Genomic DNA, 42685 nt, shown 5'->3' with positions numbered 1-42685 from the left:
TGATGCTGATGGTAATGGTATCAGTGATAAAATTTTATCAACACCGCTAGATTTTATTCCAGCGACAGGCGAGTTAGCTGTTTCTGAAAAAGATTCTGTGTCTAATGCGGCATGTATTAAGTGTCATAGTTCATTAGACGGTTATGCTGATACAGATATGCGTATCGCTAACATTGGTGCTCACCATAACTATCAAAAAGTTGAAAACTGTGTAGCTTGTCATAACCCAGCTTATGCTGGCGGACAAGATGATCCTGATAAAGGTTATAATGCTAACTTCAATGCCATGATCCACACTATCCATGCTGGACACCATATTGCAGATTCGCTAACAGGTGAAGCTGCAGAAATGTTTGGTGAAATTGGTTTCCCATCTGAGCTAAATGAGTGTACGGCATGTCATGATAATGGCACTCAGTGGAACGACAACGTCTACGAAGAAGCGTGTGTGTCTTGTCACGTTGATGTTGATTTAGCAACGGGTGAAAACCATAACGGTATTGTACCATCAAGTGACGCTGTTTGTTCTGGTTGTCACGGTGCTGGTAGCTTAAGCCCAGTTGAAGCTCACAGTGTTAATCGTCGTGCTGCTTTTGAAGATGGTTTAGTGTTAGACGTCGTTTCTGCTGACGTAGCTTCTGATGTATTAACTGTTGTTATGGGGGTTACCTTAAATGGTGCCGTTGCAGCAGATGGTACAGATTTAACAGAGTACTTGAACAAGAAAGCGTCTGGTGACGATATCTTAATCGGTACACTTGATAGCAATGGCGATTATATTCGTGGATTAAGTGTTAACACTGCATCTAATCCAGAAATGTTTGTTGTTGCCGGTGGCCAGTTAACCTTAACCAAGTCTCTTGCTGCGAATCAACTTGATGGTAAAACAATTTCAGTATCTTCTGAATTGAACATGTGTGGTAACAGCACAACTGACATGATTGTTGAGAACACTATGTTAGCTGATGGTGCAGGTACCGATACTGGTGCTTGTGATGTTGCCGTTCCTGCTAATATCGTCACTAAGTTCTTTAAGTTCGACGCTGTAGCCGCTGTTGGTGCTGAAACTACTACCAACTTACGTTTTGTTAGCCCTGCTCTGACTGCTTATACCGCGCCTACACAGGTGGGTAATGACCGTACAACTGCAGATGAAGCGAAATGTAATGCTTGTCATGAAAACTTATCGCATGTTAAATCACCTAACCATGGTGTGACTAACTTTACCCAATGTGCTGATTGTCATAACAACAACTACCCTGGTTCTTATCATGCAGATGTGTATAAACAGTCTGGTGTAGATGATGACGGCGAGCCTACGTTTGCAGTTGTTGAAGGCCTAGAATATTACAACCGTGATTTAGCTACTGTTGCTCACCGTTTCCATAGTGGTGTCTTTGCTGGTGATACTGGTGCAGGCATCTACTTAGATACAGATGGGGAATTAGTTAACTACCCAGCAACTAAAACCAATTGCCAAGCGTGTCATAAAGATGCCAATTCAGATGGCAATGCTATGGCTTTCTTTGATGGTACTGGTAAGTTGACTTCAGGTAGAACTGCTATTGAAGTAGATGATAATCAATTTGATGGTGTTCCTGGTGAGTTTATTTCTCCAGTTACTGAAGCCTGTCGTAGTTGTCACGCTCACTCTGGTGAAGCAGCGTTAGCTCACTTCAAGAGTAATGGTGCAACAGTATTCGGTGACGGCATTGCAAATGCTGCCGATGTACCAGTTGAATCATGTGCAACATGTCATGCCAATGGTAAAACTTACGGTGTTGATGTTGTTCATGGAAGTTCAGCACACTAAAGTTCAGTACACTAAGTAAATAAAAAATAATTTCTTAATCATCACTTAAGAAAATAACTAAGAGGGAGGCAGCAATGCCTCCCTCTTTTTTTTGTTTGATTTTCAGTGTAGCTAAGGCCGCTTCGCTGCTAGGTTCGCTATGCTGCTAGGACGGACTTCGTCCTGCTAGAAAACAATCTAAGCCAATGTTGCGTTCAGGGGGAGGGACGATTTCGCTGTTAAGATTTTATAGATTCTAGCCGTGTAGCGTCCTAGCAGCGAAGCGATCTAGGCTCTTGCTATGAGATGACAACGTTATTTGGGCTTGCTAACAATAATGGTTGGACTCACTGTTAAGATTTTATAGATTCTAGCCGCGCAGCGTCCTAGCAGCGTAGTGCTCTAGATTCGAGGTTCAAGGAATAAAGCCTGTCATTTTATCGTAGATAGCAAAAGGGAGGCATTGCTGCCTCCCTTGTTGGTATTGATGATAAAGAATTATCTGGTACTACAGGCGATTACGCTGCCGCTTGTTGGCGCTGCATGGTCAATAACCATTTACCGTAAATAAAGATACCCACAGCTGAAATAATCCCGATAGCAGCAATGATATACCATGCCATACCGATGTTATTGGCTTCATACAGCATATGCGTTAACGGTTGTGCTTCCATGCCGGTAAAGTCGACTAAACGCATAAAGGCTTCACCTTGTGGAATCGCATCAACGTCGGTTTGGCTCATGCCGCGGCTGACCAATTCATTCCGTGAGATAATCTCTTTAGAGGCATAAATTTGGTATAGCTTAGGAGCAAAGTAGCCTTCTAATGTCCAACCAATCCCTTGCGGTAACATGACAAAACCTAGGTACATGGCTTTTTTACCTTCAGGGGCGATGTTACCCATAAACTCGTTTTTCTTCGGGCTAATCATCATTTCACCTAAAGAAAACATCACAATGGCCAATACAATCATCCATGCAGCATTAAAGACGCCGACCAACATAATGGCGGTAATACTTAAAATACAACCCACTAACATAGCGGTGGTAATACGGTATTTAGCGGTAAACGCGGCCACTAAAAAACAGGTAGTCATGATCATACCCGCATTGAGGTTTAACATACCCTCAGGCATGACCTTAGTACCGTCATTACTAAGACCTAGCCAGAACTGTAATATGCCGTTGCTGGTGCCTTCTGGGCCAAATAATGAGGTAACGATGATGCTGGTGTCGACCCATTCGGCTATATGAATAGGCAGGACGTCAAATAGCGAGTTATACAAAAACCAAAAGCCAGCAAACACTAACATGTAGTAAAGCACGATAGGTTTTTTAAGCTCATGCAGTGCATCTTTCCATAACGCTTCTTGTTGGATTTCACCTGACTTTACTTTAGCCGCTCTGGCTAAACGCTCGTCTTTACCTGGTTCTTTATAGGCCAATAAAAATAAGAAGTTAAATGAGATGATTGCCGCGCAAGCATAAAACACATTGTCCCACGATAACTGACGCATATGCACAGCTACTAGCGGACCTAAGAAGCCACCGATATTCACGACTTGATAAAATATACCCCACGCCATTGACGTGTTTTCGCGTTTTGTTGACAACACGAGCGTGCCTTGAATACCGGGTTTAAATACCCCTGTACCTGCCGCAAGCAACATGGCTCCGGCTAAAAATCCCCAAAAATCGGGGAAAAACGCCATGGTGAGATAACCCATGATTTTAATGATGGTCGAAACGAAAATAGTTTCTTTATAGCCGACACGGTCAGAAATACCGCCGGTAAACACCGGGATAAAGGTTTGCAGCATAGCCCACACCGCAATGATGATGCCGTAATCGTGTAAGTCGATGCCTAAGCCACCTTCCGACACGGGGGATTTTGCATATAAACCCGCAGACGCTTTTACGCCGTAATAAGCAATTCGTTCAACCAGCTCCATGCCGCCGACGAGCCAAAAAATATACCCTAGACTGGTGATTGATGCCCACATTCCCAGTTGTTTTACTTCACGCAGGTCGTTGCCTGAATGCGAATTAGTGCTCATAAGTCACCCTTTATTATTGTGTGTTGAGTTAACGCAAGACACTCTACCTAAGTTGAGGGAAAATATCCAAAAAACAAAAAGCGGATCGTGAGATCCGCTTTGTTTATTGTATCTTGCTTTTTATCAAGCGTGGGCCGTTTAAGCACCACAGCACTTTTTGTATTTTTTGCCACTGCCGCAAGTGCAAGCGTCATTACGATTAGGCTTGGCTTCAAAACTCACTGACTTAGGTTTATTTAATAACCCTGTTAGTTCAATAATGTTTTCTGCTTTTTCTGCATCGACAGTAATGTTGGCAAATAACTGGTTGTCGGCAACCAATGCCGCGACTTCGTCTTTACGTGCTTCGCTTTGCACCGATAACAGTAATGGTGATAGTTCAGTGCCAGGTTTAGTCGCACGTTTGGTGTTATAACCGCTTTCGCCATATGCAGGCTTTGGGGTTTTGCGACCTTTAAAAAAGAATTTATCAGACATGGTTTTGACCCATTAAATAGAATGATGATATTGGCGCAAGCTTATACAGCAAAAACGCAAAATGAGATATTAAAGTTTGATATAAGTGTAAAATAAAAAACCAGCGATATATCACTGGTTTTTCGTATCAATTAAACTGGTTGATTAGGCTTCTATTTTGGCCAACTCAATTTTTTGCTCGTTTAATTTTTCAATATCACGAGTTAAGCCGGTCATTTTTGCACGTTCTTTTTCAATGACTGCAGCAGGGGCTTTAGCCACAAAACCTTGGTTAGACAGTTTGCCTTCTATTCGGGCAATTTCTTGCGCCAGTTTTTCAAGCTGCTTGTCGATTCGAGCCATTTCAGCAGCAACATCGATTAAGCCTGCCATTGGAATAAGTAATTCCATATCGCCCACTAACTGCGTGGTCGACATTGGCGCTGTTTCACCTTCTTCTAACACTGTAATTGTTTCAAGCTTAGCAAGGCTTGCAAAGAAAGCCTGGTTGGCTTCAAGGCGGATACGGTCTTGGTAGCTTACACCGCGCACTAATGCATTTAGTGGCTTAGACGGTGCAATGTTAAGCTCGGCGCGAATGTTACGCACTGCCACAATCACTTGTTTAACCCATTCCAAATCAGCCATTGCGGTGGCATCAACTTGATCTGCTTGATAGGTTGGGAAAGTGGCCAACATCAAGGTGTCACCTGTTACGCCAGCTAAAGGTTTAACACGTTGCCAAATGGTTTCGGTAATGTACGGCATGATTGGGTGCATTAAACGCTGCATTTTTTCAAGCACGGTCACCAAGGTATGGCGAGTACCGCGCATTTGCGCTTCGCTACCATTTTGCATTACAGGCTTAGTGAGCTCTAAATACCAGTCACAGAATTGGTTCCAGGTGAACTCATATAAGGTGTTAGCCGCTAAATCAAAACGGTATGTAGCCATGTAGTCGTCGAAGGTTTTAACGGTTTGATTAAATAAACCAATAATCCAACGGTCGGCTAATGACAGTTCCATTTCACCTGGTTTGCCATCAACTAAGATTTGGCCGCAATCAAGTGGCGTACCGGCTTCGTCGCTGTCTGGGTTGGTTTGAGTTTCGGTGTTCATTAGCACGTAGCGTGATGCGTTCCATAACTTATTACAAAAACTGCGGTAACCGTCTAGGCGTTTCATGTCCCAGTTAATGTCACGACCGGTTGATGCCATAGCAGCTAAAGTAAAGCGCAATGCGTCAGTGCCGTGAGCTTCAATGCCGTCAGCAAATTCTTTGCGGGTACTTTTTTCAATTTTTGCGGCCAGCTGTGGCTGCATCATATTGCCTGTACGTTTTTCGACTAAGTCTTCTAGTTCAATACCGTCAATCATGTCTAATGGGTCAAGCACGTTGCCTTTAGATTTTGACATTTTATTACCGACTTCGTCACGGATAAGACCGGTCACGTAAACGGTTTTAAAAGGCACCTGTGGTTTGCCGTTTTCATCTTTGATGAAATGCATGGTCATCATGATCATGCGGGCAACCCAGAAGAAAATAATGTCAAAACCTGTCACTAACACGTCGGTTGGGTGGAAGGTTTTTAAGTCTTCTAAATTGTCTGGCCAACCTAGGGTTGAGAAGGTCCATAATGCTGAACTGAACCAGGTATCAAGTACGTCATCGTCCTGGCGCAGCACTGCTGAATCGGCAAGCTTATGTTTGGCGCGAACTTCTGCTTCGTTACGACCTACATACACTTTACCGTTTTCGTCGTACCAGGCAGGAATGCGGTGTCCCCACCATAACTGACGTGAAATACACCAGTCGTTAATGTCGCGCATCCACGAGAAATACATGTTTTCGTATTGCTGTGGCACAAATTTGATTTCACCGGTTTCAACCGCTTCGATGGCTGTTTTGGCCATAGACTCAACCGCAACATACCATTGGTCTGTTAGTAATGGTTCAATGACCACTCCAGAGCGATCGCCATAAGGCACTTTTAAGCCATGTGGTGCCACTTTTTCAAGTAAACCTAAGGTGTCAAACTCGTTAACAATGGCTGTACGTGCTTTAAAACGGTCCAGCCCAATATAGCGCTCCGGCAGTGCCATTTCGACGTCTTTGTTTGGCGTGCCGTCGGTGTTAATCACTTCAACAAAGCTACGTACAGATGCATCTAGGGTGAAGATGTTGTACATAGGCAATGCATGACGTTTACCCACTTCATAGTCGTTAAAGTCATGTGCTGGGGTGATTTTTACACAGCCGGTACCAAATTCCATGTCGACATAATCGTCGGCAACGATTGGGATCAAACGATTGACGATTGGCAATAAAATGAACTTACCAATGAGTGACTGATAACGTTCGTCATCTGGGTGCACGGCTACGGCACTATCACCTAACATGGTTTCAGGGCGGGTAGTTGCAACTTCTAAATAATCTTTACCGTCAGCAGTAAGTGCGCCTTGCGCCAAAGGATAACGGAAGTGCCACATGTGGCCTTGCTTCTCTTTGTTTTCAACTTCCAAGTCTGAAATGGCGGTGTGCAGCTTTGGATCCCAGTTCACCAGGCGCTTACCGCGATAAATTAATTCATCATCATATAGGCGTACAAACACTTCTTGCACAGCTTTTGATAAGCCTTCGTCCATGGTAAAACGTTCACGATCCCAATCAACAGAGGCGCCTATGCGACGAAGCTGTTTGGTGATAGTGCCGCCAGACTGTGCTTTCCAGTCCCATACTTTGTCGATAAACGCATCACGGCCTAAATCATGACGTGTTTTGCCTTCTTCCGCTTCAAGTTTACGCTCAACTAACATTTGAGTAGCAATACCGGCATGGTCGGTGCCCACTTGCCAAAGGGTGTTTTTGCCCTTCATGCGCTCATAGCGGGTGAGGGTATCCATGATTGTGTCTTGGAATGCATGACCCATGTGTAAGCTACCGGTTACGTTCGGTGGCGGGATCATGATGCAATAGTTGCCTTGTGATTCATCGCCATGTGGCTTGAAGTAACCTTGCTCTTCCCAGTTTTGGTAAAGGGCTTGTTCGATAGACTTTGGGTTGTATGTTTTTTCCATAGGAGCGTTATGTTCTCTATCTAAATTAAGTGTTTATTCTGCTAATGCTTGAGTGCTAGGTGTAATGCCTGCACTTTGATATTGACGGTAGCGATTGCGGGCAATGCGCTTGAGCTCATCGTCATTAGCGACAAAATCGATAATATGGGGCAAGTTTACCGCAAAAGTGGGCATGTGGTCTGCAAGATTAATCAGAACTTGGCGACTTTTATTTGGCCCTAAGGTGTCAAAACCAATTTCAACCGGCGCCCCTGTCACGGGGCCTTCACCTTTTAAATTGTGTGGCACAAAGGCATTGGGCTCAAATTGCCACAGTAACTCGTCAATTGCATAGGCTTGTTGCTTGTCTTTGCAATGAATGTAGACGTTTTTTTGCTGACGATAGTGTTGTTCAGCCAACCGGCAGGCCGCCAAATAAAGCGCATCTAATGCACTCATTTGATTATGATTATCAGGCATAAGGTAAAACAAGGCTTGAGTCATGTTGTGCAGCTTTTTACCGGTTAATAATTTGGCCATGAGTTTACACTAAAATCGCTTGCGGGTTAATGGCTGTCTGCAGTGGTTTTTATATGATGTTGGACTCGCTCAATATCCCTAACATCAGTTTAATCGTGCTGATTAAGCCGATATAGAGCGCGATCATAATAGACTTTCTGCGACGTTGAGGTAATAGCTCTTTGATGGATGGACGTTGAGGAGATGATTGCCGTGGCGTTAAGCTTGAACGCCACAATACATACCATCTAATTGATAAATAACCTGAGTTCGGGATAATAAACGCCTTTCAAACAGTCCTTTGCCCTGCTAACTGCGTTGAATCGACTTACAATAGGCTAACTATTGACGCGTCAATTAGCCTTGTTAGCAGAACAAATGACAAGCTTGAAAGCGAGAATGGGTAAGGTGTTGATTTTAAATATTATAAGTTCATTCCTTATCCCGAGTTCAGGTTAAATAATAAAAAATATCATTAATCATTAGGTTCTGTTTACGCCATGGGCCTAGCAGCAATAGTCTGCGATAAACTTGTTGCTCATTAATGGATAAGCTAAAACGAGTCGTAAAGCGGTCGTAACTGACCTCTATTTTGTGATTATCTATGAGATGTGTTTTGTGTTGCTGACGCTCAAATAGCATTACTTGCCCTTAGCGAATTAATTCACATTTTACATGAGTAGGGCTTATGCCTTTGGTGCACTCTTTTAATGCTCTGCGTTGCGCTTTTAACATGGAGTCATAACCAAAACCATAGCCATAGCGAATATGACCACTATCGCTCACTGATACGGCAAGTGCTTTATTGTTTTTAAAGTCTTTAAATTGAATTAACACATCAATCAGCTTTTGATCATTTGTGATGAATTGACATGCTTTAGCTTGCGGGTTTTGTTCACAGACTACTGGATATTGGTCAAATACAGGGTAGGAAATATCGATACTATCAAACCAAGAGGACCAGCTGCTTGCTTGAGTCTCAATTGTAATGTCAGCAGGAACATGAATTTGCAGATGTTGATCGTCAGAATCTTGTTGCCCTAACCAGACTAAGTTGAGTTTATTGTCGTTAGGATGGCCATTGGCAACGAGCACGTCGCCAGCGCAATTGTCACACAGTTGCTCGTCAGCTTTGATGATTGATATTTGGGTTGTGTAGTCAGAAGCACCGCCGCAACTGCGTTCAAAGATAACAGCCTTATACATTTTATCTAATGAAAGTGATTCGGTGTAAACGGTATTACCGCACATGGAGCTGAGTAGCCAGCCCAATAAGATTGCCACTAGTCCATAAAGCGCCAATGCACTAACGATTGTAATGATGATGACTTTTAACGCTTTCACCTGAAGATCCCTTTCTGCGAGTTTTTTATAGATTATGGACTTATCATGCTTACAAACGAGAGAATAAACTTGTTACTTATGTGTAACAAGTTAACAATTGTTTAGGCTATTTTGTTCGCTTAAATGTTTGCCGAACGGCATAGTCGATAGCGGTATTTTTAGCGAATAGAATGAGTAGATGATTAATACCATTCCGCATAAATAAGTGCCCCTGGCTAACGTGTTTAGCACAATGGCCAATGGCGCTGGATTTAAGATGTTGAGTTTTGGAATTTGGAATTTGGGATTTTTAGTGCTGTGCAATACTGAGCTCTTGGGTAAAATATCGGTCATAAATTGCTTGATACTGCCCTGATTTTTTTAGTTCATCAAATGCCTGTTGCCATAATGCAATGTCCTCATCACTGGTGTCGTTTGAAAAAGCAATATACAAGGTTGAATCGTATAATTTAATGGGAGTGCGTTCGATAGTATTGATATCGATATTTGCTGCTTGTGCTAAATAGGGCATGACTAACTCGCTCATTGGAGCAACATCTATGCGGCCATAACTGAGCATCTTTAGGGATTGTAACTGGGCATTGTCGGTACTGAGGTTGGTAAATCCTTGGGCATTTAAGTAAGTGTGATCTGCGTTATCTTGCACCACACCTATATTTTGTACTCGTTTTAAATCTTCTAAATGTGCGAGTGACAACCCAGAATCACGTTTTTGGTAGAAATACACGCCACTGCTAATAATCGGACCGACCCATTTCATTTCTGATTCTCTTTCGGGTCTCTTTGCTACTAAAAATAATGCAGTATTCTTTTGCGACTTGATGAGCTGAAACGCACGCTTAAATGGATACATTTCAATCTTGGCTGTTTGTTGAGTGTTTTGCATCATTGCTTCAATGATATCGATTGAAAAACCACTTAAATACCCATTATCTAAATAAGTAAAAGGAGGTAGTGGGTATGTGATAAATTGCACTTCGGAAGCATTTTTTGCGTATAAATGTCCCGTTGGCGTGAGAGTAAAGCAAACGCTTAAAATTATGACATAAAACCTTGAAAGTAATCGATTCACTTGTTTTTTGCCAGCGCGGGTGACAGGTGCCAAGCATACTTGAGTTTCATTCAATCAATTCCTTATGATTGTGATTTTTATCAAACATTAATTGGTTTAATAAATAAGCTACCATATGGTGTGTTTTTAAACAAATATATTGCTTTATTTTAGTTGTTTACCTTCTTATTTGAAAAAAGGTCTAGCGAATATTTAAGCCTGATGATGTGTCATGCTTGTACTATCAAATATATTTAGTAAAGCTGATAACCAGCAAACTTGATAATCGGTAAATTGACTCTGATTGATGCAGTGTTGGGTTAATCTTTCTAGTGTGAAATATTGAACGAGTAATACCTATATAGATATAGGCCGTTAATTCTTTAGGGACATTCGGAAAACTAGTCTGCTTTATGGCGGGTTATGCTTATGGGCAATAAATATGCTGAAGTTAGCATAATATTTTTTGATTCATATAAGATATAAAAAGGGTAAAGCATGCGCTTTACCCTTTTTATATGCGTTAACCTCAAAAAGGTTATTCGCTAATTTCAACTCCAGCACGATTAATTAAGAACTGGCTTAAAATCGGTACCGGACGACCGGTTGACCCTTTGTTTGCGCCACTGTTCCAAGCTGTACCTGCTACGTCTAAATGCGCCCAGTTGTACTTTTTCGCGAAGCGAGATAAGAAACAAGCAGCAGTAATAGAACCTGCAGGGCGACCACCAAGGTTCGTCATGTCAGCAAATGGGCTATCAAGCATGTCTTGATATTCATCCCATAGTGGCATGCGCCATGCGCGGTCTCCACTTTGCTCACCCGCATTCAATAATTCATGTGCTAATGGATTATGCGAGCTAAACAAACCTGAAGCGTGTTTGCCTAATGCAATCACACAAGCGCCGGTTAAGGTTGCTGTATCGATAACCAATTCTGGCTCGAAACGCTCAACGTAGGTTAATACGTCACATAATACTAAGCGGCCTTCAGCGTCGGTATTTAATACTTCAACCGTTTGGCCAGACATGGTGGTTAAAATGTCACCTGGACGGTAAGCGTTGCCAGCAGGCATGTTTTCACAACCGGCCAGTACACCAATCACATTGATAGGCAACTTCATTTCACACAATGCTTTCATGGTGCCGATAACACCTGCTGCACCACCCATGTCGTATTTCATTTCATCCATGGCTTCGCCAGGTTTTAATGAAATTCCGCCCGAGTCAAAGGTTAGCCCTTTACCCACTAATACAATCGGTTTTTCAGTGCTGTTGACTGCGCCCTGATATTCCATCACGGTCATGATAGATTCGTTTGAGCTAGCACGGCCTACGGCAAGGTAAGAGTTCATGCCTAATTTGGCCATTTGCTCTTCACCAATGGTGGTGACTTTAAGGTTTTCATGTACTTCAGCCATTTGACGTGCTTGTGACGCTAAATAAGCTGGATTACAAATGTTAGGTGGCATGTTTGCCACATCGCGGCATAAATGCATACCCGCAGACACTGACGTGCCGTGTTCAATTGCGCGCTCGCCAATGGTCAACTCACGGCGTGTTGGTACATTAAATACCATTTTACGCAGTGGACGACGAGTTTCACCCTTGCGGGTCTTTAATGCGTCAAATGAATATAAGCTGTTTTGAGTCGCTTCAACGGCTTGACGAACTTTCCAGTAGGTGTCGCGGCCTTTGACATGCAGCTCTGTTAAGAAGCATACTGCTTCCATTGAACCGGTTTCGTTCAAGGTGCTAATGGTTTTGGTGATAATTTGTTTGTATTGACGCTCGTCTAACTCACGCTCTTTACCACAACCTACTAATAACACGCGCTCACTCAATACGTTTGGTACATGATGCAATAGCAGCATTTGTCCTGGTTTACCTTCAAGGTCACCACGACGAAGTAGGTTACTGATGTAACCTTCACTGATTTTATCCAATTGCTCTGCGATACCAGACAAACGGCGGGGTTCGTAGACACCAACAACGATACACGCTGAACGTTGTTTTTCGGGGCTGCCGCTCTTTACGCTAAACTCCATGAGCACTCCTAGATTCTTAAAGACAAATTTTTATATTTATTAGATAATGTTTGCATTAGGCCATCTGGCATATATTCAACGAAAAGGTGTTAACTGTTTGGGATTATTAACTAAAAATAGGCGAAAATTGACAGCCAAAATAGATGTTAACCACGACCCCAAAGCACCTTCCGCGCTGGTCAGAAAACTAGCAAAACTTCTGAAAGTAGACAGTTTACATGAAAGTTGCTCTGATACCAGTAAAAAGATAAGTTTAGCCACCGGATCCTACTTGTGATTGTATTTAGATACCTGATTGGTGAAGTTTTAAAAGCGCAATTTGCAGTACTTTTAGTACTGTTAACTATTTTTATCAGCCAACAATTTGTGCGCGTGTTAGCCGACGCTTCTGACGGCGAATTTCCTGCATCGTTAGTGTTGACGTTATTGGGGTTGAATTTGCCTCAGTTGACGGTGTTGGTGCTTCCTCTTAGTTTCTTTTTAGCGATTTTATTAGCCCATGGGCGAATGTATGCTGAAAATGAAATGGTGGTTTTGCATGGCGTGGGGGTCAGTGAGTGGTATGTAACTCGGGTGACATTGCTGCTGGCGTTAGTTAACCTCGTCTTTACGGCTTATTTGTCTATTTATGTTGGCCCATGGGCAGAAGAGCGCCAAAATCAGGTGTTAGAAAAAGCCCAGTCTGAAGCCGGACTTGCCGCATTAACTCAAGGGCGCTTTCAAACCAGCCCTAACGGTCGAGCGGTGTTATTTGTTGAAAAGATTAATAAAGATAATACTCTCAATAAAGTGTTTGTGGCGCAATTACCTGATCCAGAAGATGAAGATGGCTTAACTAATCTTGTGGTTGCTCAGCAAGGACGAGTCACAGAAGACGATATCGGCAGCCAACAATTAGAGCTTGAAAAAGGGGTGCGTTATCAAGGCAACCCTAAGTCACTGGATATACAAGTTATTGAGTTTGGTGGCTATAAAATGGAAATTAAAGAGCAAGAAATCGATGAGCGTAGACGTAAATTGTCTGCATTGCCTGTCGATGAACTGCTGGCGACACCTGGCTCTGAAGCCGTGGCCGAGTTTCAATGGCGATTAGCGATCCCTATCGCCATTCCATTAATGACCTTAATTGCAGTGCCGCTGGCTCGGGTGAATGTGCGCCAAGGTAAGTTTGCAAAAATGTTCCCTGCTATTTTATTGTATTTGGGCTACTTTGGCTTAATGGTCGCAGGACGTAAAGCGCTACAAGATGAGGTTATCCCATTGTCGTTGGGGATGTGGTGGATCCACGGTTGTGCATTGATATTAGGGTTACTGTTGTTAATTAAAGAACGGCCATCTGGAATGAAATTGCTCGGGTTTTTTAAGCGTAAACAGGTGGCAGGATGAAAATTTTAGACCTTTATATTGCTCGCATGATTGTGAGTACGTCAGCCTTGTGTTTGCTTATTTTAACCGGATTGTCGGGCATTATTAAGTGGGTTGATCAGCTGCGCGTTGTTGGACGAGGCAACTATACCATGATGGATGCCGGCGTTTATGTGCTGTTTTTAGTGCCTCGTGATATCGAAATGTTTTTCCCCATGGCCGTTTTACTCGGTGCATTAATTGGAATGGGCATGTTAGCGTCCAACTCGGAACTTGTTGTAATGCAAGCTTCTGGTATGTCGCGTTTGCAAATCACTCAATCGGCAATGAAAACCGCAATACCGTTAATGATAATGGTGATGGTGCTCGGTGAATGGGGGGCTCCAGTTGCAGAAAAAAGCGCAAAGGAACTCCAAGCCGTAAAAGTGTCGGGTGGCAGTTTAATTAAATCAAACCGTGGTATTTGGGCTAAAGATGGCGATATGTTTGTCAATATCGGCGAAGTGCAAAATGTAGATATGCTTAACTCTGTTAGCTTGTATAAGTTTAACGATAGTCTTGAGTTAAGGTCGGTGACGCATGCTGAAAAAGCCGTATTTACCGGTGATTTATGGCAATTAAGTGGCGTTGAAAATACGTCTGTGCAAGAAGATAGAGTCGTTCGTGAATTTTTAGAAACCGATGAATGGCGGTCAACGTTAACGCCAGATAAGCTCAGTGTTGTGTCGGTAAAGCCTGAATCGTTATCGATTAGAGGATTGGTTGATTATCTTGATTACCTCGAAACTAACCAGCAAGACCCTAGCCGTTATGAATTGGCGTTATGGCGCAAAATTATGCAACCAATCACGGTGGCGGTAATGATGTTGGTGGCGTTGTCATTTGTATTTGGTCCGCTGCGAACGGTCACTATGGGGGCTCGGGTATTGTTAGGTGTAGTGGCTGGGTTTAGTTTTTATATCAGCAACCAGATATTTGGCCCTATGAGTCTTGTGTATGAGTTACCCGCTTTTGTTGGGGCTGTAGCACCAAGTTTGTTATTTACCGCTTTAGCCATATATTACATTCGTAAATAATCATGTCGCATGATCGAATACAGAAATGGCAACCTATGGGTTGCCATTTTTATTCGCAAGTTAACCTGTATATGATTATATTTCTACAAAATCAACACGTTAATTTGATGTTTTTATGCGCCGTGCCAATTGCGCATTTGATTAGCTTCAACCGACAATACCACCACTTCTGAGCGGGTTATCATATCTTGCAGAGCCAGTTTATCGTCGTTGATTAAAATCCATAAGTTACCTATCCCTAACAAAGACCACACCACCCGAGCGCAAGCGGTAATAAAGCTGAGGTTTTGACCATTAGGATGCTGTACTTTTAAACGCCATGCTCGCATCCCTAAAGTTTGACCGCCACGGCTCCAAAATATGGCGTAAAAGCTGCAAACACACAATGCCAACCATAATTGATATAGCCCATGGTAAAGCGGTGTGTTATTGAGTAAGTCTGAGGTATGCTCAAAGCCGTTCATTGCAATCACCCCGGTGCTTTGTAAAGCAAAAAATACCCCAAAACCAATGCCACCGGCAAACATGTATACCGCGACGGCCAACAATGAATCGTAAATGATAGCGCCAACTCGACGAACAAAGCTCGCTCGAGGAAAGTTGGCATGTTCTGAATTTAACATTGATATTCCTTAATGCTCAGTTGAGATTAGATTTCATCGTCTTCGCGAACAAACTTAATACTGGTAAAACCAAAGCGTGCAAATTCGGTCTTACGATACTCTTTTTCAGCTTTGGCGCCTTTTTTGGAGGTTAATGCGATTTGTTGCTCCATGGCGAGAAATTTTGTTAAATCTATCCCTTCCGCTTCAGCGGCGGCTTCATAAAGGTCATGGTGGATGTCATAGCTAAAGGCGATGGTTTTGGTTTGGCCTTTAAAGGTATAAATTACTTGGCGCGCCATGGCGAACTCCTGAAATTAATGTCATTTACATTCAAAAATAAAAAGATAGCCCTTAATCAATATCATCTAACAGATATGTTTTCGACGATAAGGACCCAAACGCAACCGGTGCGCTGATAGTGTGGTTAGATAGTGTGGTTGATTGTCCCACGTTAGCTCACTGATAACCAACTAGAACCCTAATCAGTTGCCATAAATCGCACACTTTATTTTGTTCACCACTCTAATCGAGGGTTAAATACAGGTAACACGCATCAGCAGGATAAGTCTTTAAAGCAGCTTTTAATGTTGAGGATGGGGTTGCGGGTAAAAAACCTTGTGCTTGCCAATAGCCTTTTGCTCCCTGAACGGCAACCAAACCAATACCGTGTTTAGATAATTGAGTCGCTTGGTTAATCACGTACTCGAGTAACTGTTTACCCAGCCCCATACCTTGAGCCGCTGGCGAAATCGCCATGTCATGTAAATACCAGCTATGACTCTTTATTAGGGTAATGGGGGTGTCTAAAGACGGTGCATCACCCTGAGGCCAGGGGTGGACTAATGCATAAGCAGCAATGTTTTCAGATTGCTCAACGACCAGGCATGTCGTTGGCGACGCTTGCCATTTACTTTGCATGACCGCAAGGGACTCTGGGGTTAATTCAATATAACATTGCGCCTGAATAGCCATTATTGCTGGCCAGTCTGAAGCAGTGATTGGGCGGATTGACATATCATTTAGGCTGTCGCGTAGTTTAGGCACGATTATACCATAATCAGCATAAAATCTACGCGTTAATCTGTGCTAAAGTGAGCCCAGAGCAGCCAATGACAGGCCAAATAATAACAACGACAAGGATAAAATATGCATCAAAGCTTATCTCTTTTTGCTAAACGAACACTGTATTGTGCCATGATAAGTGCATGCTCTTGCGCCCATTTTATGGCCGTTGCGGGTATGGAAGAGTTTAAATCTGGCACTGTGATCACTGAGTACGGTAAAGTGGCAACCATTGAGAGTAACTTGGCAATCCCTGCAGGAATGAAGTTTAAGGTGGCTTTTGATTTAGGCGCATCGGCTAAACCCGGTGAGTTGAATCGTCGTATCGATACCCTTGCTCGTTTTATTAATATGCATGTTGCTGCAGGCGTTAAACTGGAAGATATTTCGCTGGCGATGGTGGTGCATGGTCAAGCGGCAAGCGACATGACTCAAGAGCACTACTATCAGATGTTAAATACTGGAAAAAATAATGCCAATAAAGACCTGATTGCACAGTTGGTGAAGGTTGGGGTTAGGTTTTATGTGTGTGGTCAAACGGCGGCGTATTATGGTATGAGTCAAAAGGATTTATTACCTGGTGTTGACATGGCGTTGTCTGCATTAACAGCCCATGCGGTATTAGCCCATGAAGGCTACAGCGTAAACCCATTTTAAGCGTTTACGTTCGGTATTACTCAGTGTGCTCAAATACTGCTTGCTGGGTATATTTATCGATAATACGTTCAATCGTGCCGTTAGACTGCAGCTCAGCGATAGCAGCATTGATATTGGGTAATAATGCTGCGTGTTCTTTTCTTAGTCGCATGACTAAATAACCTTTTGAATGGAGCGCAGCAAGCGTGATAGGGCGGTTGAGCTGTTTAGCCCAATATAGTGCGGGCAAGTCACCTGAAATTGCCGCTTTAACGCGGTCTTTATAAAGTGCTTTTATGAGTTCTTTTTCTGAGATGAAATCCACCCGGGTGAACTCTGTGTCATTATGATACAAGTAACCACCAATTGTACCAATTTCTTGGCCTTTTAGGTTGTCGTTACTTTGCCAATTTTTAGCGTTAGACGCCAGTGTAATGACATGCTCTTCAATGGCGATAATGGCAGACGACTGCACAAATAATTCGCCTAAATCGGCATTAGGAAACCAACTAGGGCTAACAAAATCGAAATCTAACCAGCCTTTGTCTAATGCATAGTTGGTTCGTCTTGGCGGGAAGTTGTGCTTCTCAATGTTAATATTCGCTCGAGCAAGTAAAAGGGGAACTATCTCACCCAAAACCCCAGGGGTTTCTGGTGATTTTGGTATGTAGTAAGGCACCCAGCTACTCGAACCATTAACGTTATATTTGAGCACCGTATCGGCAAAAGTGAATCCAGAGATAAAAAATAGCACCACACAACTCATCAAAATAACGCTTTTTTTCATGGAGCCTCCTCACATGCCATGTGTGCCCACACTACACAGCTTGGTTTTAATATTGCTCAAGACACAATAAACATAAACTTGGGTGCAGGTTTTTAGGTCGTAAGATGTAGGTTTTGTGGTGTTTAATCAATGTGGTTTTCTTATTACCTTGGCTCAGTAATAAGCCCTGAGTTAACGCAAGTTGAGCGACGACTTTTTCATCGCCACGTATATACATTGAAATCGGCTTAACAATCTTGTCATCAACAATGTGTTGATTAAAAGCTGTGGCAGAGATAATTAAGCTAGATTGCCCATCACTGTCTAATTTAAGTTTAGCGTCTATATCAGTATCGGTGATGATAACCCATTGCTTAGCCGCTAATTCTGTTAATAAGTTTTTAAGCCCGGTACCTGTCGCAATAGGGCTGTTATTGGCCTGCTGATATTGGTCTGCAATGCAGGTGAGCAAACGTTTTAGTTGCGCCCCAGCCCCTTGACTTCGAGCTTGGCGGATCCACGCGGTTAAGTCGTCGGCAACCAATTTAGAAAAACGCTTTGTTTTTAACGATTCAACCATCCAATTACATAAAAAATGGCTTTCTTGCGCAGGCGTGCGTTGGGCTTTGTGTTGTGATGCAGAGGTATTGATGGCATCAATGCCGGCAAGTGCTAATGCCAGTACGGCTTGGTTATATGTTTCGGTGGTCATGTCAACAAATCGATAAAGTAGAATAGCGGCTAGTTTAACGTGCAACCGTTAATTGCTAAATAGATTTTTTTACAATGCGATGGCCGTTGTTACATTTGCGGTTAACAACGGCCAAAAGTGGTTATTTTTGTGGTGGGAATTGCGCCAAAATTGCCGCAACGGTTTCGTTAATACCTTTGGCCTTATCTTCGCCACCTTGATCAAAATGATACTGGCCATTACCGCGCCAAATTAAGCGCTTATCTGTAGAATCAACGATATCGATTTGGATGGTTTGGGTTTTGGCGGTGTTGCTGCCAAGCGGGATCCCAATGCTGGTACCAAGACCAATACCGCCTTTAGCGCCCCAAGTGCCAGAGCCTAAACCGATAGAAAGGCTAGAGTCTTTTTCTTTATCTTGAGTGACAAACGCATAGTTAACTATAAAATCGCCCCCCTCTGGTTGATAAACAAATCCCTGGTTTAACAAACTTTGCTTGATATCGGCATTAATTCTGTCGGCTGTTAGTGGGTCATTCGTTTGTTTAACACTGAGTTGGCTAAACGTTTTAAGTGCGGCGAAATCATAATTAACATCATAGTCTTGTTTAGGCTTTGTTGTGCATGCCGCGAGGATAAATAAGCTACATATTATTAATGTCAGGCCGTGCCAGGTTGGACTGCTTCCTCTTAACATGGAACGCTTTGATGTTGTCATAAGACCTCCTAAAACGTGTAATAATGTACAAAATTAACTCAATTAGTATAACCTTAATATACAACGATTGTTGGCCTGTATATTTTTTAGGCCTTTATGACTATATCGCATATCAATAAATAGTCTGCTTTTTATGTACTGGAGTTAATCTTACTGATGATGGAACAGTTAAGCTTTTTTGCCGTACCCAGCCCTTGTGTCGGTGTTTGTCAGTCTGACAGACGCGGTTATTGTGTTGGATGCCTGAGAAGCCGTGATGAGCGTTTCAATTGGATGAGCTACAGTGAGTTACAAAAACAAGATGTTATTCGATTATGCTTACAGCGCAAGCGTCGACGCCAATATGCAATGCATAAGGCTAAGCAACAAGAAATGCTTAACCAGCAAATCGCACATACAGCGCAATTAGATTTTGAAGATAATAACGACTCAGCCGCAGATGATGTTGATTTAGCGAGTTTTGATTTAGATGGTTAATGTTTTTAGGTCGTTATAACTTAGCTCGCGGTCAGTGAGGTGTTACTGGGCTTTCATCGCATGCCAAAACAGTTTAAAGCTTGCACTGCGATGTTGCTCGTCACTACCGAGTTGTGGATTGTCTGTAAAGAAGCGGATAGCGGCTAAGTACTGCCCATGACAGTTTTCCAGTAATAATTCGCTGGGGAAGTTGGCAATAATGCCTTGCTGCTTGCCTTGCTCAATCAACTCAACCACAAAGCCTAAAATGCTTGTCATCGCTTGCTTTCTCACCGCAACATCAATATCGGCTGACATTGAATATTGTAAAAAGAATAATTGCTTAAGAGGTTGTGCGATAGCCCAATCAATGGCTTTTTGCCATAGGTTATTGGCGTCTTTTTCAATGTCACCAGATAACTGAGTATTGCTTACCATATTATTGGCAAACTCTTGTTTTATTGATAGAAACAATTGACTCATTATGTCATTTTTGGTCGAAAAATGATGAAATAATGTCCCGGTTGCCACCCCAGCAGCTTTGGCAATTGAGGCAGTTGATGTTGCATTAAAGCCTTTACTGACAAAAAGCAGCAATGCAGAGTCTAAAATAGCTTGTTTTTTATCTGTGGTGGTCGTGGTTTTACTGCTCATTAAGTTAAAAGTGCCTGTGGTTGAAAATGATTAGCTGCCCAGAAAATGTCTATAAACTGCCTGGGCAGCAGCGTTGTTAACGCAAGAAAAACTTCATTAATAGTCGTTGAATGAGCCCACCATAAGGAGGGTGTACAAACACGCCAGTGTTGATTTTACCACTGTTTAGCACCGTCTTAGCGTGGCTAAAGGTTAAGAAACCTTCTTTACCATGGTAATGTCCCATGCCTGAAGGGCCGATACCACCAAATGGCGCGTCGTCTGCCGCCACGTGAAATACCGTGTCGTTAATACACACACCACCGGAATGGGTTTGCTGTAAAATATGTTGTTGGATTTTATCATCAAAACTCATTATGTATAACGCCAGTGGTCGGTCTCCACGGTTAACATAACCAATGGCCTCTGACACATTTTGATAGCTAATGATCGGTAATAGTGGCCCAAAAATCTCATCTTGCATCAACAACATGTCGTCTGTTGTGTCGATAATCAGTTGCGTTGCTAATTTTCTACTATCGGCCGAAATAGGGTCATCCGTTGCGGATATGACTTTTGCACCTTTTGCTTTAGCATCGTCAAGAACTTTTAATAAGCGCTGATATTGGCGGTCATTAATGACATTGCCGTAATCTTGGTTGTTAACAAAATCAGGGTACATTTTGTTAAAACGAGCGCGATAAGCTGCAATAAATGCATCTACTTTGTCGGCAGGGCAGAGCACATAATCAGGGGCAACACAAATTTGACCGGCATTTAAACATTTACCAAAAATGAGTCGTTCAACAGCGGTGTCTATCGCCATATCTGGCGCGATTATCGCTGGTGATTTACCGCCTAACTCTAACGTTACAGGGGTAAGGTTATCGGCTGCTGCTCGCATAACATGGCGCCCTACAACGGTAGAGCCGGTAAATAAAATATGATCAAAAGGCAGAGATGAAAACTCTGCGGCAACTTCCGCTTCACCTTCAACAATAGCCACTTCGGAGGTGTCAAAAATAGTGGCAAGTAATTGGCGTAACACGGCATTCGTTGCAGGGGTAAACTCAGACATTTTGAGCATGGCACCATTACCAGCGGCTATGGCCGTGACTAATGGTCCCATCGATAACATGATCGGAAAATTCCACGGCACGATAATACCAATCACACCTAACGGTTGATATTGCACTGACACTTTTGAGGGCGATAACAGCATCCCTGCATGACGTCGGCTAGGTTTCATCCACGATTTAAGGTGCTTAATGGTGTAATTGATATTATTAACGCACGGCATGATGTCTGAGATAACGGTGTCATTTGAAGAGCGGTGACCATAATCGAGATTGAGGGCATTAATTATCGCTTGTTGGTTATCGAGCAATGCGATTTTAAGTTGGGCTAATTTGTCGACGCGAGATTGATAACTCGGTGCCGGTTGCGACAAATAACGGCTACGTTGTGTGTCGAGTAATTGCGCGAGTGAGTTTACTGTCTGATCAACTGCCATGTTCATTATTGTTCTCCGGCTGAGTGTCTGAGTCGGTTAATTGTGCCAAGTATTGTTAAAACACAATCGCATTGGCTGTGTTCAATGCTTTATTAGCAATAAAGCGTATAAAAAAAAACCGACTGATTAGTCGGTCTGATGTTAGGCGTTTTTTTGAACCAAAGCAAGTTTTCGGCATTGATTTGATTTTGATCACTAAAAAAGCTCACATTACTGACTACACTTAACTTGTAAGAGGAGTTATTAACTGCGTGAATACAGTCTGTTTGCTGTGCAAGTTTAGGTTGGTTAACGGGCTCTTTAGTTGTTCACGTTTAAGGAGGGTAGCGAAATGCGTACACGTAATATTTTATGGCCTACCGATTTTTCAGACACGGCGTCACATGCCTTACGATATGCCATTGAGATGGCAAATCTCTACAATGTAGGTATTCGTATTTTGAATGTGATTGATCAACCCCTAGGTGACGAAAACTATATGGTGCTTGCTATTACACCTGAAGAGTTGGCTAAAACCATGGAAGATGCTGCCGCCAAGCAAATGCATGAATTATTAGCTCAGTTAAAAACCGAACTAAAGGTCGAAACAGTGATCCGTCGTGGTGATGCTGTGACCGAAATTTTAGCTGAAGCCAATAGTGATGAAATAGGCATGGTGGTCATTGCTAGCCACGGACGTACAGGCCTATCGCACTTTTTGCATGATAATGTGGCAGAGGAAGTGGCTAATAAAGCCAAATGCCCTGTACTAGTGGTCAAGTAGTCTTCAGAGGCTTAAGCCTGACTAAGTTAACAATGCTGACCAGTCACCAGCGATGGGTGACCGGTAGCATTTGAAATCTCAATTAGAAAGTGTCTGGTTGATATTGGTTAGTACATTTGTCTTTGTGTAAACGGTATGACGTTAAATCCAGTTTTGGCTATTACGACTTACCGCATGCAGCGAACGGGAAATAATTTGATTGGCAATGTCTATTGGTATGTAAGGAAACACCACACTGCCGCTGGCAAGGCCGATTTCAATATAAGCTAAGTTTGCCCGTTTTTGCCCCTGTGTTTGAGTTATTTTGACGTGTTGTACTTTGTCAAAAGCAATGCGTTTCCATTGCCTGCCGAGTAAGCCTGTGTGCTGCCAAATCACCTGGTCTTCAATAACATATCCCCAATGTTTATAACGTAAATAAATAAGCCCAATAATCATCGAAGTGGTTAGCCAGGTGGATTCAAAAAAGCTCAAACTACGTCCATCAAATCCGCCAATAATCGATAACAATATGGCGATAGACAGTGGCAGTATGCTCCGCCTTGTAAACCATTTGATGTGAATAGACGTGTAATTGTGTGGTAAAGCGCTTGCGCCGCCACTGAGATTTGGCATGGCCGTTAATATTGTTGCTACTTCGTTTGGTTTTACGCTGGGAATTAGCATATGCTGTTTAGTTTTTTGCTCAACCTCCTGGCCTTTAACCTGCTTAAAATATAAGGTCCAACGCTTAAAAAACCGAGCTAGTACAGGTTGTTTTGCATGGATCAGCTGCACCCGTTTAATGGCTAATGCATCTTGTTGGTGTGAAATAACTCCGCCACTGCGTTGCAGGGTGTCGCTATGCCTATCGAGTTTGTATGGATAATATTTTAATACAGCGGCGATAATCGAAATAAGCGAAAAAAGTCCGTATAAAAACAGCAAGCCAAGAATAAAAAACAAGCTTTGTAAGACGATATTTTGATGGGTTTGACTCTCAATCCATAACCAAAATTGCTTAGCGATAACGGAGTCAAATACCTTGTCCATATCGATTTGGCCGATGATGGGCCCCGCAATTACCGCAAACCAAATAAAGTTATTTTGATAAAAGCCAAACAGTAATAAATCACCCAGAGATTTACGAGTTACAGGAGTAGAGCTTTGCGTTTGAGCATCAAGTTGCGGCTCAATAGTGGCTTGAGAGGACGACTGTGTCGGCTGTTCATGGTACGTTAAATTAAGCAATAAGCGTTTGAGCGTCTGTGCCTGTTCGATGTTTAACGCTGCGAGCTTGGCTTCATCTTTTTTCGACCCAGCGGTTTCTATCACCAATGTGCCAAGGGCGAGGGGTTTAAAATATAAAGGTTGTTCGTAACGAATATTTTGAATTCTGCTAAGGGGGATTTCATCTTTTTTAGTAAAAAATAATCCCCGTTTAACATCGAGTTGTTTTCCTGACAAACGAAAGCGAAATTTATGCCACTCAATCACCGCAGCCACACTGACAAGCAGCACTATCACGCTTATCATCAACGCCAACCATTGCCCATCAAATCCTTGTTTCCAACCGGTGTAAACGATTGGGATGATGGCAATACCATTACTGAGGAGCCCTTTGAGCGCACCAAATATGTAAGTAATAATCGACCAGGGCGATAATGCTTGCCACTCTTTGAACTGATTGGCGAGAGTGTCACTGCTGTGTTGCTCCGTCGTAGCAGCTATAACATCGGGTTGTTTTATTGATTGAGGTGTTTTTGGCGACTCATCCATGAGGTGTGTCCTCACTGGATGTTTCTGCTTTAGACGTGTTGAGTTGATGCTCCACATCTGCGCTGGTTTGCGTGTCATTTTCTAGTGAACTAGTGCTGTCATTCTCAGGCTGTTCTATTATAGGCTGGTGGCTCGCCGCAGCTTTAGCTAACAGGTGCTGACGTAAATGTTCAGCCAGTTCAGCATTGAGTCCGGGCAAATCAATCTCTGCCACGCCACTGCCGGCACTAAAACATTTTAATGACACCAGATCAAATTTTCGCTCAGCTGGCCCTTGAGATAAATTAACGTGCTGCAGGCGGGTATAAGGTAGGGCAGTTGTTGACACCCAGAATAGCCCTTCACGGAATACCAGTTCATGCTCAAATACACCATAGGCAATCCGTTTGGCTTTCATATGGATAAGTTTAATGATAATCACGGCTAGTAATGCATAACCTGGCAATATGGATAAGGTCACACTCGTTGGAATATCGGGATTAATTAGGCCAAAAATGGTAATGCCTAAGGTGATTAACACCGCAATCGTAATGCTAATAATCAGCTGTAATTTAGGGTAGTTAGCATCGACGGCTTGCAGCGCTAACCTGGATAGTGGGATATATTGAGCCGGCCTGAGTATATGACCATGTTGGTAATGGTTTAATTCTGCCGCTGACTCAGCTGTTGAATCTGAGGCTTGTGCGACTAAAGGCTGGCTTTTTTGTGTCGGGTCCATGTTCATTATTATGTTATACCTTTGTTACCGTCTCAGTATCATACTGCCATGGTTTTGGGGCAATTTGCGACTAACAGGTTGTAAATGTTTATCTCAAAACGTAAATTTGATTATTGCTTAGCTGTTGATATTACTTGCATGCAGGGCAACACATGCAGTAATTTCAAATAAAGTCGTATTATTTATAAGGCGTTATATCGATGTTTTCTCAACTTAACGTTATTAATAAATCGCAAAAAGCATTTTTGCGAAAGCTATATCTGGCACATCTACTCGATGAAGAGCAACATAATCTGTTAAGTCTACAAAAGTTAACAGGTATGCCAAGGCGTACCCTGCAAGATGCTATCGCAGCTTTTGCCGATATTGGTATTAGAGTTGATTTTATTCAGCAAGGGCAAAGGCATAATGAAGGGCATTATCGAATTTCGACCTGGGGGCCGATCAGTAGCGCTTGGGTTAATAGTCATTTTGAACAAATTAAAGCCATTATTGAAGATGTAGAAACCCAAGAGCTAGCCAGCTAGTTTGAAAGGCGGCCCTGTTGTCTTAGTATAAGTTAATTATGACCATTCACATCTTATTGTTTGATAACCAAGGTCAACTATTGTCGCATGGCGATGAGCGTCTTATGGCGCAATACGAGCCAGAAAAGCAGCGTATTTGGATTGACATCAGCGGCCCAAATAACCAAGCTTTTTTTCAAGCACACCCGCAATTTGGTATTGATAATCTTGATTTTGAAGAAGCGCATCGTGAACGTCACCCACCTCAAATTGAAGCCTATGCTCATCACGCATACTTATTGACGCATGAGTTAATGTGGAGCAGGAAGCCTATTTAATACTCGATAGAAGCCATTTATTGATGCACGTTAATCGTCAGTTTTTGATTACTCAGCATTTAAAACCTTCAATTAGTGTGGCTAAAGTCACCGAACAAGTCATGGCTAAGCAAAGTCTTGATAGCTCGGAAATGAGCTGGGTATGTTTTGCCATTATGCGACAAAATAGTGACCGACTATTTAGCCGTAATGTTGGCATTAGAAGAACGCTTAAATGATATAGAAGAAGAGATTTTTGATGCATCAACTGACGATTTACTTGCTGAGCTAATGGCATACAGCAGTAAATTACAAAAGGCGAAACGTTCATTTAGTTATCATGAAGAACTACTGCAAAAACTGTTAGGTAATGATCGTGCTAAACACATTGAGTTTGACTATCAACAGTTAAGTTATTTGTATAATCAGTTTGAGCGATTATCGAGCCGCGCCAGTTTGTATCAAGGATTAGTGAGCAGTTTGATTAATGGCTTTATCTCTGTGAGCGCGCATAAAACCAACCGGGTAATGATGACGTTAACTTTGGTTACGGCCATATTTTTACCTTTAACGGTCATCGCGGGTATTTATGGGATGAACTTTGACAATATGCCAGAGCTAAAATGGTCTTATGGTTATTTTGCTGTGTTGCTGCTTATGGCGTTGATTGTGATTTTGGGACTGTGGTGGGCGAAAATAAAGCGCTGGTTTTAATTGTTTAATAAAATAGGAGGTAAAGTGTCTAGTTTGCAACAAGGGTTTGACTTTGAGGCACCAGAAGTCCAGTTAGATCTCGATACAGATGTTGATCATCCATTAACGCCACCTGTTACCTGGATTAAAGGCTTTTTGTCCGCTAAACAGCAACAGTTGTTACTTAACGAAGTTGATCACTACCCGTTAGAAAAAGTGTCTATTGAAGTCTATGGTAAGCGGCATCCTATTCCACGCACTCAAGCGTGGTTTGGCGATCCGGGTTGTGACTATCATTATTCTAAGTTACACATTAGCGCCTTGCCTTGGCCTAAGGTGTTAAGCCGTTTACGACAAAAATTGTTTACAGATCATCAAATTCAAAGCAACACAGCATTAGTCAATCGCTACGCAAATGGGCGCGACTGCATGGGCTGGCACAGTGATGATGAACCCGAAATTATCGAGGGCTCAGCTATTGCCTCTGTCACTCTTGGAGCCTGTAGAGACTTTGTTGTACGCCATAAAAAAACGCAAACCAAAGTGAATTTTGCCCTAGAGTCGGGAGATTTGTTGATTATGCACCCTGGCATGCAACAACACTGGCAACATGCTTTGCCTAAACGACTTAAAGTAACAGAGCCTAGAATCAACTTTACCTTTAGGCACATTATCCCCCATTACTATCGCTAAGCTTTACGGTAAATAGAATCACCTCAAGCCCCGTTAATGGCAAAAACAATCTTTTATTGAACCTTGCCACGGTGTGTTTACGTATCAATTGAGCATGAAACACGTAATAAGTGGTGCAATGCATGAGCAACGTAAATGCTCAATCTTTACCGGCTAGTAAGACAATAACCTCGGCAAAAAATGTTAGGGCACTTTATTGGCTTGGTGATGACTTACGCCTATCTGATAACGCCATATTTGCCGACATCGCCCAACATGCCCAACAACTCATGATTGTGTACTGTATCGATCCTCAATGGTTTAAGGGAGATCAATATCAAGCCCAATACCTAGGGCAACACAGGCTTAAGTTTTTGCTAGAGTCACTGCATGCTCTCGATGAAGCACTTAATCAATATGGCCAGCAATTGCATATTGTGTATGCTCAAGCGCAGCGTTGTCTGCCTCATTTAATTAACACCCATGATATTACCCGAGTCTATCGAAGCCATCACAGCGGCGCAGATGAGCGAGCCGCTTGGCAAGCGATTCAGCAACAATGTGCTACAGACATTGAATTTGTGAGCTGCACGACCCAAACCTTGTTTGATTTACCGCAACTGCCTTTTGAGTTGGACGCACTGCCACCCAGCTTTAGTCAGTTTAAAAAACGGATTAAAGATAGCCATTTTGATGCAGCAAAAGAGCAAATATCTTGGTTACCACCAATGGTTGTGTTGCAGTCACAAGATACATTATTGCAGTCGTGGTTATCTTATCCCGCCTGGCTGCCACAAACTCACATGTTGAGTAATGTGTTTTGTGGCGGCGAAGCACAAGGGTTGTTACAACTAGACAGTTATTTTTCCTCTAATTTAGCCCATAGCTATAAAATTGTTCGAAACGAATTAGCGGGCTGGGAGCACTCAACCAAGTTTTCCCCTTGGTTGGCAAATGGCTGTTTATCGGCTCGACAAGTGGTGTCGGCATTACGCCAATTTGAATCGCAACATGGTGCAAATGAGTCAAGCCAATGGATTGAATATGAACTGCTGTGGCGGGAGTATTTTCATTGGTATGGCCATAAATTTAATAACAAGCTATTTTGCTTTTCAGGCATTAGCGGCAATAAACCACTAACCAGTTTTTATGCGCAGCGATTACAAGCCTGGAAAAGCGCAACAACCCCATATGCATTGGTGAATGCATTGATGACGCAATTAAACCAAACCGGTTATATGTCTAATCGTGGCAGACAAATTGTCGCCAGTTGTTTAATCCATGAGTTGCAATGCGATTGGCGCTACGGTGCAGCCTATTTTCAGCAACAACTCATTGATTATGACGTTGCAATTAATTGGGGTAATTGGCAATACCTAGCTGGTGTGGGCGCAGACCCTCGAGGGGGTAGACGGTTTAATCTTGCCAAGCAACAACAAACTTACGACCCCTACGGCAAATTTATCAATGCCTGGCTGGGTAGAGAAAACCTGCCGCAAAGTGGCAGTGAGTATGATGTCGAACTCGATTATGTCGATATGGCTGATTGGCCAACAACATGAACATGTGGGCTGGATTTTAGTTGCGGTAAATTTGTGCACCAGTAATAAGTTTTAGTTTGCTTGTTTGACCTTTATTCGGCAAACCAGTACCCTGCGATTTCATTGATATGGATTAATAAGAGTATCACTATGTCTGTCGAACAAATCATTACAGATAAATTGAGTCAAGCCTTTACGCCATTGCACCTTGAAGTGATTAATGAAAGTAATCGTCATCATGTGCCACCTAATTCAGAGACCCATTTTAAAGTCGTAGTTGTCAGCGATAAATTTAGCGAGCAGCGTTTATTAGCTCGTCATCGTTTAGTTAACCAAGCCTTAGCGGATGAGTTAGCAAATGGTGTGCATGCATTATCAATTAATGTTTACACTGAAGCGGAATGGCAAGCCTTGGACGAAGTGCCTAAAACGCCTAACTGTAAAGGATAGCGTGATTGTCGCGGTCACTATTGCTGAGCAATAGCTTGTCTTTAAATATGACTGCGACAAATGGATTGTTAAAAATAATAATCCAATCAATATTATATATGGTAAAGCCTCACAAGTTGTGAGGCTTTTTTATTTGTTATTGAGATAGCCATGGTTGTTAGTTGTTATTGTTATGTTAAGGTGATATCTATGTGATTACTGTTCAGGATAGTGGTCAATTTTAGTCCATTATCAATGGCAGAAAGTAAGGATTTCATCATGGGGAAGTTGAAACTGTACTGCGGGTTATTGGGATTGTTGTTGCTGGCAAGTTGTCAGCAGCCACCTGCAGACACAGCGGCTAAAACTCAAGCTGTTACAGCGTCTCATCAAGCAATTGAATGGCGTTTAGCAACATCTTGGCCTAAAAATCTTGCCGGATTAGGTATGGCACCAGAGCGATTGGCACAACTGGTTGAGCAAATGTCTAATGGCCGCTTAGTGATTCAAGTTTATGGGGCAGGCGAGTTAATGCCAGCCTTGTCTGTATTTGATGGCGTAAGCAAAGGCACGGTGCAAATGGGCCATAGCGCTGCGCATTACTGGAAAGGAAAAGCACCAGCATCGCAGTTTTTCTCATCAATTCCTTTTGGTTTAAATGCCCAGCAAATGAATGCCTGGTTGCACCATGGCGGCGGAATTGAATTATGGCAAGAGGTTTATCAGCCTTTTGGTATTTTGCCATTAGCGGGGGGGAATACGGGCATGCAAATGGGAGGCTGGTTTAATAAACCCATTATGTCTCCAGCAGATTTGAAAGGCCTTAAAATGCGTTTGCCTGGTATTGGCAGCAAGGTATTAAAGAAACTGGGTGGGGTCCCGGTTGACGAGTTAGCTGGACGTGAGCTGTACAGTGCATTGCAAACAGGTGCCATTGACGCGGCAGAGTGGGTGGGCCCTTATAACGATTTACCACTCGGGCTACATCAAGTTGCTAAGTATTACTATTATCCTGGTTGGCATGAACCTGGTTCTTCAATGGAGTTTTTAGTTAATCAGCAAGCGTTTTCAGCGTTACCAGCCGATTTACAAGCGATTGTAAAAGTGGCGGCTAGAGCGATAAACCAAGATATGCTCGATGATTATACCCAAGGCCACATTGCAGCAATGGACACCTTAATCAGTGAACATAATGTGCAAGTAACCCCTTTTCCACCAGAGGTTATAGCAGCATTAAAACAGGCTAGGGATGAGGTATTAACAGAAGAAGCCGCAAAAGACCCAATGTTTAATAAAGTATTACAAGCTTATTTAGCCAACGAGGCTGCGGTTAAACGTTATTTTCACTATACCGAAGACGCGCTTAATTAATGTCAAAATAACCTTGCAAGCTCAATCGTTCTTAAGATGAATAAAACGATATAAACTCAGGCTGTGACGTTGGCTGATAAGTGATACTATTTCGTTATTCGATCGTATATTGTCAAAATCAATTTATATTCTGGGAGAGAGCAATGCCTTTATTAGACAGTTTTACCGTAGATCATACTCGTATGAATGCTCCAGCTGTGCGCGTTGCAAAACACATGAGCACGCCAAGTGGCGACGCTATTACCGTGTTTGACTTACGTTTTTGCGCACCCAATAAAGACATTTTAAGTGAGCGGGGTATTCATACGCTGGAACATTTATTTGCCGGCTTTATGCGTGACCATTTAAATGGTGATGGGGTTGAAATTATCGATATTTCGCCAATGGGCTGTCGTACCGGTTTTTATATGAGCTTAATTGGCCAGCCAACAGAGAGTGCTGTCGCTGACGCATGGCTTGCTGCAATGGGTGATGTGACCAATGTGGTTGAGCAAAAAGACATTCCAGAACTTAATGAATATCAATGTGGCACTTATGAGATGCATTCGCTTACTGAAGCACAAGATATTGCTCGAATGATTATCGCTGCGGGTGTTAGTGTCAATCTAAATGATGACTTAAAATTAAGTGATGAGATTTTAGGTAATCTCTAAACTGATCTCTACTCTTATAAAAAGCGGCTTCGGCCGCTTTTTTTTGTTAATAAAATCGCATTTTGTGGGGGAAACGTTATCGACATGCTGTTTTTATGTCACTGAAACCGTTATTGTATCGGCATAATAACAAATATGATGTTTATTTTGGCTTGACCAGACAAATATACGGAGATAACCATGTCTAACCATCCATTTAGCCTGTCATTGATTGCCGTTGCAGTCCTTTTTGCTTGCCACTCTTCTGATGCCGCTGCCGAAACTGTGACGGAATCAATCGATAAAGCAAATAATCACTTAGAGTTGAAACAGTCTACTCAAACCGCGTTTCATTATCGTCAAAGTGATATCGCTATTGGGTTAACAGGTGCTACAGTGCTCCCGACGGCAACAAATAAAGACGTTGAATTAATGCATCGCGGTGTGTCAGACGGCGTAGCGGTTATGCAAGATGGTATTTTCTTTTCTCCGGCGCCTTATTCTGGTCAAAATTTGGTTATTCAACCTAATATGCTGCATCAGCAGAGTGTGACCTTGTCGAGTATGACCAGTATTGTCGACGGTTCAGAAGCCTCATTTGGTAAGCTTGAGTATCAATCCGTTGCGATTAGTCCAAAAAAGAACGCGGGTGAGTTTAACGTAGAAATGAACGATAACAGCGACTTTAGTGTCGGTGGGATCGCTAGCGGAACCACCAAAGAATACGGCATGCTTTTGGCGCTTGACTATCAATCGGCATCCGATGACGTGGGTTATCAAGTTGATCGCGATGCAGACGCAACCCAAACTGACCTTATTTTTAAAATTACCGCCGACAGCTTACCAGGCGCAAGAAACAAACAAACCACAGAATTTAGCTATCAATACTCGAGTAAAGATAGCGACATAGGCACACTTGGTTTAACCAACACTGATTTTGACCAAGATCCAGGTAAACTTTATTCTGCTGCCAATATTGATATGGACGAAACAGAGCGTAATCGTTATGTGTTAGCCCATAAGCTTTATTTGTCGAAAACCTCAACAGTCGATACCGACTTTTATTACCAAACCTATTCACAAAAAACCGTCGACATGTTGTATGTTGATGGTGACACGATTAATTCACTCCTGTTAAGCAACATTGCTGCATTTGAAGTCAATCCAACCACTGATGGCATGAATTTAGGCGCCTTATCACAAGATAACGACTTTGCAGGTTTTGGTGTGCAAACTAAAGGCGTGAATATGTATGGCCAGCATCAAGTGACTTATAGTGCTCGTTATCATACTGACAAAGCTGAAATGGAATTAGGTGGTCAAGATTGGTTATGGAATCAAGATTTATCATTAACCTCTGCCAGTGATAAACAAGCATTTGCAGTATACACCGATGATGCTTCGGCATTTTCATCTGCTGTGGATGCTAAATTAAATTATGGCGACTGGTCGATAAACCTTGGCCTAGGTTATGAGCATGTCAGTGTGTCTCGCGATGTTAGTGATGATTATGGCCTTACTGAAGCTGACTTTTCTGACGATGGCTGGATGCCTTCAATTGAAGTGGCTTACACTACAGGTGCTTGGTCTGCAGCATTACAAGCTAAACAAGCCTGGACAGCGGCTTCAGCGGGTAATTTAGAGCAAAGCGCCCAAGAGGCGTTGCAATATCAACTTTCATTAGCGTATCAACAAGATACTCTCGCGTTGGCAATGACCGCCTATTTGCATGATTACGATAATCAACATATTGGTTGTATGTTTGGCATGATTTGCGATTACGAGCAAATTGCATCGCAAGAAAATATCGAGGATGTGACAGTCACAGGCATCGACTTATCGGCTGAGTATAGCCTAGTGTTTGATAGTTTTTCGATTCCCTTTAAAGCAAAATATCAATACACCCAAGCAGAAACAGATATTGGATATTGTTCAAATACCAATGGCTGCTTTGACGCCGACAGCCAATTACCCTGGGTACCTAAGCAGCAGTTTAGTTTCAGCTCTGGTGTAGTCGTGGGGGATGTATCTGTAATGGCGCAGGCGCTGTTCCAATCAGAATTAGAATATGAAGGCAACCTTGCCGCCATTGAGCCAATCGACAGCCAATGGAAAGTCAATTTAGCTGCCACTTACAGTATTACTCAGCAGCATGAAGTGTATTTACGAGTTGAAAACCTATTTGACGAAACTTTAGTGGCAAACCGAACGTTAGCAGGCCTTCAAGCCCAGTCAGAAATGACCGCGTATTTAGGGTATCAAGCTCGTTTTTAAGCATTTTTAGACAGAAATTTGTTAAATTTTTGAGCCTATATCAATAGCCCAAGCACATTTTTTGCTTGGGCTATTGTGTGTTTGGCTACGGTAAAATGATATAAATTATTTCTATAAAAATTAATGCTATAGTATGCCAAATCAAAAAATAGCCATTATTTTTTTGTATTGTGCTGTTATTTATTAAATTTGAGTTAAATGTTGCCAATTCGCGAGGGCATTGGTTTGAAAACACCTATTATTTTCGTGGCGATAGTCTCATATTTACGGTAAAATGCGCGCGACCAGCGTGATTTCGATCGCATTTCCGTGTTAAATCTGCGCTAGCTCAAATGGCAAGTATTTGTTAATACTTTGTTTTTGTAGCGGAACGTGGCGCATTGTCTTTCCTTCAAACGTAGTGCTTGTGGATATGATTACAATTAAGAAAGGATTGGAACTGCCTATAGCAGGCGGACCAGAGCAAGTTATCCATAATGGCCCAGCCATTGGACACGTAGCTACTTTGGGTGAAGAGTATATTGGCTTACGTCCAACGATGAAGATCAAAGTGGGCGATAAAGTACAAAAAGGCCAGGTTCTTTTTGAAGATAAAAAGAATTTAGGCGTTAAATATACGGCTTTAGCCAGTGGTACTATTTTAGAAATCAACCGAGGTGCAAGACGTGTACTTCAATCTGTAGTTATTGCTGTAGAAGGTGACGATAATGTTGCTTTTGCTCAATATGATGCAGACAAATTAGACACGTTAGATGTACAAGCCGTTCGTGATAATCTGATTGAATCAGGATTGTGGACTGCATTACGTACTCGCCCTTTCAGTAAAGTGCCCGCCGTAGATGCTACTGCAGCAGGTATTTTCGTTACTGCAATAGATACTCAACCTCTTGCTGCCGATCCTGTGGTAGTCATCGCTGAACATAAAGATGATTTTGCTAATGGCCTTAAGGTTTTAGCACGATTAACTGAAGGTAAAGTTTACCTATGTAAAGCGCCTGGTGCTGATATCCCTGCGGCTAACGCTCAAGTTGAAGAATTTGCGGGCAAACACCCAGCAGGTTTAGTGGGTACCCACATTCATCACGTACTTAACGCTTCTGCTACTCGTAGTGTGTGGCATGTCGGTTACCAAGACGTGATTGCAATTGGCCAACTATTTACTCAAGGTGTATTAAACACTGAGCGTGTAGTGGCAATTGGCGGGCCTAAAGCAAAACAACCTCGTTTAGTGCGTACCGTGTTAGGTGCAAGCATGGCTGAGCTTACTGCTGATGAAACAGTAGGTGAAGGTGTTCGTATCGTTTCTGGTTCGGTATTAAATGGCCGCACTGCAGTAGGACCTCATGCTTATTTAGGTCGCTACCATCAACAGGTGAGTGTACTTGAAGAAGGCACTGAGAAAGAATTGTTTGGTTGGGCTATGCCTGGTGCCGACAAATTCTCTATCACTCGTGCATTTTTAGGTCACCTAAGCCCATCACGTCTGTTTAATATGACCACCAGTACTGGCGGTTCAGACCGTGCAATGGTGCCGATTGGTAACTACGAACGCGTGATGCCGTTAGACATTCTACCTACCATGCTACTTCGTGATCTTGTCTCTGGGGACTTTGATGGTGCAGCTAGTTTAGGCGCATTAGAGTTGGACGAAGAAGACTTGGCATTGTGTACGTTCGTATGTCCTGGTAAGTATGACTACGCTTCATATTTACGTGACTGTCTAGATACGATCGAGAGGGAAGGCTAATGAGCTTGAAAGATTTTATCGAGCGTATTGAACCGCAATTTGAAAAAGGCGGTAAGTACGAAAAGTGGTATGCCCTTTACGAAGCGGCAGCCACGGTATTTTATACTCCAGGTAAAGTGAACCATGGTTCAACTCATGTTCGCGATAACCTTGACCTAAAACGTATGATGATTACGGTTTGGGCTTGTACGTTTCCTGCCATGTTTTTTGGTATGTACAACCTAGGCTTACAAGCACAAGTCGCTATGGCCGCCGGTTTCGGTACCCCTGACGTTTGGCAGGTTGGCCTATTTGAATTATTTGGTGCACAACTTACTGCAGATTCAGGTATTGCATCGCTGATGTTTTATGGTGCCTGTTTCTTCCTACCGATATACGCAGTGACATTTGTTGTAGGCGGTTTCTGGGAAGTGTTGTTTGCCTCGGTGCGTGGTCATGAAGTTAACGAAGGCTTCTTCGTTACATCTGTACTGTTTGCATTAACCTTACCGGCAACGATTCCGTTATGGATGGTGGCATTAGGTATTACCTTTGGTGTGGTGGTCGCAAAAGAAATCTTCGGCGGTACAGGTCGTAACTTCTTAAACCCAGCATTAGCGGGCCGTGCATTCTTGTTCTTTGCCTATCCATTAAGCATGTCTGGCGATACCTCTTGGGTTGTTGCCGACGGGTTTTCGGGTGCAACAGCATTAAGCCAAGCCGCACAAGGCACATTTGATTACAGCTCAAATGCAAACTGGTTAGACGCCTTTATGGGCTTTATTCCTGGCTCTGTAGGTGAGGTATCAACCTTCGCTATTTTGCTTGGTGGTTTAGTGATCATTTATGCTCGTATCGCGTCATGGCGTATCGTGGGTGGCGTATTGTTAGGCATGGTTGCGATTGCAACATTACTTAACGTTATCGGCAGTGACACCAACGCCATGTTTGCGATGCCTTGGCACTGGCACTTAGTGTTAGGTGGTTTTGCATTCGGTATGATGTTTATGGCGACAGACCCTGTTTCAGCGTCGTTCACAAATACTGCAAAATGGGCTTACGGTTTCTTAATCGGTGCGATGGTAGTGTTTATCCGCGTGATTAACCCTGCGTTCCCAGAAGGTATGATGTTAGCTATTTTGTTTGCTAACCTTTTTGCTCCTTTATTTGACCACTTCGTTGTACAGGCAAATATCAAGCGGAGGATTGCTCGTGGCTAGTAATAAAGATTCGTTCGGTAGAACGCTATTTGTTGTTGTCGGCTTATGTCTTGTTTGTTCTGTATTGGTATCGACAGCAGCTGTGTTGTTAAAACCGACTCAGTTAGAAAACAAACTATTAGATAAGCAAAAGTATATTCTTGAATCGGCAAGCCTGATTAATACCAAAGAAGGTAATGTCACTAAACAAGAAATTATTACCACTTATGACAAGTATGTTGAAGCACGTTTAGTTGATCTTGCAACAGGTGAGTTTGTTGAAGGTGACGCCAATGCTTACGATCAACGCAAAGCATCACGTGATGTGGCAACTTCGTCGATTCCTGAAAACGACATCGCTTCAATTAAGCGCGTAGCTGACACTGCGGTTGTGTACTTGGTGCGTGATGATGCTGGTAAGTTAACCAGTGTTATTTTCCCTGTTCACGGTTACGGATTGTGGTCAACCATGTATGCATTTTTGGCTTTAGAAGCTGACTTAAACACGATTCAAGGCCTAGTGTATTATGACCAAGGCGAAACACCGGGTTTAGGTGGTGAAGTAGAAAATCCAAAATGGAAAGCATTATGGACAGGCAAACAGTTATTTGATGCTCAAGGCGACTTAGCTATCAGCGTAACTAAAAATCCTGCAGTGGCGAGTACTGTTCACGGTGTAGATGCACTTTCAGGTGCAACCTTAACCAGTAACGGTGTTCAACACTCATTGCAGTTTTGGTTAGGTAAAGAAGGCTTTGCAAGCTTTATCGCTAAAGCACGCAACGGAGGGTTAAGCTAATGGCTGACGCTAAAGAACTTAAACAGGTTCTGACTGGACCGATTATCAATAACAACCCAATTGCATTGCAAATTTTGGGGGTGTGTAGTGCGCTTGCTGTGACGACTAAGCTGGAAACAGCGTTGGTAATGACCATAGCACTAACAGCGGTAACAGCGTTTTCTAACCTGTTTATCTCACTTATTCGTAATCATATTCCAAGCAGTGTACGTATTATTGTGCAGATGACGATTATTGCTTCTTTGGTAATCGTAGTTGATCAAGTATTACAAGCTTATGCATACGGGATTTCTAAACAGTTATCGGTTTTCGTAGGTTTGATTATTACTAACTGTATTGTAATGGGTCGTGCTGAAGCTTATGCAATGAAGACGCCTCCTTTGATGAGCTTTATGGACGGTATCGGTAACGGTTTAGGTTACGGTGCTATCTTATTATCAGTAGGCTTTATTCGTGAATTATTCGGTAATGGTTCATTATTTGGCGTAGAAATCCTCAGTAAAATCTCTGACGGTGGTTGGTATCAGCCTAACGGCTTATTACTGCTTCCTCCTAGTGCATTCTTCTTGATCGGTGGTTTGATCTGGATGATCCGTACTTATAAGCCAGAGCAAGTAGAAGCAAAAGGATAAACGCAATGGAACATTATATTAGTTTATTAATTCGCTCCGTTTTCATTGAAAACATGGCGTTAGCGTTCTTCTTAGGTATGTGTACTTTTTTAGCTGTGTCTAAAAAAGTGACTACTGCGATGGGCCTAGGTGTTGCAGTTATCGTGGTATTGGCTATCTCGGTTCCTGCTAACCAAATTATTTATCAAGGTTTACTTGCTCCTGGTGCTTTAGCTTGGGCTGGCGTACCAGATGCTGATTTGAGCTTCTTGAAGTTCATCACCTTTATCGGTGTGATCGCAGCACTTGTACAAATTTTGGAAATGGCGTTAGACAAATATTTCCCACCTTTGTACAACGCGTTAGGTATTTTCTTACCTTTGATTACCGTGAACTGTGCAATTTTTGGTGCAGTATCTTTCATGGTAGAGCGTGATTACAACTTAGGCGAGAGCGTGGTATTTGGTATCGGCTCTGGTATTGGTTGGGCATTAGCAATTGTGTTGCTGGCCGGTATTCGCGAAAAGATGAAATATTCTGACGTGCCAAATGGCTTACGTGGCTTAGGTATTACCTTTGTTACTGCAGGTCTTATGGCTCTAGGTTTCATGTCATTCTCTGGTGTTTCTCTTTAAGAGCATTGAGACGACGCATTAATTTGAACCTTTAAGGATAAGTGAATGGGTATTCTTGAATCTACTCCAATAGATGTTTATCTAGGTGTGAGTATGTTTACTGTGATTGTATTAGTGTTGGTATTAGTGATTTTATTCGCTAAATCAAAACTAGTAGCCAGCGGTGATATCACGATTGGTATCAACGGCGACACAGATAAAGCAATTAAAACAGGTGCAGGCGGCAAGTTACTTGGCGTATTAGCAGACAACGGTATTTTTGTATCAAGCGCGTGTGGTGGCGGTGGCTCATGTGGTCAGTGTCGCGTAAACATCAAATCAGGTGGTGGCGATATTTTACCAACTGAACTTGATCACATTAGCAAAGGTGAAGCACGTCAAGGTTGTCGTTTATCTTGTCAGGTTAACGTTAAAACTGACATGGAAATCGAACTTGACGAAGAAATCTTCGGCATTAAAAAATGGGAATGTGAAGTTATCTCTAACGATAACAAAGCGACGTTCATTAAAGAACTTAAGCTGCAAATTCCTGATGGCGAATCAGTGCCTTTCCGCGCCGGTGGTTATATTCAGATTGAAGCTCCCGCTCACCATGTTAAATATGCTGAGTTTGAAGTGCCTGAACAATACCGTGGCGACTGGGAACACTTTGGTTTCTTCAAGTTAGAGTCAAAAGTAGACGAAGAAACCATTCGTGCATACTCAATGGCTAACTACCCAGAAGAGTTTGGGATTATTATGTTGAACGTGCGTATTGCTACGCCACCGCCACGTAATTTAACCCTACCTTGTGGTAAAATGTCTTCGTACATTTGGAGCCTTAAAACTGGCGATAAAGTGACAATTTCTGGTCCATTTGGTGAGTTCTTCGCTAAAGATACCGATGCTGAAATGGTCTTTATTGGTGGTGGTGCTGGTATGGCACCAATGCGTTCACACATTTTTGACCAATTAAAGCGTCTTAAATCAAAACGTAAAATGAGCTTCTGGTACGGTGCGCGTTCTAAGCGTGAAATGTTCTACGTTGAAGACTTTGACGGCCTAGCAGCTGAAAATGACAACTTTAAGTGGCATGTAGCGTTATCTGATCCGCAGGCTGAAGATAATTGGACTGGCTACACAGGCTTTATCCATAACGTATTGTACGAAAACTACTTACGTGACCACGATGCGCCAGAAGATTGTGAGTTCTACATGTGTGGACCTCCAATGATGAACGCTGCCGTGATTGGTATGCTAAAAGACTTAGGCGTTGAAGACGAAAACATCTTACTCGATGATTTCGGTGGCTAATGAGTTAACTCATTACATTGACAAGTAAGTCATGAAATTGCAGCAATGCAGACAAGGTGTTAAACACAGGTCTGCAAGCTGCAATTTTTTTTATTCATTCAACCAGTGTAAATATGAAATGACCGTGAATGCTATCAAGTTATTAATTACATCATTATTGTTACTGGGCATGAGTGCTTGTAGCTCACCAGACCCCATTATTGCGCTATCTGGCAGTACCATGGGGACCACTTATCATGTGAAAGTCGTGTCTGGCGACAACTTGCCAGAGGCGCAGTTATTACAAGCCGAAATCGATATGGCGTTAGAAGTGGTTAACGATCAAATGTCGACGTACCGTAATGATTCTGAATTGTCTAAATTTAACCAATTACAGGTACAACAAAGCGTTAAAGTATCTGCTGATACGTTGAAAGTGATTAACGAAGGTATACGCTTATATCAAGAAACCGATGGCGCATTAGACATTACCCTAGGGCCGATAGTGAACTTATGGGGCTTTGGTCCAGATAAAAGACCGACGACAGTGCCTACGCAGTCGCAAATCGATGCCGCAAAAGCGAAAATGGGTATCAGTGAGCTGACCGTCAAAGAACAAACCTTAGTTAAGCATAATGCGGATTTATATGTTGATTTATCATCAATAGCCAAAGGTTTTGGCGTTGATAAAATCGCCTCTATTTTAGACAAATATCAGGCCAGTGGTTATTTGGTTGAGATTGGCGGTGAGCTAAACGTAAAAGGCAAAAAAGCCGATGGTAGCGCATGGCGCATTGCTGTTGAGCAGCCTACAGATGGCGGTCAGGCCGTACAGCAAGTGATTGAGCCCGGTACTATGTCAATGGCAACATCAGGCGATTATCGTAACTTTTATGAAGAAAACGGCGAACGTTTTTCACATTTAATCGATCCTCGTAACGGATATCCTATTAAGCATAAACTTGCCTCTGCAACCGTGCTACACTCTAGCTGTATGACCGCAGATGGATATGCCACTGCCATGATGGTGTTAGGTACACAAGCTTCGTTGGCGCTTGCTAAAGAGAAAAATTTAGCAATAATGCTGATTGAAAAGCAAGATCAAGGTTTTCAGGTCTATTACAGTGATGCTTTTAAAGCATATGTAAAATAGGGTTATATTACTGATTTTTACGTCAGGCCTAAAATTGAGTTAATTGGAGTTGGTTATGAGTACATTTTTAGCAGCGTTTGTGGTGTTGTTATTATTTTTCTTGTTAATGTCTGTTGGTTATATCGTGAAAAAGAAAGCGGTAGAAGGCAGCTGTGGTGGTTTGGGTGTGCTTGGTATTGAAAAAGCCTGTGATTGTGACAACCCATGTGATGCGCGTAAACTCCGCATGCAAAAAGAACAAGAGCGCAAAGAGATGCTGAATCAAAACCGAATTATTTAATCTTTTTGGTCTCAGCTAATGCTTACAATGTAAAGAGCCTTCATTTTGAAGGCTTTTTTGTGGCCGTTTTATCGCACTAGAGTTACAAACCTTAGTTATAATGATAATGGTTATCAATTGTAAGCTTATGAAATTAAAGTAAAATTTGCGTTTATCCCTACAGTGTTTTATGCTGTTTAAAATTGATCGAGATCAAATTATTTACCAAGGGACATTACTATGAAAGGTCATCCTAAAGTCATCAGTCAACTCAATCGTGTACTTACGTGTGAGCTAACGGCTATTAACCAGTATTTTTTACATGCACGCATGTTTAAACATTGGGGATTAGAAAAGCTAAATGAAAAAGAGTACAAAAAATCGATTGAAGACATGAAGCATGCTGACAAGTTGATTGAACGAGTATTGTTTCTTGAAGGTTTGCCTAACTTACAACAATTAGATAAGTTGCGTATTGGCGAAGATGCAGAAGAAATGCTCAGCTGTGATATGGCTGCCGTCACTGAACAAATTGCCATATTACGTGAAGCGATTAATGTATGCGAAACAGAGCAAGACTATGTCAGCCGTGACATGCTTGAAGAGCTGCTCGAAGACGAAGAAGAACATTTAGATTGGATTGAGTCACAACAAGGGCTCATCGTCCAAACCGGTATTCAAAATTATCTTCAATCACAAATTAACGACTAATAGGATTTATCATGAAAGGCAATCCAGAAGTTATCGACGCCCTAAACCTTCTGTTAACTGGCGAACTATCGGCAATGGACCAGTATTTTGTTCATGCTCATATGTACGAAGATTGGGGATTTAACGAATTATATACCCGTATTTTGCATGAGTCTGATGACGAAAAATTGCATGCGGCAAAGCTTGTTCAGCGCATTTTGTTTTTAGAAGGCACTCCAGATGTTGCTAGCCGTGAAGCATTAAACATCGGTAAAGATGTGCAAGAAATGCTAAAAAATGACCTAGATTACGAATACAAAGTGGCAGACGATTTACGCCGAGTGATCAAGCTGTGCGAAGAAAAAGCAGATTATCAAACCCGTGAAATCTTAGAAGTGTTGTTAGATGACACTGAATCAGATCACATGTACTGGTTAGAAAAGCAATTACGGTTAATTGACCGTGTTGGCTTGCAAAACTACCTACAAAAGCAAATGTAATTTATTGCTTTATGTAATGTAAACGACTCAAAGCCCAACTCTGTTTGGGCTTTTTTGTTTCTGATTGTTTGAATACTGTTTTTATATGGCTCTGTTGTATTTACGTGTTGTTAATAATAATTGGCATCTTCTGATGCCAATGTCTGCTACAGGTAAATAATTTTCGAACCGTCGATTCTGAAGACTTTCTTCCGTATTAGATCTTTAAGGATATTGTCAACTTCCGTGTCAGGTATTCCTCCTTGAAACTGAAACATAGCGTGAGCTTACGAGAAGATAGTGTACATAGGTATTAAGAAGCGGCTCTGGCCGAAAGCCAGCGC

43 protein-coding genes are annotated in these 42685 nt (G+C 42.4%); 26 read left to right on the top strand and 17 right to left on the bottom strand.

Features of this window, described 5'->3' with window-relative positions:
- The coding region (locus tag IEY42_RS17290; protein ID WP_188926550.1) for an OmcA/MtrC family decaheme c-type cytochrome at positions 1–1813 on the top strand (1813 nt) is incomplete at its 5' end.
- 497 nt (positions 1814–2310) lie between these two features.
- On the opposite strand, the gene IEY42_RS17285 is transcribed toward IEY42_RS17290, so the two are convergent.
- From IEY42_RS17285 to pepA, 7 genes are all read right to left on the bottom strand, one after another.
- Complete coding sequence (locus IEY42_RS17285) at positions 2311–3849, bottom strand: MFS transporter (RefSeq protein ID WP_188926549.1); 1539 nt, start codon at positions 3847–3849, stop codon at positions 2311–2313.
- A gap of 138 nt (positions 3850–3987) precedes the next feature.
- Positions 3988–4326 carry a PBPRA1643 family SWIM/SEC-C metal-binding motif protein gene (locus IEY42_RS17280; protein WP_188926548.1) on the bottom strand — a complete coding sequence of 113 codons (339 nt, stop codon included), beginning with the start codon at positions 4324–4326 and terminating at the stop codon, positions 3988–3990.
- A 144-nt stretch (positions 4327–4470) separates the two neighbouring features.
- Positions 4471–7383 (bottom strand): valine--tRNA ligase, encoded by a 2913-nt coding sequence (locus tag IEY42_RS17275; RefSeq protein ID WP_188926547.1) that lies wholly within the window; start codon positions 7381–7383, stop codon positions 4471–4473.
- A gap of 33 nt (positions 7384–7416) precedes the next feature.
- Positions 7417–7866, bottom strand: coding sequence for a DNA polymerase III subunit chi (locus tag IEY42_RS17270; protein WP_188921938.1), 450 nt, complete (start codon positions 7864–7866; stop codon positions 7417–7419).
- Positions 7867–8532: 666 nt separating this feature from the next.
- Complete coding sequence (locus tag IEY42_RS17265; RefSeq protein ID WP_188926546.1) at positions 8533–9225, bottom strand: hypothetical protein; 693 nt, start codon at positions 9223–9225, stop codon at positions 8533–8535.
- Between the two features lie 289 nt (positions 9226–9514).
- Entirely contained in the window at positions 9515–10201 is a 687-nt protein-coding gene (locus IEY42_RS17260) for a substrate-binding periplasmic protein (RefSeq protein WP_188926545.1), read from the bottom strand.
- A gap of 613 nt (positions 10202–10814) precedes the next feature.
- Entirely contained in the window at positions 10815–12323 is a 1509-nt protein-coding gene (gene pepA, locus IEY42_RS17255) for a leucyl aminopeptidase (protein WP_188921880.1), read from the bottom strand.
- Between the two features lie 273 nt (positions 12324–12596).
- On the opposite strand from pepA, the gene lptF reads away from it, so the two are divergent.
- Together lptF and lptG are read left to right on the top strand one after the other, a co-directional pair.
- Positions 12597–13709 carry an LPS export ABC transporter permease LptF gene (lptF, locus tag IEY42_RS17250; RefSeq protein WP_188921882.1) on the top strand — a complete coding sequence of 371 codons (1113 nt, stop codon included), beginning with the start codon at positions 12597–12599 and terminating at the stop codon, positions 13707–13709.
- Positions 13706–14764, top strand: coding sequence for an LPS export ABC transporter permease LptG (lptG, locus tag IEY42_RS17245; protein WP_188926544.1), 1059 nt, complete (start codon positions 13706–13708; stop codon positions 14762–14764). The genes lptF and lptG overlap by 4 nt, the downstream gene beginning before the upstream one ends.
- Positions 14765–14877: 113 nt before the next feature.
- Here the strand turns inward: lptG and IEY42_RS17240 are convergent, their stop codons facing one another.
- From IEY42_RS17240 to IEY42_RS17230, 3 genes are all read right to left on the bottom strand, one after another.
- Positions 14878–15387: an RDD family protein gene (locus tag IEY42_RS17240; protein ID WP_188926543.1), complete on the bottom strand. Its 510-nt coding sequence runs from the start codon at positions 15385–15387 to the stop codon at positions 14878–14880.
- A 26-nt stretch (positions 15388–15413) separates the two neighbouring features.
- Positions 15414–15668, bottom strand: coding sequence for a DUF2960 domain-containing protein (locus tag IEY42_RS17235; protein ID WP_188926542.1), 255 nt, complete (start codon positions 15666–15668; stop codon positions 15414–15416).
- Between the two features lie 223 nt (positions 15669–15891).
- Complete coding sequence (locus tag IEY42_RS17230) at positions 15892–16413, bottom strand: GNAT family N-acetyltransferase (RefSeq protein ID WP_188926541.1); 522 nt, start codon at positions 16411–16413, stop codon at positions 15892–15894.
- Between the two features lie 102 nt (positions 16414–16515).
- Between IEY42_RS17230 and IEY42_RS17225 the strand changes: the two genes are divergently transcribed.
- Positions 16516–17088: a DsrE family protein gene (locus tag IEY42_RS17225; protein WP_188926540.1), complete on the top strand. Its 573-nt coding sequence runs from the start codon at positions 16516–16518 to the stop codon at positions 17086–17088.
- A 16-nt stretch (positions 17089–17104) separates the two neighbouring features.
- Here IEY42_RS17225 and IEY42_RS17220 read toward each other — a convergent pair whose 3' ends face one another.
- From IEY42_RS17220 to IEY42_RS17210, 3 genes are all read right to left on the bottom strand, one after another.
- The gene (locus IEY42_RS17220) at positions 17105–17854 is read right to left on the bottom strand and encodes a substrate-binding periplasmic protein (RefSeq protein ID WP_188926539.1); all 750 of its coding nucleotides are present in this window, start codon (positions 17852–17854) and stop codon (positions 17105–17107) included.
- 46 nt (positions 17855–17900) lie between these two features.
- Positions 17901–18545, bottom strand: a complete 645-nt coding sequence (locus IEY42_RS17215; RefSeq protein ID WP_188926538.1) for a DUF2913 family protein — start codon at positions 18543–18545, stop codon at positions 17901–17903.
- 121 nt (positions 18546–18666) lie between these two features.
- A complete protein-coding gene (locus IEY42_RS17210) occupies positions 18667–19221 on the bottom strand; it encodes a DUF4136 domain-containing protein (RefSeq protein WP_188926554.1) in 555 nt (184 codons plus the stop codon).
- Positions 19222–19401: 180 nt separating this feature from the next.
- Here IEY42_RS17210 and IEY42_RS17205 point away from each other — a divergent pair, with 180 nt between their 5' ends.
- Positions 19402–19719 (top strand): DUF1289 domain-containing protein, encoded by a 318-nt coding sequence (locus tag IEY42_RS17205; protein WP_188926553.1) that lies wholly within the window; start codon positions 19402–19404, stop codon positions 19717–19719.
- Positions 19720–19761: 42 nt separating this feature from the next.
- Here IEY42_RS17205 and IEY42_RS17200 read toward each other — a convergent pair whose 3' ends face one another.
- Together IEY42_RS17200 and IEY42_RS17195 are read right to left on the bottom strand one after the other, a co-directional pair.
- Positions 19762–20352, bottom strand: a complete 591-nt coding sequence (locus tag IEY42_RS17200; protein WP_188926537.1) for a TetR/AcrR family transcriptional regulator — start codon at positions 20350–20352, stop codon at positions 19762–19764.
- 76 nt (positions 20353–20428) lie between these two features.
- Positions 20429–21850: a coniferyl aldehyde dehydrogenase gene (locus IEY42_RS17195; protein WP_188926536.1), complete on the bottom strand. Its 1422-nt coding sequence runs from the start codon at positions 21848–21850 to the stop codon at positions 20429–20431.
- 325 nt (positions 21851–22175) lie between these two features.
- Between IEY42_RS17195 and IEY42_RS17190 the strand changes: the two genes are divergently transcribed.
- Positions 22176–22607 (top strand): universal stress protein, encoded by a 432-nt coding sequence (locus IEY42_RS17190; protein WP_188926534.1) that lies wholly within the window; start codon positions 22176–22178, stop codon positions 22605–22607.
- A 141-nt stretch (positions 22608–22748) separates the two neighbouring features.
- Here the strand turns inward: IEY42_RS17190 and IEY42_RS17185 are convergent, their stop codons facing one another.
- The gene (locus tag IEY42_RS17185; protein ID WP_188926531.1) at positions 22749–24365 is read right to left on the bottom strand and encodes a PH domain-containing protein; all 1617 of its coding nucleotides are present in this window, start codon (positions 24363–24365) and stop codon (positions 22749–22751) included.
- Complete coding sequence (locus tag IEY42_RS17180) at positions 24358–25089, bottom strand: PH domain-containing protein (RefSeq protein ID WP_229780139.1); 732 nt, start codon at positions 25087–25089, stop codon at positions 24358–24360. The genes IEY42_RS17185 and IEY42_RS17180 overlap by 8 nt, the downstream gene beginning before the upstream one ends.
- A 194-nt stretch (positions 25090–25283) precedes the next feature.
- On the opposite strand from IEY42_RS17180, the gene IEY42_RS17175 reads away from it, so the two are divergent.
- From IEY42_RS17175 to bfr (IEY42_RS17080), 20 genes are all read left to right on the top strand, one after another.
- Positions 25284–25610, top strand: coding sequence for a winged helix-turn-helix domain-containing protein (locus IEY42_RS17175; RefSeq protein ID WP_188926529.1), 327 nt, complete (start codon positions 25284–25286; stop codon positions 25608–25610).
- Between the two features lie 38 nt (positions 25611–25648).
- Positions 25649–25927, top strand: a complete 279-nt coding sequence (locus tag IEY42_RS17170; protein ID WP_188926527.1) for a hypothetical protein — start codon at positions 25649–25651, stop codon at positions 25925–25927.
- Positions 25906–26145: a hypothetical protein gene (locus tag IEY42_RS17165; RefSeq protein WP_188926524.1), complete on the top strand. Its 240-nt coding sequence runs from the start codon at positions 25906–25908 to the stop codon at positions 26143–26145. Before IEY42_RS17170 ends, IEY42_RS17165 begins: the two co-directional genes overlap by 22 nt.
- Positions 26096–26620 carry a magnesium transporter CorA family protein gene (locus IEY42_RS17160; RefSeq protein WP_188926522.1) on the top strand — a complete coding sequence of 175 codons (525 nt, stop codon included), beginning with the start codon at positions 26096–26098 and terminating at the stop codon, positions 26618–26620. Before IEY42_RS17165 ends, IEY42_RS17160 begins: the two co-directional genes overlap by 50 nt.
- Positions 26621–26644: 24 nt before the next feature.
- Complete coding sequence (locus tag IEY42_RS17155) at positions 26645–27292, top strand: alpha-ketoglutarate-dependent dioxygenase AlkB family protein (RefSeq protein WP_229780138.1); 648 nt, start codon at positions 26645–26647, stop codon at positions 27290–27292.
- A gap of 122 nt (positions 27293–27414) precedes the next feature.
- On the top strand, positions 27415–28833 hold the full coding sequence (locus IEY42_RS17150; protein ID WP_188926520.1) for a DASH family cryptochrome: 1419 nt from the start codon (positions 27415–27417) through the stop codon (positions 28831–28833).
- 129 nt (positions 28834–28962) lie between these two features.
- Positions 28963–29262 (top strand): BolA family protein, encoded by a 300-nt coding sequence (locus IEY42_RS17145; RefSeq protein WP_188921912.1) that lies wholly within the window; start codon positions 28963–28965, stop codon positions 29260–29262.
- 258 nt (positions 29263–29520) lie between these two features.
- Positions 29521–30612, top strand: a complete 1092-nt coding sequence (locus tag IEY42_RS17140; RefSeq protein WP_188926518.1) for a TRAP transporter substrate-binding protein — start codon at positions 29521–29523, stop codon at positions 30610–30612.
- Between the two features lie 143 nt (positions 30613–30755).
- Positions 30756–31265, top strand: a complete 510-nt coding sequence (gene luxS / locus IEY42_RS17135; RefSeq protein ID WP_188926516.1) for an S-ribosylhomocysteine lyase — start codon at positions 30756–30758, stop codon at positions 31263–31265.
- A gap of 180 nt (positions 31266–31445) precedes the next feature.
- Positions 31446–33518, top strand: a complete 2073-nt coding sequence (locus IEY42_RS17130; RefSeq protein ID WP_188926513.1) for a TonB-dependent receptor — start codon at positions 31446–31448, stop codon at positions 33516–33518.
- Between the two features lie 412 nt (positions 33519–33930).
- Entirely contained in the window at positions 33931–35265 is a 1335-nt protein-coding gene (locus IEY42_RS17125; protein WP_188926511.1) for a Na(+)-translocating NADH-quinone reductase subunit A, read from the top strand.
- Positions 35265–36464, top strand: a complete 1200-nt coding sequence (locus tag IEY42_RS17120; protein WP_188926509.1) for an NADH:ubiquinone reductase (Na(+)-transporting) subunit B — start codon at positions 35265–35267, stop codon at positions 36462–36464. The genes IEY42_RS17125 and IEY42_RS17120 overlap by 1 nt, the downstream gene beginning before the upstream one ends.
- A complete protein-coding gene (locus IEY42_RS17115; RefSeq protein WP_188926507.1) occupies positions 36457–37242 on the top strand; it encodes a Na(+)-translocating NADH-quinone reductase subunit C in 786 nt (261 codons plus the stop codon). Before IEY42_RS17120 ends, IEY42_RS17115 begins: the two co-directional genes overlap by 8 nt.
- The gene (locus IEY42_RS17110) at positions 37242–37874 is read left to right on the top strand and encodes an NADH:ubiquinone reductase (Na(+)-transporting) subunit D (protein WP_188926505.1); all 633 of its coding nucleotides are present in this window, start codon (positions 37242–37244) and stop codon (positions 37872–37874) included. Before IEY42_RS17115 ends, IEY42_RS17110 begins: the two co-directional genes overlap by 1 nt.
- Before the next feature lie 5 nt (positions 37875–37879).
- The gene (gene nqrE, locus IEY42_RS17105) at positions 37880–38488 is read left to right on the top strand and encodes an NADH:ubiquinone reductase (Na(+)-transporting) subunit E (protein WP_160055340.1); all 609 of its coding nucleotides are present in this window, start codon (positions 37880–37882) and stop codon (positions 38486–38488) included.
- Positions 38489–38533: 45 nt separating this feature from the next.
- Complete coding sequence (nqrF, locus tag IEY42_RS17100) at positions 38534–39781, top strand: NADH:ubiquinone reductase (Na(+)-transporting) subunit F (protein ID WP_188926503.1); 1248 nt, start codon at positions 38534–38536, stop codon at positions 39779–39781.
- A 118-nt stretch (positions 39782–39899) separates the two neighbouring features.
- On the top strand, positions 39900–40913 hold the full coding sequence (locus tag IEY42_RS17095; RefSeq protein ID WP_188926501.1) for an FAD:protein FMN transferase: 1014 nt from the start codon (positions 39900–39902) through the stop codon (positions 40911–40913).
- A 55-nt stretch (positions 40914–40968) separates the two neighbouring features.
- A complete protein-coding gene (nqrM, locus tag IEY42_RS17090; RefSeq protein ID WP_188921932.1) occupies positions 40969–41193 on the top strand; it encodes a (Na+)-NQR maturation NqrM in 225 nt (74 codons plus the stop codon).
- A 219-nt stretch (positions 41194–41412) separates the two neighbouring features.
- Positions 41413–41883, top strand: coding sequence for a bacterioferritin (gene bfr / locus IEY42_RS17085; protein WP_188926499.1), 471 nt, complete (start codon positions 41413–41415; stop codon positions 41881–41883).
- Between the two features lie 11 nt (positions 41884–41894).
- Positions 41895–42362 carry a bacterioferritin gene (gene bfr, locus IEY42_RS17080; RefSeq protein ID WP_188921936.1) on the top strand — a complete coding sequence of 156 codons (468 nt, stop codon included), beginning with the start codon at positions 41895–41897 and terminating at the stop codon, positions 42360–42362.
- The last annotated feature ends 323 nt before the right edge of the window (positions 42363–42685 follow it).

The sequence above is a fragment of the Shewanella algicola genome (assembly GCF_014648035.1).
GTDB lineage: Bacteria > Pseudomonadota > Gammaproteobacteria > Enterobacterales > Shewanellaceae > Shewanella > Shewanella algicola.
The sequence above is the reverse complement of the archived record's forward strand: the minus strand, read 5'-3'. Positions and strand labels throughout refer to the sequence as shown.

Excerpts from the sequence above, each read along its gene's own strand:
- IEY42_RS17285 (WP_188926549.1), bottom strand. The coding sequence starts at position 3,849 with ATGAGCACTAATTCGCATTCAGGCAACGACCTGCGTGAAGTAAAACAA.
- IEY42_RS17280 (WP_188926548.1), bottom strand. The coding sequence starts at position 4,326 with ATGTCTGATAAATTCTTTTTTAAAGGTCGCAAAACCCCAAAGCCTGCA.
- IEY42_RS17275 (WP_188926547.1), bottom strand. The coding sequence starts at position 7,383 with ATGGAAAAAACATACAACCCAAAGTCTATCGAACAAGCCCTTTACCAA.
- IEY42_RS17270 (WP_188921938.1), bottom strand. The coding sequence starts at position 7,866 with ATGACTCAAGCCTTGTTTTACCTTATGCCTGATAATCATAATCAAATG.
- pepA (WP_188921880.1), bottom strand. The coding sequence starts at position 12,323 with ATGGAGTTTAGCGTAAAGAGCGGCAGCCCCGAAAAACAACGTTCAGCG.
- lptG (WP_188926544.1), top strand. The coding sequence starts at position 13,706 with ATGAAAATTTTAGACCTTTATATTGCTCGCATGATTGTGAGTACGTCA.
- IEY42_RS17240 (WP_188926543.1), bottom strand. The coding sequence starts at position 15,387 with ATGTTAAATTCAGAACATGCCAACTTTCCTCGAGCGAGCTTTGTTCGT.
- IEY42_RS17235 (WP_188926542.1), bottom strand. The coding sequence starts at position 15,668 with ATGGCGCGCCAAGTAATTTATACCTTTAAAGGCCAAACCAAAACCATC.
- IEY42_RS17225 (WP_188926540.1), top strand. The coding sequence starts at position 16,516 with ATGCATCAAAGCTTATCTCTTTTTGCTAAACGAACACTGTATTGTGCC.
- IEY42_RS17220 (WP_188926539.1), bottom strand. The coding sequence starts at position 17,854 with ATGAAAAAAAGCGTTATTTTGATGAGTTGTGTGGTGCTATTTTTTATC.
- IEY42_RS17215 (WP_188926538.1), bottom strand. The coding sequence starts at position 18,545 with ATGACCACCGAAACATATAACCAAGCCGTACTGGCATTAGCACTTGCC.
- IEY42_RS17210 (WP_188926554.1), bottom strand. The coding sequence starts at position 19,221 with ATGTTAAGAGGAAGCAGTCCAACCTGGCACGGCCTGACATTAATAATA.
- IEY42_RS17205 (WP_188926553.1), top strand. The coding sequence starts at position 19,402 with ATGGAACAGTTAAGCTTTTTTGCCGTACCCAGCCCTTGTGTCGGTGTT.
- IEY42_RS17200 (WP_188926537.1), bottom strand. The coding sequence starts at position 20,352 with ATGAGCAGTAAAACCACGACCACCACAGATAAAAAACAAGCTATTTTA.
- IEY42_RS17195 (WP_188926536.1), bottom strand. The coding sequence starts at position 21,850 with ATGAACATGGCAGTTGATCAGACAGTAAACTCACTCGCGCAATTACTC.
- IEY42_RS17190 (WP_188926534.1), top strand. The coding sequence starts at position 22,176 with ATGCGTACACGTAATATTTTATGGCCTACCGATTTTTCAGACACGGCG.
- IEY42_RS17185 (WP_188926531.1), bottom strand. The coding sequence starts at position 24,365 with ATGGATGAGTCGCCAAAAACACCTCAATCAATAAAACAACCCGATGTT.
- IEY42_RS17180 (WP_229780139.1), bottom strand. The coding sequence starts at position 25,089 with ATGAACATGGACCCGACACAAAAAAGCCAGCCTTTAGTCGCACAAGCC.
- IEY42_RS17175 (WP_188926529.1), top strand. The coding sequence starts at position 25,284 with ATGTTTTCTCAACTTAACGTTATTAATAAATCGCAAAAAGCATTTTTG.
- IEY42_RS17170 (WP_188926527.1), top strand. The coding sequence starts at position 25,649 with ATGACCATTCACATCTTATTGTTTGATAACCAAGGTCAACTATTGTCG.
- IEY42_RS17150 (WP_188926520.1), top strand. The coding sequence starts at position 27,415 with ATGAGCAACGTAAATGCTCAATCTTTACCGGCTAGTAAGACAATAACC.
- IEY42_RS17145 (WP_188921912.1), top strand. The coding sequence starts at position 28,963 with ATGTCTGTCGAACAAATCATTACAGATAAATTGAGTCAAGCCTTTACG.
- IEY42_RS17140 (WP_188926518.1), top strand. The coding sequence starts at position 29,521 with ATGGGGAAGTTGAAACTGTACTGCGGGTTATTGGGATTGTTGTTGCTG.
- luxS (WP_188926516.1), top strand. The coding sequence starts at position 30,756 with ATGCCTTTATTAGACAGTTTTACCGTAGATCATACTCGTATGAATGCT.
- IEY42_RS17130 (WP_188926513.1), top strand. The coding sequence starts at position 31,446 with ATGTCTAACCATCCATTTAGCCTGTCATTGATTGCCGTTGCAGTCCTT.
- IEY42_RS17125 (WP_188926511.1), top strand. The coding sequence starts at position 33,931 with ATGATTACAATTAAGAAAGGATTGGAACTGCCTATAGCAGGCGGACCA.
- IEY42_RS17120 (WP_188926509.1), top strand. The coding sequence starts at position 35,265 with ATGAGCTTGAAAGATTTTATCGAGCGTATTGAACCGCAATTTGAAAAA.
- IEY42_RS17110 (WP_188926505.1), top strand. The coding sequence starts at position 37,242 with ATGGCTGACGCTAAAGAACTTAAACAGGTTCTGACTGGACCGATTATC.
- nqrE (WP_160055340.1), top strand. The coding sequence starts at position 37,880 with ATGGAACATTATATTAGTTTATTAATTCGCTCCGTTTTCATTGAAAAC.
- nqrF (WP_188926503.1), top strand. The coding sequence starts at position 38,534 with ATGGGTATTCTTGAATCTACTCCAATAGATGTTTATCTAGGTGTGAGT.
- IEY42_RS17095 (WP_188926501.1), top strand. The coding sequence starts at position 39,900 with ATGACCGTGAATGCTATCAAGTTATTAATTACATCATTATTGTTACTG.
- nqrM (WP_188921932.1), top strand. The coding sequence starts at position 40,969 with ATGAGTACATTTTTAGCAGCGTTTGTGGTGTTGTTATTATTTTTCTTG.
- bfr (WP_188926499.1), top strand. The coding sequence starts at position 41,413 with ATGAAAGGTCATCCTAAAGTCATCAGTCAACTCAATCGTGTACTTACG.
- bfr (WP_188921936.1), top strand. The coding sequence starts at position 41,895 with ATGAAAGGCAATCCAGAAGTTATCGACGCCCTAAACCTTCTGTTAACT.